Source organism: Streptomyces sp. NPDC048612 (genome assembly GCF_043199295.1).
GTDB lineage: Bacteria > Actinomycetota > Actinomycetes > Streptomycetales > Streptomycetaceae > Streptomyces.
On sequence record NZ_JBICVV010000001.1, the window covers coordinates 68532 to 125682 of the forward strand.

Annotated in this window: 48 protein-coding genes and 1 pseudogene (2 of these 49 only partly in view); 23 read left to right on the forward strand and 26 right to left on the reverse strand. The window is 71.9% G+C overall.

Annotated features, from left to right (window positions below):
• Together ACGFN2_RS00170 and ACGFN2_RS00175 are read left to right on the forward strand one after the other, a co-directional pair.
• Positions 1-439, forward strand: partial view of an ATP-binding protein gene (locus ACGFN2_RS00170; RefSeq protein WP_393356305.1) — the 3' portion only. It extends 71 nt beyond the left edge of the window; the window shows 439 of its 510 coding nt (coding positions 72-510); the start codon falls outside the window, past its left edge; the stop codon is at positions 437-439.
• A 264-nt stretch (positions 440-703) separates the two neighbouring features.
• Positions 704-1366 carry a TMEM175 family protein gene (locus ACGFN2_RS00175; RefSeq protein ID WP_393356307.1) on the forward strand — a complete coding sequence of 221 codons (663 nt, stop codon included), beginning with the start codon at positions 704-706 and terminating at the stop codon, positions 1364-1366.
• 69 nt (positions 1367-1435) lie between these two features.
• Here ACGFN2_RS00175 and meaB read toward each other — a convergent pair whose 3' ends face one another.
• Genes meaB through ACGFN2_RS00190 form a run of 3 tightly spaced genes read right to left on the reverse strand, consistent with a single transcriptional unit; the run spans position 1436 to position 6568 of the window.
• Positions 1436-2443, reverse strand: coding sequence for a methylmalonyl Co-A mutase-associated GTPase MeaB (gene meaB / locus ACGFN2_RS00180; RefSeq protein ID WP_362601059.1), 1008 nt, complete (start codon positions 2441-2443; stop codon positions 1436-1438).
• 10 nt (positions 2444-2453) lie between these two features.
• Positions 2454-4685, reverse strand: a complete 2232-nt coding sequence (gene scpA / locus ACGFN2_RS00185; protein WP_393356310.1) for a methylmalonyl-CoA mutase — start codon at positions 4683-4685, stop codon at positions 2454-2456.
• On the reverse strand, positions 4685-6568 hold the full coding sequence (locus ACGFN2_RS00190; protein ID WP_393356312.1) for a methylmalonyl-CoA mutase family protein: 1884 nt from the start codon (positions 6566-6568) through the stop codon (positions 4685-4687). The genes scpA and ACGFN2_RS00190 overlap by 1 nt, the downstream gene beginning before the upstream one ends.
• Positions 6569-6789: 221 nt before the next feature.
• Here ACGFN2_RS00190 and ACGFN2_RS00195 point away from each other — a divergent pair, with 221 nt between their 5' ends.
• Positions 6790-8064 carry a DUF4185 domain-containing protein gene (locus tag ACGFN2_RS00195; protein ID WP_393356314.1) on the forward strand — a complete coding sequence of 425 codons (1275 nt, stop codon included), beginning with the start codon at positions 6790-6792 and terminating at the stop codon, positions 8062-8064.
• A gap of 39 nt (positions 8065-8103) precedes the next feature.
• Here ACGFN2_RS00195 and ACGFN2_RS00200 read toward each other — a convergent pair whose 3' ends face one another.
• The 4 genes from ACGFN2_RS00200 to ACGFN2_RS00215 all read right to left on the reverse strand — a co-directional run bounded on the left by ACGFN2_RS00200 (position 8104) and on the right by ACGFN2_RS00215 (position 11600).
• A complete protein-coding gene (locus tag ACGFN2_RS00200) occupies positions 8104-8505 on the reverse strand; it encodes a DUF1992 domain-containing protein (RefSeq protein ID WP_393356316.1) in 402 nt (133 codons plus the stop codon).
• Positions 8506-8638: 133 nt separating this feature from the next.
• Positions 8639-9292 carry a hypothetical protein gene (locus ACGFN2_RS00205; RefSeq protein ID WP_393356318.1) on the reverse strand — a complete coding sequence of 218 codons (654 nt, stop codon included), beginning with the start codon at positions 9290-9292 and terminating at the stop codon, positions 8639-8641.
• A complete protein-coding gene (locus tag ACGFN2_RS00210; protein WP_362601043.1) occupies positions 9289-10896 on the reverse strand; it encodes a HAMP domain-containing sensor histidine kinase in 1608 nt (535 codons plus the stop codon). Before ACGFN2_RS00210 ends, ACGFN2_RS00205 begins: the two co-directional genes overlap by 4 nt.
• The gene (locus ACGFN2_RS00215) at positions 10893-11600 is read right to left on the reverse strand and encodes a response regulator transcription factor (RefSeq protein WP_362601041.1); all 708 of its coding nucleotides are present in this window, start codon (positions 11598-11600) and stop codon (positions 10893-10895) included. Before ACGFN2_RS00215 ends, ACGFN2_RS00210 begins: the two co-directional genes overlap by 4 nt.
• Before the next feature lie 152 nt (positions 11601-11752).
• Here ACGFN2_RS00215 and ACGFN2_RS00220 point away from each other — a divergent pair, with 152 nt between their 5' ends.
• Positions 11753-12511: a polysaccharide deacetylase family protein gene (locus ACGFN2_RS00220; protein ID WP_362601039.1), complete on the forward strand. Its 759-nt coding sequence runs from the start codon at positions 11753-11755 to the stop codon at positions 12509-12511.
• Between the two features lie 128 nt (positions 12512-12639).
• Here the strand turns inward: ACGFN2_RS00220 and ACGFN2_RS00225 are convergent, their stop codons facing one another.
• The 3 genes from ACGFN2_RS00225 to ACGFN2_RS00235 all read right to left on the reverse strand — a co-directional run bounded on the left by ACGFN2_RS00225 (position 12640) and on the right by ACGFN2_RS00235 (position 15533).
• Positions 12640-13053: an SsgA family sporulation/cell division regulator gene (locus tag ACGFN2_RS00225; protein WP_362601036.1), complete on the reverse strand. Its 414-nt coding sequence runs from the start codon at positions 13051-13053 to the stop codon at positions 12640-12642.
• A gap of 321 nt (positions 13054-13374) precedes the next feature.
• Complete coding sequence (locus ACGFN2_RS00230) at positions 13375-15018, reverse strand: PH domain-containing protein (protein WP_393356321.1); 1644 nt, start codon at positions 15016-15018, stop codon at positions 13375-13377.
• Complete coding sequence (locus tag ACGFN2_RS00235) at positions 15015-15533, reverse strand: PH domain-containing protein (protein ID WP_235468003.1); 519 nt, start codon at positions 15531-15533, stop codon at positions 15015-15017. Before ACGFN2_RS00235 ends, ACGFN2_RS00230 begins: the two co-directional genes overlap by 4 nt.
• Positions 15534-15670: 137 nt before the next feature.
• Between ACGFN2_RS00235 and ACGFN2_RS00240 the strand changes: the two genes are divergently transcribed.
• Positions 15671-16336 (forward strand): TetR/AcrR family transcriptional regulator, encoded by a 666-nt coding sequence (locus ACGFN2_RS00240; RefSeq protein ID WP_362601030.1) that lies wholly within the window; start codon positions 15671-15673, stop codon positions 16334-16336.
• A gap of 77 nt (positions 16337-16413) precedes the next feature.
• Here the strand turns inward: ACGFN2_RS00240 and ACGFN2_RS00245 are convergent, their stop codons facing one another.
• Positions 16414-16827 carry an SsgA family sporulation/cell division regulator gene (locus tag ACGFN2_RS00245; protein ID WP_362601028.1) on the reverse strand — a complete coding sequence of 138 codons (414 nt, stop codon included), beginning with the start codon at positions 16825-16827 and terminating at the stop codon, positions 16414-16416.
• A gap of 471 nt (positions 16828-17298) precedes the next feature.
• Here ACGFN2_RS00245 and ACGFN2_RS00250 point away from each other — a divergent pair, with 471 nt between their 5' ends.
• Positions 17299-18396 carry a WD40/YVTN/BNR-like repeat-containing protein gene (locus tag ACGFN2_RS00250; protein ID WP_393356324.1) on the forward strand — a complete coding sequence of 366 codons (1098 nt, stop codon included), beginning with the start codon at positions 17299-17301 and terminating at the stop codon, positions 18394-18396.
• Positions 18397-18568: 172 nt separating this feature from the next.
• Here the strand turns inward: ACGFN2_RS00250 and ACGFN2_RS00255 are convergent, their stop codons facing one another.
• Both ACGFN2_RS00255 and ACGFN2_RS00260 read right to left on the reverse strand, forming a co-directional pair.
• Positions 18569-19075 carry a MarR family transcriptional regulator gene (locus tag ACGFN2_RS00255; protein ID WP_362601022.1) on the reverse strand — a complete coding sequence of 169 codons (507 nt, stop codon included), beginning with the start codon at positions 19073-19075 and terminating at the stop codon, positions 18569-18571.
• A 71-nt stretch (positions 19076-19146) separates the two neighbouring features.
• Entirely contained in the window at positions 19147-20949 is a 1803-nt protein-coding gene (locus tag ACGFN2_RS00260) for an FUSC family protein (RefSeq protein WP_393356326.1), read from the reverse strand.
• A 148-nt stretch (positions 20950-21097) separates the two neighbouring features.
• Between ACGFN2_RS00260 and ACGFN2_RS00265 the strand changes: the two genes are divergently transcribed.
• Positions 21098-21715: a TetR/AcrR family transcriptional regulator gene (locus tag ACGFN2_RS00265; RefSeq protein ID WP_393356328.1), complete on the forward strand. Its 618-nt coding sequence runs from the start codon at positions 21098-21100 to the stop codon at positions 21713-21715.
• 39 nt (positions 21716-21754) lie between these two features.
• Here ACGFN2_RS00265 and ACGFN2_RS00270 read toward each other — a convergent pair whose 3' ends face one another.
• On the reverse strand, positions 21755-22066 hold the full coding sequence (locus ACGFN2_RS00270; protein ID WP_362601014.1) for a hypothetical protein: 312 nt from the start codon (positions 22064-22066) through the stop codon (positions 21755-21757).
• A gap of 191 nt (positions 22067-22257) precedes the next feature.
• A complete protein-coding gene (locus tag ACGFN2_RS00275) occupies positions 22258-22860 on the reverse strand; it encodes a TetR family transcriptional regulator (RefSeq protein WP_362601011.1) in 603 nt (200 codons plus the stop codon).
• A 1441-nt stretch (positions 22861-24301) separates the two neighbouring features.
• Here ACGFN2_RS00275 and ACGFN2_RS00280 point away from each other — a divergent pair.
• Positions 24302-25096 (forward strand): SDR family oxidoreductase, encoded by a 795-nt coding sequence (locus tag ACGFN2_RS00280; protein WP_393356331.1) that lies wholly within the window; start codon positions 24302-24304, stop codon positions 25094-25096.
• A 537-nt stretch (positions 25097-25633) separates the two neighbouring features.
• Here the strand turns inward: ACGFN2_RS00280 and ACGFN2_RS00285 are convergent.
• From ACGFN2_RS00285 to ACGFN2_RS00295, 3 genes are all read right to left on the reverse strand, one after another.
• Positions 25634-26437, reverse strand: a complete 804-nt coding sequence (locus ACGFN2_RS00285; protein WP_362601006.1) for a DeoR/GlpR family DNA-binding transcription regulator — start codon at positions 26435-26437, stop codon at positions 25634-25636.
• A gap of 184 nt (positions 26438-26621) precedes the next feature.
• Entirely contained in the window at positions 26622-27503 is an 882-nt protein-coding gene (locus tag ACGFN2_RS00290; protein ID WP_393356333.1) for a class II fructose-bisphosphate aldolase, read from the reverse strand.
• 59 nt (positions 27504-27562) lie between these two features.
• Positions 27563-28468, reverse strand: coding sequence for an SIS domain-containing protein (locus tag ACGFN2_RS00295; protein ID WP_393356335.1), 906 nt, complete (start codon positions 28466-28468; stop codon positions 27563-27565).
• A gap of 303 nt (positions 28469-28771) precedes the next feature.
• Between ACGFN2_RS00295 and ACGFN2_RS00300 the strand changes: the two genes are divergently transcribed.
• Complete coding sequence (locus ACGFN2_RS00300) at positions 28772-30232, forward strand: sugar porter family MFS transporter (protein WP_393356337.1); 1461 nt, start codon at positions 28772-28774, stop codon at positions 30230-30232.
• Positions 30233-30262: 30 nt separating this feature from the next.
• Here ACGFN2_RS00300 and ACGFN2_RS00305 read toward each other — a convergent pair whose 3' ends face one another.
• On the reverse strand, positions 30263-30562 hold the full coding sequence (locus ACGFN2_RS00305; protein ID WP_362600996.1) for a YciI family protein: 300 nt from the start codon (positions 30560-30562) through the stop codon (positions 30263-30265).
• Between the two features lie 132 nt (positions 30563-30694).
• Positions 30695-32116 carry an amidase gene (locus ACGFN2_RS00310; RefSeq protein WP_393356339.1) on the reverse strand — a complete coding sequence of 474 codons (1422 nt, stop codon included), beginning with the start codon at positions 32114-32116 and terminating at the stop codon, positions 30695-30697.
• A 72-nt stretch (positions 32117-32188) separates the two neighbouring features.
• Here ACGFN2_RS00310 and ACGFN2_RS00315 point away from each other — a divergent pair, with 72 nt between their 5' ends.
• Positions 32189-32893 carry an endonuclease V gene (locus ACGFN2_RS00315; RefSeq protein ID WP_393356341.1) on the forward strand — a complete coding sequence of 235 codons (705 nt, stop codon included), beginning with the start codon at positions 32189-32191 and terminating at the stop codon, positions 32891-32893.
• A gap of 27 nt (positions 32894-32920) precedes the next feature.
• Here the strand turns inward: ACGFN2_RS00315 and ACGFN2_RS00320 are convergent, their stop codons facing one another.
• Positions 32921-34108 carry a saccharopine dehydrogenase family protein gene (locus ACGFN2_RS00320; protein WP_393356343.1) on the reverse strand — a complete coding sequence of 396 codons (1188 nt, stop codon included), beginning with the start codon at positions 34106-34108 and terminating at the stop codon, positions 32921-32923.
• 224 nt (positions 34109-34332) lie between these two features.
• Between ACGFN2_RS00320 and ACGFN2_RS00325 the strand changes: the two genes are divergently transcribed.
• From ACGFN2_RS00325 to ACGFN2_RS00350, 6 genes are all read left to right on the forward strand, one after another.
• Positions 34333-35874, forward strand: a complete 1542-nt coding sequence (locus ACGFN2_RS00325; RefSeq protein ID WP_393356345.1) for a sialate:H+ symport family MFS transporter — start codon at positions 34333-34335, stop codon at positions 35872-35874.
• 140 nt (positions 35875-36014) lie between these two features.
• On the forward strand, positions 36015-36407 hold the full coding sequence (locus tag ACGFN2_RS00330; RefSeq protein WP_362601462.1) for an MmcQ/YjbR family DNA-binding protein: 393 nt from the start codon (positions 36015-36017) through the stop codon (positions 36405-36407).
• A 176-nt stretch (positions 36408-36583) separates the two neighbouring features.
• Positions 36584-37771: a CaiB/BaiF CoA transferase family protein gene (locus ACGFN2_RS00335; RefSeq protein WP_393356347.1), complete on the forward strand. Its 1188-nt coding sequence runs from the start codon at positions 36584-36586 to the stop codon at positions 37769-37771.
• Between the two features lie 328 nt (positions 37772-38099).
• Positions 38100-39242 carry an acyl-CoA dehydrogenase family protein gene (locus tag ACGFN2_RS00340; RefSeq protein ID WP_393357141.1) on the forward strand — a complete coding sequence of 381 codons (1143 nt, stop codon included), beginning with the start codon at positions 38100-38102 and terminating at the stop codon, positions 39240-39242.
• Between the two features lie 65 nt (positions 39243-39307).
• On the forward strand, positions 39308-40522 hold the full coding sequence (locus ACGFN2_RS00345) for an acetyl-CoA C-acetyltransferase (protein ID WP_393356349.1): 1215 nt from the start codon (positions 39308-39310) through the stop codon (positions 40520-40522).
• A 34-nt stretch (positions 40523-40556) separates the two neighbouring features.
• Entirely contained in the window at positions 40557-42761 is a 2205-nt protein-coding gene (locus ACGFN2_RS00350) for a 3-hydroxyacyl-CoA dehydrogenase NAD-binding domain-containing protein (protein WP_393356351.1), read from the forward strand.
• A gap of 36 nt (positions 42762-42797) precedes the next feature.
• On the opposite strand, the gene ACGFN2_RS00355 is transcribed toward ACGFN2_RS00350, so the two are convergent.
• Complete coding sequence (locus ACGFN2_RS00355) at positions 42798-43556, reverse strand: MerR family transcriptional regulator (protein ID WP_362600976.1); 759 nt, start codon at positions 43554-43556, stop codon at positions 42798-42800.
• Positions 43557-43668: 112 nt separating this feature from the next.
• Between ACGFN2_RS00355 and ACGFN2_RS00360 the strand changes: the two are divergent.
• The 3 genes and pseudogenes from ACGFN2_RS00360 to ACGFN2_RS00370 form a co-directional block, all read left to right on the forward strand.
• Positions 43669-44099 (forward strand): annotated as a pseudogene (locus ACGFN2_RS00360) (long-chain fatty acid--CoA ligase); the annotation flags it as partial.
• A gap of 117 nt (positions 44100-44216) precedes the next feature.
• Positions 44217-45677: an amino acid permease gene (locus tag ACGFN2_RS00365; RefSeq protein WP_362600974.1), complete on the forward strand. Its 1461-nt coding sequence runs from the start codon at positions 44217-44219 to the stop codon at positions 45675-45677.
• Between the two features lie 138 nt (positions 45678-45815).
• On the forward strand, positions 45816-46298 hold the full coding sequence (locus ACGFN2_RS00370) for a macro domain-containing protein (protein ID WP_393356353.1): 483 nt from the start codon (positions 45816-45818) through the stop codon (positions 46296-46298).
• Positions 46299-46321: 23 nt separating this feature from the next.
• On the opposite strand, the gene sph is transcribed toward ACGFN2_RS00370, so the two are convergent.
• The 3 genes from sph to ACGFN2_RS00385 all read right to left on the reverse strand — a co-directional run bounded on the left by sph (position 46322) and on the right by ACGFN2_RS00385 (position 49369).
• Entirely contained in the window at positions 46322-47296 is a 975-nt protein-coding gene (gene sph, locus ACGFN2_RS00375) for a sphingomyelin phosphodiesterase (RefSeq protein WP_393356355.1), read from the reverse strand.
• Positions 47297-47448: 152 nt separating this feature from the next.
• Positions 47449-49125, reverse strand: coding sequence for a DUF6895 family protein (locus tag ACGFN2_RS00380; protein WP_393356357.1), 1677 nt, complete (start codon positions 49123-49125; stop codon positions 47449-47451).
• 34 nt (positions 49126-49159) lie between these two features.
• Positions 49160-49369 (reverse strand): hypothetical protein, encoded by a 210-nt coding sequence (locus ACGFN2_RS00385; RefSeq protein ID WP_362600963.1) that lies wholly within the window; start codon positions 49367-49369, stop codon positions 49160-49162.
• 536 nt (positions 49370-49905) lie between these two features.
• Between ACGFN2_RS00385 and ACGFN2_RS00390 the strand changes: the two genes are divergently transcribed.
• Entirely contained in the window at positions 49906-50757 is an 852-nt protein-coding gene (locus ACGFN2_RS00390) for an oxygenase MpaB family protein (protein WP_393356359.1), read from the forward strand.
• Positions 50758-50821: 64 nt separating this feature from the next.
• Here ACGFN2_RS00390 and ACGFN2_RS00395 read toward each other — a convergent pair whose 3' ends face one another.
• Positions 50822-52309, reverse strand: a complete 1488-nt coding sequence (locus tag ACGFN2_RS00395) for a M1 family metallopeptidase (RefSeq protein ID WP_362600960.1) — start codon at positions 52307-52309, stop codon at positions 50822-50824.
• Positions 52310-52652: 343 nt separating this feature from the next.
• On the opposite strand from ACGFN2_RS00395, the gene ACGFN2_RS00400 reads away from it, so the two are divergent.
• The 3 genes from ACGFN2_RS00400 to ACGFN2_RS00410 form a co-directional block, all read left to right on the forward strand.
• Complete coding sequence (locus ACGFN2_RS00400) at positions 52653-54566, forward strand: Xaa-Pro dipeptidyl-peptidase (RefSeq protein WP_393357143.1); 1914 nt, start codon at positions 52653-52655, stop codon at positions 54564-54566.
• A gap of 90 nt (positions 54567-54656) precedes the next feature.
• Positions 54657-55988: a M14 family metallocarboxypeptidase gene (locus ACGFN2_RS00405; RefSeq protein ID WP_393356361.1), complete on the forward strand. Its 1332-nt coding sequence runs from the start codon at positions 54657-54659 to the stop codon at positions 55986-55988.
• A gap of 77 nt (positions 55989-56065) precedes the next feature.
• A protein-coding gene (locus ACGFN2_RS00410; protein ID WP_393356363.1) for a BCCT family transporter crosses the window boundary here: on the forward strand, positions 56066-57151 show its 5' portion. Its footprint extends 630 nt past the window's final position; only the first 1086 of its 1716 coding nucleotides appear in the window; the start codon lies at positions 56066-56068; its stop codon lies beyond the right edge, outside the window.

Consider the following 57151-nt stretch of genomic DNA (forward strand, 5'->3'; position numbering starts at 1 on the left):
GCCCGCCCCCGACGGATTCGCCGCCTGTGCCCTCAGCAGCTCCGCCCGCACGGTGCCGGAGGCCCGCCGCTTCACCCGGGCGACCCTCGAAGGCTGGCAGGTGTGCGCCGGTCTCGCGGACGACGCGGTGCTGGTCGTCTCCGAACTCGTCAGCAACGCCCTGCGCCACGGCTTCCGGGAGCCCGGCCCGGACGGGGAGGGCGCCGCGGCGCCCGCACCCTTCTGCAACGCCTGGCTCGCGCTGACCCGGCAGGAGAGCACCGTGCTGTGCGCGGTCTCGGACGCCGGCCCCGGCGCGCCGGTCATCCGGCCCCGCAGCGAGCTCGCGGAGTCCGGGCGCGGCCTGCAGATCGTCGACACGCTGAGTGAATCCTGGGGCTGGACGCCCCCCGACCGGTCGGGGAAGACGGTCTGGGCGGCGATGTCGGTGCGCGGCTGAGGTCTGCCCGAAGCGAGCAGGTACTGGACGAACTCAATGACGCCCGACGGGAGTTGGCCGATGCGGCCGGACTCGACCACGGCGGGGTCGCCGTCGCAGCCGGGACCTGGCCCTCGCATACTTCGCCGAACGGGAGCGACGCGCCGTCGCGGCCGCCGAGAGCGAGCCGTGGCCCGTCCGGAGCTGACCGGGGGAGTGAGGCGGCTCGATATCTCCAAGGGATCAATCGGAATATTCCGGGGCGAGTGATCCTAAAGTGGGGTGATGAACGGTGGCCGGAAGCTCCAGAAGCTACGGGACGACGAGGGGAGCGCGGACCGGCTCCTCGCGTTGTCCGACGGCGTGTTCGCCATCGCGATGACGCTGCTGGCGCTGGACATCGCGCTGCCCGGCGGGCTGGACTCCGCCGGATTCGCGCAGGCGCTGCGGGACGTGATGCCCAAAGTGTGGGCGTACGCGCTCAGCCTGCTGGTCATCGCGGCGTTCTGGCGCGGCCACTACCAGCTCTTCCAATGCGTACGCGAGGTGGACGGGGCGGTCATCAGGCTGGTGCTGCTCGGCCTGGGGCTGGTCGCCCTGATGCCCTTCCCCACCACCCTGCTGGCCGAGTACGGCGACCTGCCGCAGGCGGTGTCCATCTACTCCGGCGCCGTCGCGGTCATGGGGGCGGTGCAGCTCGCGCTGACGCTGGTGCTGTGGAAACGGCCGTGGCTGGCGAGCGAGGCGCTGCCCGACCGCATCGTGCGCAACGACGTCCTCGACCTGGCGGGGACGGTGCTGGTCTTCGTCACCGCCGTACCGCTCGCCTTCGTCTCACCGACGGGCGCGAAGCTGTGGTGGGCGGTGCTGATCCCGCTCCGTGTGGTGACCGGCAGACGGGACAGACGACTGCGCATGGAGGCACAGCGGGGTGCGGACACCCCCTGAGGGTGCTCCTTGCGGACGCCCGCCTGCGCGGCGAGGCGTATCCGGAAGGAGCGCCCTCGGGAGGTCCGCCTACTCCGCCGCCGGGCCGTTCTCCGCCAGGCCGAACGCCGTCAGCAGGTGTTCGGCGGCCAGCGTCGCGGTGATCTCGCCCGCGCGCACCGCACGTTCGACCTCGGGGCCGACCCGGCGCACCTCGGGGTGTTCCTGGAGGCGGTCGATCAGCCGCTCGCGCACCATCGACCAGGTCCAGTCGACCTGCTGGACCCGGCGCCGCTCGGCCAGCGCGCCGGTCGACTCCAGCAGCGTGCGATGCTGCTCGACCCGCTCCCAGACGCCCTTCAGACCCGTGCCCTCGCGGGCGCTGCAGGTCAGCACGGGCGGCGTCCAGGCGGCGTCCGGAGGCTGCAACAGCCGTAGCGCACCGGAGAGTTCGCGGGCCGCGGAGCGGGCGTCGCGCTCGTGCGGACCGTCGGCCTTGTTGACGGAGACCAGGTCCGCCAGCTCCAGCACGCCCTTCTTGATGCCCTGGAGCTGGTCGCCGGTGCGCGCCAGGGTGAGCAGCAGAAAGGTGTCGACCATGTTGGCGACGGTGGTCTCGGACTGGCCCACCCCGACCGTCTCCACCAGGATCACGTCATAGCCGGCCGCCTCCATCACCACGATGGACTCCCGGGTGGCCCGCGCCACCCCGCCCAGCGTGCCGGACGTCGGGGAGGGCCGGACGAACGCGGCCGGGTCGGTCGCCAGCCGCTCCATCCGGGTCTTGTCGCCCAGGATGGAGCCGCCGGTACGGCTGGAGGACGGGTCGACGGCGAGCACCGCCACCCGGTGCCCCATCCCGGTCAGCAGCGTGCCGAGCGCGTCGATGAAGGTCGACTTGCCGACACCCGGCACCCCGCTGATGCCGACTCTGCGGGCCGCGCCGGAGTGCGGCAGCAGTTCGACCAGCAGCCGCTGGGCCGCCGCCCGGTGGTCCGGGCGGGTGGACTCGACCAGGGTGACGGCGCGGGCGATCCAGGCGCGGGAACCCGCCCGGACCCCCTCGGCGTACCGTTCGACATCGATCGTCGCAGGCATGGCCCCCCGCTCAGAGCTCGTGGCCGAGGGCCGACGCCAGTTCCCGCACCAGATCGTGGGCGGCCTCGGGAATGACCGTGCCGGGCAGGAAGACCGCGGCGGCGCCCATGTCCCGCAGCGGCTGCACGTCCTGCGGCGGGATCACCCCGCCCACCACGATCGTGATGTCCTCACGGTCCTCGGCGGCGAGCGCTTCCTTCAGCGCGGGCACCAGGGTGAGGTGCCCGGCCGCCAGCGAGGACACCCCGACGATGTGGACGTCCGCCTCCACGGCCTGGCGGGCGACCTCGGCCGGCGTCTGGAACAGCGGGCCGACATCGACGTCGAAGCCCAGGTCGGCGAAGGCCGTGGCGATCACCTTCTGGCCGCGGTCATGGCCGTCCTGGCCCATCTTGGCCACCAGGATGCGCGGCCGGCGGCCCTCGGCACGCTCGAACTCGGCCACCAGGTCCCGGGTGCGCTCGACGCCGGAGGAGGGGCCCGCTTCGTCTCGGTACACACCGGAGATCGTACGGATCTGGCCGGAGTGCCGTCCGTAGACCGTCTCCAGTGCGTCGGAGATCTCACCGACCGTCGCCATCGCGCGGGCCGCGTCCACCGCCAGTGCCAGCAGATTGCCCTCCAGCCCCTCGCCGGGACCGGCCTCGGCCGCCGCGGTGAGCGCCCGCAGCGCCGCCTGGCAGGCGTCCTCGTCGCGCTCGGCGCGCAGCCGCTTGAGCTTCTCGATCTGCTGGGCGCGCACCGAGGAGTTGTCGACCTTGAGGACCTCGATCTCCTCGTCGGTCTCCACCCGGTACTTGTTGACGCCGATCAGCGCCTGCCGCCCCGAGTCGATCCGCGCCTGGGTGCGGGCCGCGGCCTCCTCCACCCGCAGCTTGGGGATGCCCGCGTCGATGGCCTTGGCCATCCCGCCGGCCGCCTCGACCTCCTCGATGTGCTGCCAGGCCCGCTGCGCCAGGTCGTGGGTGAGCTTCTCGATGTACGCGCTGCCGCCCCACGGGTCGATGACCCGGCAGGTGCCCGACTCCTGCTGCAGGAACAGCTGGGTGTTGCGGGCGATCCGGGCGGAGAAGTCGGTGGGCAGCGCCAGCGCCTCGTCGAGGGCGTTGGTGTGCAGCGACTGGGTGTGGCCCTGGGTGGCGGCCATCGCCTCCACACAGGTGCGGGTGACGTTGTTGAACACGTCCTGCGCGGTCAGCGACCAGCCCGAGGTCTGCGAATGGGTGCGTAGCGACAGGGACTTGGGGTTCTTCGGATCGAAGCGCTGCACCAGGCGCGCCCACAGCAGCCGGGCCGCGCGCAGCTTGGCGATCTCCATGAAGAAGTTCATGCCGATCGCCCAGAAGAACGACAGGCGCGGGGCGAAGGAGTCCACGTCCATGCCCGCCTCGATGCCCGCGCGCAGGTACTCCACCCCGTCGGCGAGGGTGTAGGCCAGCTCCAGGTCGGCCGTCGCGCCCGCTTCCTGGATGTGGTAGCCGGAGATCGAGATGGAGTTGTAGCGCGGCATCTTCTGCGAGGTGTACGCGAAGATGTCGGAGATGATCCGCATCGAGGGCTGCGGCGGATAGATGTAGGTGTTGCGGACCATGAACTCCTTGAGGATGTCGTTCTGGATGGTCCCGGCCAGCTTCTCGGGCGGTACGCCCTGCTCCTCGGCGGCCACGATGTAGAGGGCGAGAACGGGCAGAACCGCGCCGTTCATCGTCATCGACACCGTCATCTTGTCCAGCGGGATGCCCTCGAAGAGCTGCCGCATGTCGTAGATCGAGTCGATCGCGACGCCCGCCATGCCGACATCGCCGGTCACCCGCGGGTGGTCGCTGTCGTAGCCGCGGTGGGTGGGCAGGTCGAAGGCGACCGACAGGCCCTTCTGGCCGGCCGCGAGGTTGCGGCGGTAGAAGGCGTTGGACTCCTCGGCGGTGGAGAAGCCGGCGTACTGCCGGATCGTCCAGGGCTGGTTGACGTACATCGTCGGGTACGGGCCGCGCAGATACGGCGTGATGCCCGGGTAGGTCCCCAGGAAGTCCAGACCGTCGAGGTCCGCCTCCGTGTAGAGCGGCTTGACGTCGATGCCCTCCGGGGTCTCCCACGTCAGGTCCGCCACGCCCTTGCCGGTGGCCTGCTGGACGGCCGCGGCCCACTCCCCGGTGTCACCGGCGGCGTCCGCCGTGACCGGGGCGCCCAGCTCGACCGTGCTGAAGTCCGGGATGGCGCCCGCTTGTTGTGTCGTGTCGTTCATCACGCCACCTCCATGACATCCAGGGCCGAGGACAGCACCTCGACCGCGTCGCAGCCCGTGTGGACGAAGGAGTCCACACCGGCCGCTGCGAATTCGTCCCGCCGCTCGCCCGGCTTGCCGGCCAGGTGCACCCGCAGCGCCCCCGCCGACGTCAGCGCGGCCGCCACCGCCGCCGCCTGCTCGCCGTACACCGTGTCGCTCGCGCACAGACAGGCGATCCCCGCGCCGCTGCGGGCGAAGGCCTCGGCGGCCGACTCGGCATCGACCGGGGCGGGCTCGGTGACCGTCTCGATGCCGCCCGCCTGGAACAGGTTGGCGGCGAAGGCCACCCGCGCGGTGTGCGTGGCGACCGGCCCCAGCGCGGCGAGGAAGACCTTCGGGCGGGCGCCGTGCGCCGCCAGATGGGCGTCGGAGCGCGCCCGCAGCCGCTCGAACGCGTCGTCCCTGCGCACCCGCGGCAGCCCTCCGCCGATCGGCGCGGGCGCCGGCTCGCGGTGCACCGGCGGCTCGGCGAGGTGCGGGAACTCACTGACCCCGGTGACCGGCTCGCGCCGGTGGGCGAGGTCGGCGGTCCGGCGCTCCCAGGTGCCGGCCAGCCGGCCGGCGATCATCCCGGAGCGCAGTGCCGCGGCCTGGCCGCCCGCCCCCTCGATCTCCTGGAACCACGCCCAGGCGGCCCGGGCCAGCTCGTCGGTGAGGCTCTCCACGTACCAGGAGCCGCCCGCCGGGTCGATCACCTTCGACAGGTGCGACTCCTCCAGCAGCACGGACTGGGTGTTCCGGGCGATCCGGCGGGCGAACGCGTCCGGCAGGCCCAGCGCGGCGTCGAACGGCAGCACGGTCACCGCGTCGGCGCCGCCCACTCCCGCGGACAGCCCGGCGACCGTGGTGCGCAGCATGTTCACCCACGGGTCCCGACGGGTCATCATCACCGTGGAGGTGACGGCGTGCTGACGCTGCGCCGACGCCTCGGGGGAGGCTCCGCACACCTCGGCGACCCGCGCCCACAGCCGGCGGGCCGCGCGCAGCTTGGCGATCGTCAGGAACTGGTCGGCGGTGGCGGCGTAGCGGAACTCCAGCTGCCGGCAGGCGTCGTCGATGCCGAGACCGGACTCGGTCAGCTGCCGCAGATAGGCGACGCCGGTGGCGAGCGAGGTGCCCAGCTCCTCGGCGGCCGAGCCGCCCGCCTCGTGGTACGGCAGCGCGTCGACGGCCAGGGCCCGCACACCGGGTGCGTCGGCGGTGCAGCGTGCGGCCATCCGGGCGGCCGACTCCAGCTGGACGCGCAGCTTCGCGTCGTCACCCGTACGGGCCAGCAGCCCGAGCGGGTCGGCGCCCAGGCAGCCCGCCGCCTCGCGCAGCGGCGCTCCGGACGCGGTGTACAGCCGCAGCAACTCCTCGGCGGCCGCCGCGAAATCGGCGCCCGCGTCCAGCACCACCGCGGCCAGGTCCAGATAGACCCCCTGCAGCGCCCACTCCAGACCGGTCACCGGCACCCCGCCGTCGCCGACGGTCAGCCAGACCGAGGTGACGCCGTTCTCCAGGTCGGCCAGGACCGACTCGTTGGCGCGCTCGGGATCGGTGTGGACATGGCGCTGGCGTACGTCCCACCCGGCGACGGTGGTGCCCTCGGGCCGCCCGGCCCGTACGAACGGGGGGAAGCCCGGATGGCCCAGGGCGGCCGTGCCGTCCTCGGCGGTATAGAGCGGGCGGACGCGGATGCCGTCCTGGAGGTCGGTGGCCAGCGCGTCCTCGGCGGCGTCGCCCGTTGCTTCTGCGGCGCCCGATTTGCGCAGCACGCCTTCGACGAGACGCTGCCACTGTGCGCGGTCGGCATCCGGGAAGGCTGCGGCCAGGGGGAGTTCGGGGGACTCGGCGGTCATGCCAGCAGGCTAAGCGAACGACCGTTAGCTGGAGCAGGGGCTCCAGCTGTGACCTTGCACTCGTTGACCAGGCAGAAATGTTGATATCCACGGGCCGGATGGGGCAGGTGGGGCGGGTCGCCCGTATCACGAGGAGTCCCCACGGGGGCCACGGGACGCGTCGGCCGGGGGCGTCGGCGCAGGTTCAGTACGGTGGGCGCGGCACCCGACCGAGGAGCGCGATGCCCAAGGCGCCGATGACCCGCACCGTGACCGCCGCCACGCTCCTCCTGGCCGTCGCCGTGTTCCTGTGGGCGCTGCCGTGGTCCGCGGGACCCGGTCGCGCGGCGGACTGCACCGGACGCCGGATCGCCTCCTGGGCCGCCGATTCCCGGCATACCGCCGAATTCGCCCGATACGGCAATGACAACACCCGGACGGATGACTGGACCGGCGGCGACGGCACCCACTCGGTGCGGCTCCCCGACGGCCGGACGCTGTGGCTCTTCTCCGACACCTTCCTCGACCGCGTGCAGAGGCCGCCCAACCCGCACGGGGAGAACCGCCGTTGGCGCACCGCCGACACCGGCGGCACCCCCTATCTGCGGCACAACTCCGCCGTGGTGATGTCCCGTTCGGGCCGCCTGGAACGCACCCTGACCGGCGGCACCGCGGCCGCGCCCGGACCGTTCTTCCCCGACCCGCCCGGCGGCGGCTGGCGCTGGCCGGTCCGCGCGAGCGTGGAGCCCCGCGGCCCGGGATCGGCCGAGAAGGTGGTCCGGGTCCTGCTGTGGAACCGCACCCCCGGCACCGGACCGTGGATCTTCGGCGTGCCGCACGGCACCGAGGTCGCCACGCTCTCGCTCCCCGGCCTGCGCCTGGAGGGCATCACCCGGACCGTGGGCCCGACCTCGGCGGACCCGGCCCGGCGGGTCCTCTACGGCGTGGCGGCGGTCCGCGACGGCGACTGGACCTATGTCTTCGGCAGCGACGACCCGCCGGCGTCACCGGCCTCCCGCGCCTATCTCGCACGGGTCCCGGCCGGGCGGCTCGGGGACCGCGGAAGCTGGCGGTTCTGGGACGGGGCCCACTGGCAGCGGCGGGCCGGGCGGGCCGCGCCGGTGCTGCGGGACGGCGGCCGGCGCGGCGTGGGCAGCGCCTTCACCGTCGTCCGCGACGGCCCCGCCTGGGTGCTGATCACCATGGACACCGGGGGCGGCGGCGCGGCCGGCGTGCGGTCCCTCACCAGCTACTGGTCCTGCTCACCGCGCGGCCCCTGGCACGGGCCGAACGGCCGGCTCACCCCGCCCCGCCCGCCGGCCCCCGACCCGCAGTACGTCGCCGCCTACAACCCGCAGGCACACCCCGGACTCACCGCGGACGGCTCGCTCGTGCTCAGCTACGACATCAACTGGCTCGGCCCGCCCGGCGTCCCGGCCGACTCCCGGCTCAACGGCGATGTGGACCTGTACCGGCCGCGGTTCCTGCGGGTACGGCTGGGCCCCGCCGGGCCGTGACCGCGGGGCAGGGCCGCCGGCCGGACGGGACGCCCTCGTTCAACTCCCGTGCCGCGCACGCCATTCACGGGCGGCCGCGTCGAGGTCGAACGGGACGAGGTTCAGCGGAGGGCCTTCCAGCGGGGTGCGCAGCGCTGCGCTGATGCGCTCGTTGACCGCCGTCAGGATGCGGCGCAGCGCCGCCTCGGTGGGAGCGGCGGCCGCGGCCTCCTGGGCCTCCTCCGCCTCCTTGCGCAGGGCGAGGGAGGGCGGCAGGTAGGAGAGGTGCTCCCGGTGCATCTTGTCCTTGATCCACCACATCTCGTCATACGGCTGGTCGAGGTGGGGGAGCGGCTTGCCGGCGCCCTTGAGGCCGGCGAAGTCGCCGCGCTCGGTCGCCTCGCGGATCTGCCGGTCGACCCAGGTCTCGAAGGTGACACCGGGGGGTTTGCGCTCGGTCATCGCGTACGTCTCCCGAGGTTCGGGGCCGGTCGGCCGCTTCTCCGGACGGTGTGCGGGCAGGACCGCACCCGCCTTCACGGTAACGCGGAGCCGGGGCGCGGCGAGCGGTTCGTGACGGGCGGTCCGCGGCGGTTCAGCCCGTCGGGCCTGGCTCCGGACCGGAGCCGCCGGTCCCGCCGCCGGTGGCGGATGCGGTGCCGGTCGGGCTCGGCTCGACGACGGGAAAGGCGTTGTTGCCGCCGCACACCATGGGGCCGATCCGGTCGGTCTTGCTGACCAGCGTCACGGTGATCTCCTCGGACGGCCGGTTCCCCGGTACCCGGGCATTGGCCGCGGTGCACACCAGCTGGTTCAGCGACCCGGAGTCCAGCTCCGCGGCGACCAGCGGCAGGGTGATCACCACGGCGCCCTCGCGGGTCTCGGCGCTCGGCACACCGAGGGACTTCGGCAGGACACTGGTCAGGCCGCGCATCCGCTCCGCGTGGTTGGGGCCCTTCATGAGCAGCTCCAGGGCCTGTTCCGGGTCGACCGGGGTCTTCGCCGGCCGGGTCGCGGAGCGCAGCCCGGAAGGACCGTAGAAGAACAGCTGGACATCGGCCTCGGGCTGGCCCGGGGACCGCACGCCGGTCGCCGGCTCCCCGGCGTCGATGACATCGGTGGGGGCGATCCCGCAGCCGGCCAGTGCCCCGGACAGGGCGCAGGCCAGTGCCCCGGTGACGGCGCCTCCCAGGAAGAGCCGCCGGGCCCGTGCCGCGCGCGGGGTGTTCCGGGCGTCGCTGACGCTCATACGTGGCTCTCCTTTCCGGGCTCTGCGGCCTCGGGGTGTGCGTCGTCCCGGTCGTCGTCCGGAGTCTGTCCGGTCTCCCACGGGCCGTCCGGTGCGTCCGCCGACCCTTCGGCCGCCGTGTCGTTCGCCCCGCCGTGGCCCAGCGGCAGGTCCACCGTGAACACCGCACCGCCCTCGGGGGAGTTGGCGGCGCGCATGACGCCGCCGTGCAGCCGTACGTTCTCCATCGCGATGGCCAGCCCCAGGCCGCTGCCCTCCGAACGGGCGCGGGCGGAGTCCGCCTTGTAGAAGCGCTCGAAGACATGCGGCAGGACCTCAGGGTCGATACCGGGCCCGCTGTCGGAGATCTCGATCAGCAGCCGCTCCGCGTCCGGCTCGGGGGCGTGCAGCCGCACCCGGACCGGCTCACCGCCGTGGTGCAGGGCGTTGCCGACCAGGTTGGCGACCACCACGTCGAGCCGCCGTGGATCGAGCCGGGCCCGTACGCCGGCCGGCAGCTCCGCCGTCACCCGCTTCTGCCAGGCCCTGGCCTGGAGGGTCTTGCGGATGGTCTCGGCGACGTCCACCTCGTCGAGATGGAGCGCCGCGGCCCCCGCGTCGAACCGCGAGACCTCCATCAGATCCTCCACCATCCGCGCCAGCTTCCCGGTCTCCTGGCTGATCAGCCGGACCGCGGAGGCGGTGTCGGGGTCGAGGGAGTCGGCGTCCTCGTCGAGCACGTCGGTGACCGCGGTCATCGCCGCGAGCGGGGTCCGCAGCTCGTGCGAGACATCGGCCGCGAACCGGCGGGCGTTGGACTCCAGCCGGCGCAGCTCGGCCATGCTCTCCTCCAGCCGGGCCGCCATGTCGTTGAACGTCCGGGACAGGTCGGCGAGTTCGTCGCCGCCCTTGACCTCCAGGCGGGTGTCCAGCTTGCCCTCGGCGATCCGCCCGGCGGCCTGCCGCAGCCCGCGTACGGGCCGGAGCACCCCGCGCGCGGCGAGCAGCGCCGGGATCACGGTCAGCACCAGCACCGGCAGCGCGCCCCGCTGTGCGGCGCTCACCAGCGCCTCGACATTGGACTCCTCGGCGTACAGCGGGAGCTGGGCGTACACCGACAGCGCGGAGGCCTCGCCGTCGGACTGCCGTACCGGCATCCCGATCAGCAGCCAGGGGTCCCCGCCCCGGTCCACGCGCTGGAAGACCGGCACATGGCGCTTCTCGACCGACTCCTTGAGGCCGGCCGGGATCTCGACATCGCCGCGCAGACTCCCGTCACCGCTGTCGCGGACACCCCGGTAGTGCACCGAGATGTCCCAGTCCCGGGACTTGCCGGAGCGCTCCAGCTGGACCCGGAAGGAGTCCAGATCGGCCTGCGACGGCGGCACCGGCAGCTCCGGTGCCAGCGAGTTGACCTGGGCCCGGAGATCGTTGACGGCGATGTCCTGGGAGCGCTGGAGGATCGCGTTCCGGGCCTCCTGGTAGGTGAGCAGCGCGGTGGTCAGCGCACTGACCGCGGCGACCACCAGGAACCCCACGACGAGCCGGGCCCGCAGCCCACGCAGCAGCTGGGCGTTCCCGCGCCGGAGACGGGGGAGGTCCGCCCAGCGGCGGGGGCGCTTCACAGGGGCCCGAAGCGGTAGCCGAAGCCGCGCACGGTCTGCACGTAACGGGGACTGCGCGGGGTGTCCTCTATCTTCGTCCGCAGCCGCATCACACAGGCGTCCACCAGCCGCGCGTCGCCGTGGTAGCTGTGCTCCCAGACCTGCTCCAGCAGCTGCTGGCGGCTGAAGACCTGCCCCGGGGTGGCGGACAGGAACAGCAGCAGTTTCATCTCCGAGGGGGCCAGCGCCAGGTCCTGGCCGCCCTTGCCGACGACCAGCCCGGCGCGGTCTATGGCCAGTTCACCGTAGGTCTCGACCGGGGCCGGGCCCGGCTCGGCGGCGGCCGGGGTGCCGTCGGCCGGCAGCGCGGTCCGGCGCAGCACCGCACGGATGCGCGCTTCGAGGACCTCGCCACGGGCGGGCTTGACGATGTAGTCGTCGGCGCCGGCCTCCAGGCCGAGCACCACATCGAGATCGTCGCCACGCGCGGTGAGCATGATGATCGGGAGCTGCCGGTCGGCGCGGATCAGCCGGCAGACCTCGAAGCCGTCCTTGCCGGGGAGCATCAGGTCCAGCAGCACGATGTCCGGGCGGAAGCCCGGCAGGACGTCGAGGCCTTCCTCACCGCTGGCCGCGGCGGCCACTTCATGGCCGCGCCGCCGGAGCGCGAGGGTCACTCCGTCCCGTACGGCGGCGTCGTCCTCGATCAGAAGTACACGTGGCATGGGGTCCAGTATCAATAAGTTTCGTGATGGATCGGTAACAGGAGCAGCCTGTCCGGTCCCTGACGCATCTGTCCTGGTGCAGGGCGGTGCGTGCACAGCACCCACCGCCCCGCGGAACGCACAAGGACACGGTACGAGGGACGGGAACGGGAATGGCACGGGGCTTCGGTAAAGAGAGCGGCATCATCGGAGTGACCGCGGCGGCTGTCGTGGCACTCGCGGCCGCGGGGGCGCTCATCTTCTCCGGAGCCGGCTCGGACTCCAGCGCGGCGGACGCCGCCAAGCCGCCGAAGAAGGCTCCCCGGGTCGTCGACTCCTCCATCGTGCACTCCTCGGACCGTCCGGGCCGCAGCCTGAACATCACCATCGACGACGGCCCCGACCCGGTCTGGACGCCGAAGGTGCTTGAGGTGCTGAAGCGGCAGAACGTCAAGGCAGTCTTCTGCATGATCGGCCCGCAGGCCAAGGCGCACCCCGACCTGGTCAAGCAGGTGGTGGCCGCCGGGCACAAGCTCTGCGACCACACCACCAGCCACAACACCGGTATGGATCACCAGCCGGAGAGCTACCAGTCGCAGCAGATACTCGACGCCCAGAAGATGATCGAGGACGCGGCGGGCGGCGCCCAGGTCGAGTACTACCGCGCCCCCGGCGGCGCCTTCACGCCCTACAGCCGGAAGCTGGCCGCGGAGCACGGCATGCGACCGCTGGGCTGGAACGTCGACAGCAAGGACTTCGAGGGCGGCGGCGTCGAGATGATCGACTCCACGGTACGCCGCGAACTCCCCAACGGCCCGACGGTCCTGTTCCACGACGGCGGCGGCGACCGTTCCCGGACCGTCGACGCGCTGGACCGCCTGCTGCCGTGGATGAAGCAGCAGGGCTACGGGTTCGGGTTCCCGAAGCGCTAGGTGTGCTGTCCGCGAAGTCCCGGTGCTCCGTCCGGGGCTTCGGCGGCCCGCCGGGCGCAGATATCAGGTGAGGGCGGCCGCCGGGCCGCCCTCAAGCATGTTCCGGGGTACCGGCGCCCCGCTGTCTCTCACGCCGCGCCGAACAGCTCCGCGAGGTCGCGCTCCATGCCGAGGTGGGCCGACTCGGCGCCCGCGGGCACCGCCTCGTAGGAGCGGGCGAGGAACCGCCGTACATCCGCGGTCCTCAACTGGACCATGGCGACGCCCTCGTCCGCGTGGAACTCCATCACCGTGCGGTCCGGGCCGGACGGCCGCACCCGCACATCGCCCCGCCCGGCCGGCACCCGCAGGCCCTCGTCGAGCAGTTCGCGGGCGAAGGCCCAGTCCACCGCCGAGCCGTTCAGCGAGATCTCCGGCGGGAAGGACATCCGCACGGCCAGCGGATCGGCGGGCTGGTACTGCAGCACCGCGGGGACCGGGTGCGGGCCGGGGCCGGTGGCGATGAGGCGGACCTGGACGGCTTGGTCGATGACGGGATTCATCGCGCTGCTCCCTCACGGCTATCGGGACATGGGCAAAGGCTCGTCCAGTTAGACGCGGCGCCCGGCCCCGTCGTGCACGTGACGCGGGTGTGAGGTGTCTCACGTTTCGGCGGTGCCGGCCTCGTGCCGTGCAGGTAGTACGGCTGCGGGTCCGGCTCGGGCGCGTGCCCGGCGGCCGCCCGGGAGTTGCGTTGGCGCGTCGCCGCCGTGTGCGCCCGCTGCCGTACGCGACGGCCGCCGACGGCGCCGACGGCCCTGGGCGGCGCCCCGGGCCCGCGCCCCAACGGCCCGGCAGGCACCGCGCGTTCCCGTGAGCAGCCGCTACCGCGCCCGCTGCCCCGGAAGGTGCTCGGCCCCCGGGTGCACCAGGAACTCGTCCAGGATTCCCGGCGCCGCCTCCGTGGCGAACGCGGCGGCCGCGGCCGCCGGGAGGTCCGGGATGCGGTAGCCGTCCTCGCCCGCCGCGACCGCGGCGGTGAGTGTGACGAGACCGGCCCGGCGGGTGAACGGCGAGGTCGAGAACGTCCAGGCCGCGATGGCCTCGCGCTGCAGGGCGACGGTGTCACGGCTGAAGGTGCCCGAGCGGGCGACCAGATACGGTCCGTGCACCCCGTGTCCCAGATTGCGGTACGCGTCCCGGGCCAGCCACAGGGTCATCGCCGTGGTGAGCACCGCGTAGATCCAGGCGCAGTGCAGCAGGACGGGAGTGAACGCCAGGCCGAGACCGGCGAGCACGGCGGTGCCCGGAAGGACCGCGAACAGCAGACCGCGCACCCGGCGCCGGCGCAGCGCGATCCGGGGGTGCGGTGTCAGTGCCGCCGGTGCGGTGCTTCCCGGGAAGGGCGAGCGCAGGGCGCCGCCCGCCACCCGCAGCGCCTCGGCGCGCGGCGCAGGCGGCAGCAGCCCACTGCGCTTGCGGTTCTCCTCGCGGTCGCCCAGCCCGCCGGCCACCGCGCGCACCAGCGCGCCGCCGCCGGCCCGCAGCAGCAGCGGCTCCCGCAGCACCACCCCGCGCAGCCGGGCCCGTTCGATGGTGACCGCACGGGTGGTGAGCAGCCCGCGGCGCACCCGCAGGGTGCGTGCGTCGGTCCACTCCAGGCAGTAGTTCCACCAGTTCTCGACGTACATCACGACGGCACCGACCGAGCCGAGGGCGAGGACGGCGAGCAGCGCCGCCGGGATCGTCAGCCAGAGCGCACTGGCGCCGAACTCGGTGAACGCCCGCTGGACGATGCCGAGTTTCCAGGGCTCGATGCCGATGCCGTCCAGCACCCGGTAGATCCCTCCGGCCACCACGAACACCCCGCCGATGACCCAGAAGGTCAGCGGCGCATAGCGCAGCCAGCGCCAGCTGATACGGGCCACCACCGGGTCGTTCGCGACCGCCTCGGCGTCGGCGTATGCGAGCAGCTCGGTCCGCAGCTGCTCCGCCTCGGGGGCAGCGAGCGCCTCCAGCGACAGCTCGCTGCCACCGTCACCCGAGCCCGCCGTACCCGCCCGCAGCACGGTGACGCCCAGCAGCCGGTGCACCGGTGTCGCGGTCAGGTCGACGGTGCGGATGCGGTGCAGCGGCACGCTGCGCAGCCGCCGGGTCAGCAGGCCGCTGCGCACGTCGAGGGTGGGGGAGCCGCCGCCCGGTCCGTCCCGATGTGAGGCCGTGGTGATCCGGAACTCCGTACGGGCCCACCGGATCAGGCCGATCGTGGTGACGACCGCGAACGAGGCGGCGATGGCGGCGAGCGTGATCCAGGCCCGGGTGGTGATCCGGCCCCCGGTGGCCAGCGCCGTCAGCGCCAGCGAACCGAGGGGCGCCGCCATCCAGCCGCAGTGCACCAGCAGGGTGCGCGGATCGAGCCGCCGCCACGGCGTCTCCTCCCAGGGGGCGCCGGATGCGGTGCCGAGCCCGGGGCGGGCGGAGGCGTCGGGGCGTATACCGGGCGTACCGGGTTCCCGTGGTGTGCTCATGCGGCATCACCCGGCACGTCCTGGGCGGCCTCACCGATCCGCCGGGACAGCTCCTCGGCGTCCGCGTCGGACAGTCCGGCGATCTTGATGTCGCCCGCGGTCGAGGCGGTGGTGACGGTCACCGTGGCCAGCCCGTACCGCCGCTGGAGCGGGCCGCGCACGGTGTCCACGGTCTGCACCCGGCTGAGCGGCGCGATCCGCCGCTTCTGCCAGAACCAGCCGCCCGCCGCGTAGACCGCCCGGCCGCCCAGCTCCCAGGCGTGCACCGCGTACCGCCACCGCGGCATCACCAGCAGATAGCCGAGGGCCGGCAGCACCAGCACGACCAGCAGCAGCGGGCCCAGCCACGGCAGCGCACCCGGGAAGAAGAGCAGGGACAGCACCGCCAGGGTGAGCGCGGTGAGCAGCATCGGTCCGCTGAGCGTCAGCAGTGCCTGCAGCGTCCACCAGCGGCGGGCCCGGGGGTCGACACGGTGGCGGGGTGGTCGCAGCAGCGGGGCGGCGTGCTCGGGCATGAGGGGCACCGGTTTCCAAGTCAAGTGTATTGAGTAGCGGTACGTTATAACGGTACAAGCGACTTGTAAAAGCGGGCCGGGGTCGCGAAGCCGACCCCGCGCGCGAGAAACCGCGCCCCGCATGAGGGAGGTCATCCGTGCCCAAGAAGGTGGACCACGAAGCCCGGCGCCAGGAGATCTCCGAGGCGCTGTGGCGGATCGCCGGCACCCGTGGTCTGGACGGGGTGAGCCTGCGCGATGTCGCCGCGGAGGCCGGCATCTCGCTCGGCCGGTTGCAGCACTACTTCCGCACCAGGGACGAGATGCTGCTCTTCGCCCTCCGGCACATCAACCGGCTCGCCGGGGAGCGGATCAGGGAACGCATCGAGGCGCTGGCCGGGGAGCCGACACCCCGTGAGGTACTGCGGGCCTGCCTGTCGGGCATGCTGCCGCTGGACGACAGAAGCCGTGTCGGGCTGCTGGTCGGCGCCGCGTACTACGCCCGCGCCGTCCATGACGAGGCGCTGCGCGGTGAGGCCAGGAACGGTATCCCCCAGCTCCGCGCCTTCTTCGCCGACCAGCTGCGGCGGGCCGCGGACCGCGGCGAACTGCCGCCGGAGCGCGCCACCGAGGACGAGGCGATGCTGCTGATCGGCGTGGCCGACGGGCTCGCCACCTATGTCCTGCTGGACGTGCACAGCCCCGAGACCGCACTACGGCTGCTGGATCTGCACCTGGCGCACCTCTTCGGCGCGGAGCGGCCGGCGGGTGCGGGGGAGGGGGGCGCGGTGCAGGCCGGTGCGGGGTCGGTGGGCGCCGGGTGAGGTGCGCGGCGGAGGTCCGGGGCGGGGGCGGAGCCGGGTGACGGGGGCCGGGCGGTTCCGGCGCTGACGGGGGTGGCTCAGGCCTCGCGCAGCAGAGCCGCGAGATCGGCCTCGACGTCCAGGTGCCGCGCCTCGTCGCCCTGCGCGACGAGCTCGTACGACCGCGTCAGAAAGGTCCTCAGTTCCCGCGTCTCGAACTGCACCACCGCCATGCCGCCCGCCGCGTGGAACTCCACCACCACGGCGTCGGCGTCGTACGGCCAGATCTGTACGTCCCCCGCACCGGCGGGCTCGCGGAGCCCCTCCTCCAGCAGCTCGCGCCCGAACGTCCAGGTCACCTCCGCCCCGTCCAGCGACGCGGCCGGCGGAAAGACCAGCCGCACCGCGAACGGGTCGGTGCGGTCGTAACGCAGGCTCGCCGGAATCACCTGCGACCGGGGAACGGTCGCGATGAGACGGGCCTGAACGGCTTGTTCGATGACGCTGGACATCGCCGGCTCCCTTGCATGCGGTGCGGTTCATTGAGGCTTCGACCAGTAAGACGCACGGGCCATCGCGCCAGGTGCATTGGATTCCTACGTGACCTGCGTCACGGGCCTTTGAATGTACGCATATGCCCTCTTTGCTGGGGCTCCGGAGCGCAGGTTCGGCGCTCGGAGCCCCGAAGTGACCGCCCGTCAGGCGTATGAGGCCGTGACGGCCGCACCGCCGTCGCCACCGAGGGCTCATCAGAGGGTGCGGGCAGTGACGGGCGAGGGGCCCGGCGGCGAGGGGCGGCGGTCTGGACGGCGCGGTCGGGCTGGGCTAGCTTCCAGCCCACAACCGGAGCGGGGTGGGGCGAAATGCAGCGCATGGGGCGTTTGTTGTGTACGGGGTCGGACCGGGGGACGGGCGGGAGGCCGCGAACTGGCAGCGCCGGACGCCGGGCGGCCCTCACGGCCGGTGCCGCGGCCCTCGCCATGATGGCTGCCGGCCCCGCCGCCGCGGCCCCCTCCACCGCTCCCGCCACGTCGTCCTACGCGGCGCCCCACGCGAGGCCGTCCGCCCCGCCCCGGGCTCCGCTGTCGGCGGCCGCACTCACCACCCCGCACGCCGGCTGGCGGCTCAAGGACAGCGGCAGCACCGCCCGCTTCCGCGGTCTGGCGGCGGTCAGCCGTACGACCGCCTGGGCCGCGGGCACCGCCGGCACCGTGCTGCGCACCCGCGACGGCGGCAAGCACTGGAGCGATATCTCCCCACCCGGCGCCGGGGAACTGGAGTTCCGCGACATCGAGGCGTTCGGCGCCCGCCGCGCCGTCGTCCTCGCGATCGGGGAGGGCGCGGCCTCCCGCGTCTTCCGTACCGACGACGCGGGCGCCACCTGGACCGAGAGCTTCCGCAACCCCGACTCCCGTGCCTTCTACGACTGCCTGACCTTCTTCGACCGACGGCACGGCATCGCGCTCAGCGACCCCGTGGACGGCAGGTACCGCATCCTGTCCACCGCGGACGGCGGCCGCCGATGGCGGGTGCTGCCGTCGGACGGCATGCCGCCCGCCCAGCAGGGCGAGGCCGCCTTCGCCGCCAGTGGCCAGTGCCTGGTCTCCTCCGGCAGCCGGGACGCCTGGATCGCCACCGGCGGCGCGGCCACCGCCCGCGTCCTGCACACCGCCGACCGCGGGCGCACCTGGTCGGTCAGCGACACCCCGGTCCCCGCGGGCGACCCGGCGCGCGGCGTCTTCGCGCTCGCCGTCCGCGACCGCGCCCACGCCCTCGCGGTCGGCGGCGACTACCGCCCCGACCAGCCCTCACCCCGTGCCGCCGCGGTCAGCCACGACGCCGGCGCCGGCTGGACGCCGGCCACCGCACCCCCGAAGGCGTACCGTTCCGGCGCCGTCTGGCTCCCGCACTCCCGCCACCTCGCCCTCGCGGTCGGCCCGTCCGGCAGCGATCTGACCCTCGACGGCGGCCGTACCTGGCGCACCTTCGACGACGGTTCGTACGACACCGTCGACTGCGCCCCCGACCTGGGCTGCTGGGCCGCGGGCGAACGGGGCCGGATCGCCCGGCTGGAACCCTGACAGCGGGCGGGAGGCGGGGCCTTGCGCGGGGACGTACGGGGTCTCGGGCCGGCTGGCCGGCCGGACGAGGCGGGCCCGCCGCTCCTGCTCGCGCCCGCCGCTCCTGCCCCGGGGCACTCCCGACGGGTGTCCGCCGCTCCTGCCTGCGGGCCACTCCCGTCGGGCCGCCGCCTCACTCCAGCAGGCTGCCGAGCCGCCCCTCCAGAACCACCAGCAACTCGCCCAGCGCCGTGGAGAGTTCCTCCTGCCGCTCAGCGCCGATGCCGTCGAGCAGCGACGCCTCGTACCGGAGCTGTTCGGGCAACAGCCGGTCGATGGTGTCGCGTCCCTCGTCGGACAGTGAGAGGTGGCTGACGCGGCGGTCGCGTTCGTCGGGGCGGCGGACGATCAGTCCCCGTTCCTCCAGCTGACGCACCCGCTTGGTGACCGCGGCACCGGAGGCGAAGGTCTCGCGGGCCACCCGTCCGGGGGTCAGCTCGCGGTCCATCCGGCGCAAGGTGCCGAGGATGTCGAACTCGGGGCGGGTGAGTCCGGCCGTCCTCAGGGGCGCGTCGGCCGCCTGCTGCAGCAGCGCGGAACAGCGGTTGAGCCGTCCGATCACCGCCATCGGGCCGGTGTCCAGCCCGGGGTGCACCTGCTGCCACTGGCGCAGCACCCCCGCGACGATGTCCTCGGTCACCCGCACTCTCCTCTCGGCCATGCCGTACGCCGTCAATTGTGCCTGCGTACGGCGCCGGGCGGGCGCACGGGTCAGGCGGCGAGTGCCGGCGCCGAGAGCCGCCGGACGAGACCGGCCAGCGCCCGGTGGCCCCGCTGTTCGGCGTGGGCGATCCGCTCCTGAGGCAGGGCCGGCTGCCACCACTCACCGGCTGCGACCTCCACCGCCTCCCGGAGTTCCAGCAGACCTCCCGCCAGCCGGTCACGGGCCCAGCCGGCTTCCCGGGCCTCGTCGGCGCCGGCCGTGGGCCCCGCCGTGAGCAGCCGGACCGCGTCGGCCTCCGCGGCCGCGACCCGCCCCAGGGCGGCCTCGATACGGTTCGCGGCACGCCGGTTGGTGACCAGGACGCAGCAGACCAGGCCCACGACCGCCCCTACCAGGGTGTCGGTCCAGCGGTCGGCGATCAGCGTCCCCGCCGGCACCTGACTGCCGAACTGGGTCAACAGCAGCGCCATCGGGGTGACACACACCGAACCGAGCCAGTAGTTGCGGGTGATACCGGCCTCCGCGCCGAACTGGCAGGCCAGCACGATCGCGATCATCGCGAGCGGTCCGCCGTGTATCAGCGGCAGCAGTGCGGTGTAGAGGAGCAGCCCGAGCAGATTGCCCAGGGTGCGCTGCAGCGCCCGCTGCCAGGAGAGCGTGGTGTTGGCCTGGTAGATGGAGGCCGCGGTCACCACGGCCCAGTACGGGTGCCCCACTCCGACGGCCATCGACGCCCAGCCCGCCAGCACACACCCGGTGGCGACCCGCACACCGATGGGCAGCAGCGGCGACCCGGGCGCGAGCCGGGCCAGCACCGCCCGCACCCCACGTGGCTGACCGGGCGCGGGCCGCCGCCCCGGCGTCTGCGCGACGGCACCCGCCAACTCCCCGGCCCGCGCCGCGGACACCGCGACCTCGGGCACCGCCCGCCCGCCGCGCAGTTCACGCGCCCAGCTTCCCAGCCGGCCGGCCTCGGCCCCGGGGAACCGGACCTCGTGCGGTCCGGCCCCCGCGCCCACCTCGTCGGCGTCCTCCGTACCCCCCAACGCCGACTCGGCGCGCACCAGCAGCCGTTCGAGCCCGGACCGCGCCGCGGCCTTGGCCGGGGTGGCGACCGGGACCAGGAACAGCGTGTGCCAGGCGGCGTTCACCGTGGCCGCGGCGGCATGACGGGCGTGCGCCGCCCCGGCCGGCTCCCCGCCGCCGGCGTCCGCTTCCTTACGCAGCAGCCCCGCGGCCGCCTCCAGCGCACGGGCGACCGCGATCCGCTCCGGCCCCTGCGGCCGCAGCAGTGCCGGAGCCATACAGACCAGCCAGGCGAGCCCTCCGGCGCCGAGCGCGAGAGCCAGGTGCGGGGGCACCTGCCCGAGGTGCTGCGGCACGAAGAACGCCGACGCGGTGATGAAGGTCAGGATGACGTTGCCCGGCGGGCCGATGCGCGTCGCGTCACAGACCACCTTGTGGACCGCGGCGACCAGCGAGGCGCCCACGACGAGCAGGGCGGTCGAGGTGATCAGCGAGGCGGCGGTCAGCGCGACACCGAGGCTCGCGACCATGCCGAGCACGACCCAGAGCAGGGTGCGGGCGCGGGCGGCGTACGGCAGCCCGTGCGCGTACAGGGCGCACATCGCCCCGGCCGAGGTGTACAGGATCAGGTCCAGCCGCCCCAGCGCGTACAGCGTGAGGTCGGGGATCGCCAGGGCCGCCACCGCGCTGAGCGCCGGTTTGTGCCAGATGTCGAGGGGGCGCCGCAGCCGCACGGCGCTCCGGACCGGCAGGGGCCGGACCCGCGCCGCGCTCCCCGGAACGCCGCCCGCACTCTTCCCGGACGGCTCGACATGCTTCCCCATGAGAAGAAGGTTAGCAGGTGTTTTACCAGTGAAATACTCGTCGTGGGTGTGAGGAGGTACCGGGAGCGGCGAGCTGGGCGACGGGCGGGAGAAAAGCGAGCGACGGGTGGACGACGGGCGGGGTGGCGTGGAGGGTGACAATGGCCGGGTGCCAGCCGCCAAGAAGAAGACGACGACCGCCGGCGCTTCGCCCGAGCGTCGCCGCGAACTGCTCACCATCGCGGCGGAGGTATTCGCCGCGCACGGCTACAACGCCACCACCGTCCGCCGCATCGCGGACGAAGCCGGCATGCTCGCGGGCAGCCTCTACTACCACTTCGACTCGAAGGAATCGATGCTGGACGAGATCTTGTCCAGCTTCCTGACCGAGCTGTGGGACGGCTATGACGCCGTACTCGCCGCCGGCCTCGGCCCCAGGGAGACCATCGAGGCGCTGGTCACCGAGTCCTTCCGGGAGATCGACCGGCACCGCGCCGCCGTCGCCATCTACCAGAAGGAGTCCAAGCACCTCGCCGCACAGCCGCGCTTCGGCTATCTCGCCGACTCCCAGCAGAAGTTCAAGACGGCGTGGCTGGGCACCCTGGAACGCGGTGTGGCCGACGGGGTGTTCCGCACGGACCTCGACATCCGGCTCACCTACCGCTTCGTCCGCGACACCGTCTGGGTGGCGGCGAGCTGGTACCGGCCGGGCGGGCAGCACAGCCCCGAGGAGATCGCCCGCCAGTACCTCTCGATGGTGCTGGACGGCGTCGCGGTACGCGCCTGACCTCCGGCCGCCGTGCCCGGCGCCCGGAGGTGCGGCGGCTCAGCAGGAAACGTTCTTCACATACAGCGCCCGCGGCGCCGCGGTGGTGCCGTACTTCACGTTCTTGGTCACGCCCTTGGGGAGGCGGCCGTGCGGGTCGGGGCGGTGCGGAACGACGATGGTGAAGCACGAGGTCCGCTGTGTGCACAGGTTCTTCAGGCGGACATAGCGCTGATGGCCCTTGCTGAAGTACTTCTGCACTCTGACGCACTGCGGCCCCTGGCCGGCGGCGGCCGCGTCCGAGGCGGTGGCCAGGGTCAGCGAGGCGCTGCACGCGACGGTGGCGAGCGCTATGGCCATGATCTTCCGCACGTGATCTCCCCCGTTGAAAGCAGTGGAACTTGCTTGTGAAGGCAGTGGAACTTGCTTGCGAACCCCTACCGTGTTCGCACGTTCGTTCCTCATTGTCCACACCGGCCCCATGGAAATCAGCCCCGGGTTCCACACGGGGACACAAGCGGGACATAAGCGCGACAGTTTCGGAACGGGCCGGGCCCGCCCCGCTACAGCTCGTCGATCCGCAGATAGTCCAGCGCGCGGCGGGTCAGCTCCGCCACGTCCTCCGGTTCGTCCTGCCAGGCCCAGTGCTCCATGGCCACGCTGATCGCGTCGAGCAGCGCGCAGGCCAGCAGCCGTACCTCCATGCTGTTCTCCGGCGCGCCCTTGCGTGCCGCGAGCACCGGCACCAGCTGGTCCTGCATCTCCCGCCCCGCCGCGAGCCACCGCATCCGAATGGCCGGAACGGTGCCCATCACCCGGACCAGCCGGCGGGCCTGCTCGGGGTCCGCGAGCCGCCGGGCCGACGTCGATGAGGTGAAGGACGCCGCCACGGCGCTGCTCAGCGGTTCGCCGACCGGCCGCCCGGCCAGCTCCTCGACGAGTACGCCGACACTGGACGTCATGACGGGCGTCAGCGCGTCCTCCTTCGCCGCGCAGTAGCGGTAGAAGGTGCGCAGCGAGATACCGGCCGCCGACGCGATGTCCTCAACGGTCGTCGCCTCGTACCCCTGATCCGAGAACAGCGCCGCCGCGCTCTCCGCAATCTCCAGCCGGGTCTCCTGCCGCCGCCGCTCGGTCAACGTCGGCCTGCCTCGCGCTGCGGTCATCTGTCTTTCGTTCTCCCTCTGCCGGCCGTGTGGGCGTCGTGTCCTCCCGGGGCGATATTTTGTCACGGGGTGGCTTATTGGCACGCCGTGCCAGAAAAGCGTAGGGTGACGGTGGGTGGGGGGTCGGCTGGGTGGTGGTCGGCTCTGACTGGTCGGCGGGTCGGCGGGTCGACTGACCAGCTGGGCCCGCTGGGGTTGCTTGAACTGTGGGGGCTGGCTTGTTTTTTTGCTCCTTCGTTGATTGCGACTCCTGCCCTGGGCCCGGCCCTGACGTAACGGGGGTTGGTCCGCGCGTTCACCGTCGATGCGACGCGCGCCACGGGTCGGGGCCGACCAGTACCGGCCGGTGGTGACCAGCAAGCGCTGGCCAGCGCCGATCGGGACCGACTAACGCTGATCGGTACCGACCAGCAACACCTGGTTGCGGCATGGGTGCCAATGCCTGACGCCGGTACGGAAAGCAACACGCCGACGCTGGCACCGAGCAACACCCGGCGACGGCACGGAAAGCGACGCCCGGCCAGCGTCCGGCGGCGGCACCGGAGCCAGTGCTGGAGCCAGTGCGGAGGCGGGGGCGAGGGCGGAACGAGGGGTGGAGGGGTGGGGGAGAGGTAGTTGGGGGAGAGGTGGGGCGAGATCCGGGACCCGGGTCAGGGTCCGGGTCGGGTCCCAGGGTCCGGGTGGGGTCGAGCTGTGGCCAGGGCCGGGCGGGGTTAAGGGGCCGTGCCGGAACCGGGCTTGGGCTGGGGTCTGGGAACGGGGCAGGGCTGGGCCGTAACCGGGGCTTGCGCCGGGGCCGCGGGGGCCTGCCGGAGCGGGGTCGGGGCCAAGGCCAGGCCGGAGCCGGAGCCGGAGCCGGAGTCGGAGCTGGGGCCTGGACCTGGGGTGGGGGAAGGGGGCGGGCAGGGCAGGCGCAACGCCGAGAGCCAGGGGCAGGCCGGAACCGGAACTGGAACCGAGGCCGAGGCCGGGGCCTGGGTTGAGGCATGGGGGCGGGCCGGGGCAGGGCAACGCCGAGAGCCAGGGGGAGGGGAATAGGGGGCAAGGTCGGGCAGGTGCCAGGGCCAGGGAGTGAGTTCAGGGCCAAGCCCGGCACCACGGTCAGGGGTAAGGCCAGCGCCAGTCCCCGAGGGCCAGGGCAGGACCAGAGCCGAGGCCAGGAGAAAGGCCAGTAGCCGAGTCAGGAACGGGGCTGGCCCGAGAGCCAATTCAGGGCCGAAACCAGATCCGGGCGAGGACCAGATCTGGGCGAGGAGCAGATCTGGGCCGGAGTCAGGTTCCGGGCGAGTGCCAGAGCCAAGGCCGGGAGTAGAAGAACCAAGGCCAGCACCAAGGCCAGCACCAAGATCAGAGCCAAGGCCGGCCAAGGCAGGGCCAAGGTCAAGAGTCAGAACCACCAGAGCGCAGTCAGAGTCAGAACGTGTCAGTGAAGGAGTCGAGCATGTCCACGCCGGAGCACCAGCCCCGTACCTACCTCGTCACCGGAGCCGCCTCCGGCATAGGCAGGGCCACCACCGCCTACCTCCGCGCCCAGGGCCACAGCGTCATCGGCGCCGATCTCGCGGGCACCGATATTTCCGCGGACCTCGCCACTCCCGAGGGCCGTACGCAACTGGTGCACCGAGCCCATGAGTTGACCGGCGGTCGACTCGACGCCGTGATCGCCGGCGCCGGCCTCGCCCACTTCGACCCGCGTACCGTCCAGGTCAACTACTTCGGCGCCGTCGCCACCCTCGAAGGACTGCGCCCGCTACTCGCCGCCGGTACGGACCCGCGCGCCGTGCTGATTTCATCTGTCGCCTCGATCCACCCGGCCGACCAGGCCATCGTCGACGCGGCGCTCGCCGGCGACGAGGAGGCAGCCGTCGCCGCGGCCCAGGCGGCCATCGACCGGAGCGAGGGGTATGCCATCTACGGCGCGTCCAAGCAGGCGGTCACCCGCTGGCTCCGCCGTACGGCGGCCTCCGACGACTGGGCCGCCGCCGGTATCCCCCTCAACGCCGTGGCCCCCGGCACGACCGTGACCCCCATGACCGAGCCCATGCTCGCCGACCCCGCAATCCGTAAGGTCGTCGACACGAGCGTCCCCATGCCCCTGCACGGCCACGCCCGCCCCGAACAGGTCGCCCCGCTGCTCGCCTGGCTCACTTCTCCCGAGAACACCCACGTCACCGGCCAGATCGTCTTCGTCGACGGCGGCGCCGACGCCGCCCTCCGGGGGGACGAGGTCTGGTAGCCCCTCCGGCACTCCGGCATTCCGGGGGGGGCGGGGCCTCTGGCGCCACGTCCCCTTCGCCGGTCACGGGGGCTTGGTCAGCACAGCCCCGCCATGTGGCGCATCTCGGGAAGCCCACCGCAGGCCTCACGTGAGGCGCGCCCATCGCAAGCCTCACTGAGCAAGCCCGCCGCAGCCCTTACTTGAGGCAGCTCATCACCGGCCGCACCTGACAATGCCCGTCACTGAACTCGCCCGACGCGCCGCACTCACCGGACCCACCGGACCCACCAGGGACGCCCGTTACAGGGCGTACGCGCGAGGGTCCGGTCTGCGGCGCACCCGAGGCCAACCCGCCGTACGGCGCATGTGAGGAAGCTCCACAGACCGCGGTTCCCCAGGCAACGGCGCCCAGCGCCGAGCGTCTCGCCGCCCGCCCGCCCGCCGCCCAGCGCCCGCCGCCCGGTCCGCCGCCCAGCGCCCGCCATCCGACATGTCGCCTGTCTCGTCGTCAGTCATCCGCCATGCATCGTGTGGTCTGTCACGCCAGCCAGCGCCTCACTCGCCGACCGACGTACGGGCCGTCACCACCTTCAGCCCTCGGTCCGCGAACTCGCGGCGGGTTGCCTCCTTCGTTCCGTTGTCCGTGATGAAGGTGTCGAAGACATCCGCGTCGCCGACCCGGGCGAAGCAGCGCTCGCCGATCTTCGACGAGTCCGCGACGACCACGGCACGCCGGGCACGCTCGGCCATGAGGCGGTTGACCCGGGCCTCCGCCTCGTCGTGCACCGTGGCTCCCATCATCGGGTCCATACCGTTGGCCCCGATGAACGCGATGTCGATGGAGATCTGCTGCAGCACCAACTCGCTGAAGGGGCCGACGAGTTCGAACGACCGTGAGTGTGCGACCCCGCCGGTGAGCACGATCTTGATCTGCGGCCGCACGGCCAGCTCGTTGGCGATGTTGAGGGAGTTGGTGACGATCGTCAGATGAGGCTGCGGGCCGGCCTCCGCGAAATCCGGGCGGGTGGCGAGCACCCGGGCGATCGCCGTGGTCGTCGTGCCCCCGCTCAGCCCGACCACATCCCCCCGCTCGACCAGCTTCGCCGCGGCCTTCGCCACCGCCTCCTTCTCCGCCGACCGGTGCGCGTGCTTGTAGCGGATGGGCAGGTCGTACGCCACCGAACTGAGCACGGCCCCGCCCCGGGTGCGGGTCAGCAGCTGCTGCTCGGCCAGGGCGTCCATGTCGCGCCGCATCGTGGCGGCGGACACCTCCAGTGCGGTCGCCGCCTCCTCGACGTCCACCCGGCCGCGGTCCCCGAGCAGCTCGAGCAGTGCGTTCATCCGTTCATGGCGCTTCATGGCGTGAGCCTAATTCGTCTCGGCACCTCACGGTGACGCGCGGTGGTACCCGGTGGTCACCCCCTGTCCCGGTGGGCACGGCAGCCCCGACAGTCCCGGCGGCCCCGGGCGGGACGTCAAGCAGGTGCCGCCGCGGGGGCTTGCCCGTGACGTGGGGCCTGGGGCTGCCGTGATGTCCGCCGGCTCAGCCCTGGGCAGTCGCCTGGGCCGCGTACTGGCCCGGAACCGCCGTGGGAGTACCCAGCACCTCCAGCAGCCTCGCCGCCTCCCCGGCCACCTCCTCCCGGGCCGGCTTCATGTACTTGCGGGAGTCGACGAGCGAGGGGTCGGCGCCCAGCGTCTGCCGTATCGAGCGGGTGAAAACGGAGACCAGATGAGTGGAGATATTGATCTTCGTCATTCCGGCGGCGATGGCACGCCGCAGCTCTTCGTCCGGCACACCCGAGGAACCGTGCAGGACCAGCGGTACCGGCAGTGTGCTGCGCAGCGCCGTGATGAGGTCATTGTCCAGCACGGCTGTGCGTTCATGCATCGCATGGGAGGAGCCGACGGCCACGGCGAGGGCGTCCACGCCTGTCGCGCGGACGAACGCCAGGGCTTCGTCCGGGTCTGTGCGCACCCCAGGGGCGTGGACCCCGTCCTTGCCGCCGACCTCGCCGAGTTCGGCCTCGACATACGCGCCGTGGTCATGGCACCAGGCGGTCAGCTCGGCGGTGGTGGCGACGTTCTCCTCGTACGGAAGGGCGGAGGCGTCCACCATGACGGAGCCCACCCCGGCGGTGACGCCCCGACGGACGAGGTCCGCATCGGTGATGTGGTCGAGGTGGACCGCGATCCGGGCCGTGGACTCCTCGGCGAGGGCGAGTGTGGCGCGGGTGAGGGGCAGCAGGCTGCCGTGATAGCGGATGCAGTTCTCGCTGATCTGAAGGATCAGGGGGACACCCGTGCGCTCGGCGGCGGTGACGAGCGCCTCGGCGGTTTCCAGATGGATGACGTTGAAGGCCGCGGCACCGGCCCGCGCCTCACGTGCGGCTTCGACGATGGATGAGGTCGGAACGAGTGGCATGGGATGCCGGCTCCCTTCTCCCTTACGGGCAGGGCGGGTTGAGCGGGGAAGATGGGTGATTAGGAGGCGGCCGGCGTCTCGAGCATCACTGAACGGGTCAGGCTCCGCGGGTTGTCCGGGTCCAGCCCACGGGCACGGGCCCGCTCCAGAGCCACCCGCTGGACCAGCACCAGATCGGCCAGCGGATCGCGCGCATGCCGCACAAAGCGCGCACCGGTCCGCACCACATCGGCCTCCAGCCCGTCCGGTGCCTGACCGAACAGCCAGGTCACCCGGCCCGGTGCGGCTATCGCGATGGGACCGTGGCGGTACTCCATCGCGGGATAGGACTCCGTCCAACTCTGCGAGGCCTCCCGCATCTTGAGCGCCGCCTCGTTGGCCAGACCGAAGGTCCACCCGGAGCCGAGGAAGGAGAACTGTTCGGCGTCCACCCACTCCTTCTCGACCGGCGCGGCCAGCGCCACCTCCGCGTCGGTCACCGACCGGGAGACGTCCTCGCCCAGATGCGCGCGCAGCAGTGTCAGCGCCGTCGTCGCGAAACGGGTCTGCACCACCGACTTCTCGTCGGCGAAGGGCAGCGCGACCGTCTCGTCGGAGAGCGCCATCGCGGGTGTCCCGGGGTCACCGATGATCGTCACCGTCGGGATGCGCCCCTTGACGGCGTCGAGCACCCGCAGCACTTCGGTGGTGGTGCCGGACCGGGTGATCGCCACCACCGCGTCATAGCCGCGGTCGCTCCCGAGGAACGCCTCGGACGCGGCGAACGGATCTGTCACCCCCTGCCCGGCGGCCTCGCGGAGCGCCGCATACGACTGGGCCATGAACCACGAGGTGCCGCAGCCGACGACGGCCACTCGCTGTCCGGCCTTCGGCAGTGGCCCCGCCGCCGCCCCGATCCGCGCGGCCTGCCGCCAGGTCTCCGGCTGACTGCACAGCTCCTGCTCCATGTACGAGGTCTCGCTCATGGCCCACCCTCCCGTGATGTGGCAATCGGATGCATGAAACTGCAAAATTCAGCTTCGTTGCAATCGACTGTACGCAGAATCCCGACCGCGATCCATCCCTCGTACGAGTGGATGCACCAGAGGGGAGCGTTGGAGGCGCGGCTCTGGGTGGCTTCTGGGTGCAGCGGAGGTGGGGTGGGAGGGTGCTTGAGGCTGCGCGAAGGAAGGTGTTGACAGCTGCGTGAAAGGAGTCGAATACTCGCAAGATCAGTCATGCAGACCCGTCATGCAGCAAGGCCCGCTCCGCCGCACAGAGGACTTCGCATGTCCATTGCCACGCTCTCGGCGACGCCTCCGCCGTCGTCACCCAAGACCGCGCACCGCACCGGCCGGATGTTCGCGCTCACCGGCGCCGTCGTCGGTGTCATCTACGGCTACGACACCGGCAGCATCTCCGGCGCCCTGGTGTTCCTGAGCAAGGACTTCCACCTCACCGAGGCCGAAAAGGGCCTGGTCAACAGCATTCTGGTGCTCGGCTCCATCGTCGGCGCGCTGATCGGCGGCAAGCTCGCCGACGCCCTGGGCCGTAAGACCGCGATGCTGATCGTCGCCGCCTCGTACGCCGTCTTCGTCGCCCTCTCCGCGGTCGCGCCCAACGTCGTCGTGCTGGACACCGTCCGCTTCCTGCTCGGCATCGCCATCTCGATCGTCGCCGCCCCGCTCTATGTCGCCGAATCGACCCCGGCACGTATCCGCGGAGCCTCCGTCGCCGCCTACCAAGTGGCCACGGTCGCGGGCATCGTCCTCACGTACTTCGTCAACTGGGGCCTGTCCGACGGCGGGCACTGGCGCTGGATGCTCGGCCTGTCCGCACTCCCGGCCGCACTCGTGCTGATCCCGCTGCTCCGGCTGCCGGACACCCCGCGCTGGTACGTCCTCAAGGGGCGTACGGAACGAGCCGTCGAGGTCATGGCCCTGACGGACCCCGACGTCGATCCGCGCGCGGAGGTCACGGCGGTGCAGGCCGCGCTGGCAGAAGAGAGCGGCGGATCGGCGCGCTCCCTGCTGCGCAAGCCCTTCGCCCGCGCCGCGGTCTTCGTCGTCGGCCTCGGGTTCTTCTGCCAGATCACCGGCATCAACGCCGTGACCTACTACAGCCCGCAGATCTTCGAGGAGATGGGGTTCACCGGCGACGGCCAGAGCTTCCTGCTGCCGTCCTTCGTCCAACTCGCCTCGCTGGCCGCGACGGTGCTGGCCATCCTCATCATCGACCGGCTCGGCCGCCGGGTGGTGCTGCTCAGCGGCATCGGCACGATGGTCGCCATGCTCGCCGTCCTGACGGCGGTCTTCGGCACGGGCGAGCTGCGGGGCGCGACGACCTGGGTGGGGTTCGCCGCGATCCTCCTGTTCACCGCGGCCTTCAACTTCGGCTTCGGATCACTGATCTGGGTCTATGCGAGCGAGGCGTTCCCCGCCCAGCTGCGCTCGACCGGCGCGTCGGTGATGCTCACCGCGGACCTGGTCGCCAATCTTCTGATCGCGCAGTTCTTCCCCTCCCTGATGGCCTGGGCGGGTGCGGCCCTGACCTTCGCGGGCCTCGGCGTGCTTGCCCTCGCCGCCCTGGTCTTCGCCTCCGTCACCGCACCCGAGACCAAGGGGCGCCAGCTGGAGGAGATCCAGGACTACTGGCGCAACGGGGGACGCTGGCCCGCACCGCCGGCGCCCACCTCCGCGAACTCGGGCTCGCCCGAAACGGCAGTGGTGCCTCCGACCACGACTTCGTAGCTGCGGTACGGGCCCCGGAGCGACGGCGCCTCAGGAGGGCAGCTGCTCCCGGTACTGCTCCAGTGCTGGGGCGGTCGTCGTCGCCACGAACTCCGTGATCCGGTACTCACACACCCCGGCGCGGGTGAAGGGGTCCTCGGAAACGATCCGCTCCACGGTGGCACGGTCCATGCCGGCGGCGAGAATCACGCCACCGTCCCGGGGGACCTTGCGGCCGGCGGCGAGGAAGTGCCCGGCGGCGTACTCCTTCTGCAGCCACTCCACATGCGGCTGCAGAACGGCGTCGACGCGTTCGAGGGGCGCGGTATAAGTCAGTTCCAGTACGAACACAGCAGCAAATATAGAGCAGGTGCCCGGGCGGGGCCGTGGCGTTGTCCCGCGCAGGGAGTGCGCAGGCCAGGGCGTGTACGGAAGTGACCGGCAGCTGATGGATCGGCGGGAGGCCGGCGGCGGGAGCCGACGTCACGCCGCCGGCAGATCCGGGCGGTGCCGCCCATGCCGCGTCGCGCTCTCGTAGGCATGACCCGCCTGGAGGACGGCGAGATCGGCGCGCGGCGCACCGATGAACTGCAGCCCCACGGGGAGACCGCCCGGGGTGAATCCCGCGGGGACCGAAAGGGCGGGCACCCCGAGCACCGAGATGAGGTAGGCGGACCGCATCCAGTCCAGATAGTCCCGTGTCGGCCGCCCCGCGACCTCCTGCGGGTACTTCAGCTCCGCGTCGAACGGCGTGACCTGACTGACCGGCGCGAGGAGCAGGTCGTACCGGGAGAAGAAGTCCAGCGCGCCGAGGTACAGCCGGCTGCGGGCCGTGGTGGCCGTGTGGAGGTCGGCCGTGGTCAGCCGGCGGCCCTGTTCGATGTTCCGGACGATGCTGGGTTTGAGGGCCTGTCGGTCGGCGTCGAGCAGGCCGCCGAGGGCGAGGTCGAAGCCGTGTGCCCGCAGCGTACGGAAGGCCTCGTCGGCGCCGGTGAGGTCCGGGCAGGCGGTGTCGACACGGCAGCCGAGCTCCTCCAGGACCCCCAACTGGGGCTCCAGAACGGCGAGTACATCCGGGTCGGCCGGCGCGAACCCTCCCAGGTCGGGCGCCCAGGCGACACGCAGCCCCCGCAGATCACGGTCGAGCGGCACCCGGAACGCCGCTCCCGGGGTCTCCAGGCCGAAGGGGCAGCGCGGGTCCGGACCGGCCATCGCCGACAGCAGCAGCGCGGTGTCGGCGACGGTCCGTCCCATGGGGCCAGGGACGGACAGGGTGTCCCAGAGGTCGGCGCCGGGAGGTGAGGGGACGCGGCCCGGCGTCGGACGCAGCCCGACCACATTGCAGAAGGAGGCGGGGTTGCGCAGTGAACCGCCCATGTCGCTGCCGTCGGCGAGGGGCTGCATCCCGGAGGCCAGCGCCGCGGCGGCGCCGCCACTGCTGCCGCCCGCCGAACGCGTGAGGTCGTACGGGTTGCGGGTGGTGCCGAAGACCGCATTGAAGGTGTGCGAACCGGCGGCGAACTCCGGCACGTTGGTCTTGCCGAGCCGGATGGCGCCCGCCCGCTGCAGCCGGTCCACCAGCAGATCGTCCTCGTCCGGGACGTGCTCGGCGAAGAGCGGCGAGCCGTGGGTGGTGCGCATACCGCGGGTGAGACGGGTGTCCTTGAACGCGATCGGCAGCCCGTGGAGGGGCGGCACGGCGGAGCCCCGGACGAGTCGCTCGTCGGCGCGTGCGGCCGCGGCCAGGGCGCCCTCGGGGTCGAGGGTGACGAGGGCGTTGACGGCCGGGTTGATCCGGTCGATGCGGTCCAGATGGGCCTGTACGACCTCTCTGGCGGAGAGCTCGCGACGGCGCAGCCGGGCGGCCAGGTCGAGGGCGTCGAGCTGGTGGAGTGCGTCGGGCATCAAGGACCTCCAGGGGCGCCGGTGCGCGCGGTCGGGGGAGTCGATCACCGGTTCGGTAGCGTTGCGGGCATCATGGACACTCCCGGAATGATCTCCTGCGACGACGAACTGCGGAACTGGCCCGCCGACGAAGAGCGGGCGCGTGCGGTCCAGGACCGGCTGCGGCCCCGTGTACGGCTCGACGAAGCAGGCCCGGAACCGGGATTCGAGGGCACCGTGGTCGGGGTGGACGTCGCCTACGACGACGAACGGAATGTCGTCGCCGCTGCCGCGGTCGCCCTGGACGCCCGCACCCGCGCCGTCGTGGACCGGGCCACCGCCGTCGGCCAGGTCTCCTTCCCGTACGTCCCCGGCCTGCTCGCCTTCCGTGAGATCCCCACCGTGCTCGACGCTCTCGGCCGCCTCGCCCGCACCCCCGGCCTCGTGGTCTGCGACGGCTACGGGCTGGCGCACCCGCGCCGCTTCGGGCTCGCCAGCCACCTGGGGGTGCTGACCGGGCTTCCCACCATCGGCGTCGCCAAGAACCCCTTCACCTTCCGGTACGCGCCTCCTGGGCCGGACCGCGGCGCCACCTCGCCGCTTCTGGACGGGACCCAGGAGGTGGGACGTGCGCTGCGGACCCAGAAGGGCGTCAAGCCGGTCTTCGTCTCCGTGGGGCACCGCACCGGACTCGACCGGGCCTGTGCGCACACCCTCCATCTGGCGCCGGACTACCGTCTTCCGGAGACGACCCGGGCCGCCGACGCCCTGTGCCGGCGGGCGCTCGCCGGGGCCTGACGGCCGGCCCCGGGCGCGCTCCCGGAACTACGCCCGGACGACGCCGAACGTGATGCCCGCCTCCTGGAGGCGGGTCCTCAACGCGTCCCCCATGGCCACCGCCGTCGTCACCTGCCCCGCGGTCTCCGGCAGCTCGTCGAAGGCCAGGCTGAGCGCCGATTCGGCGAGCATCTTCGCCGTCTCCTCATAGCCGGGGTCGCCGCCCGACACCTCGGTGATCAGACGCGTGTCACCTCCGGAGGCGACGAAGCGCACCTTGAACCAGCTGCTCGCCCGGCGCTCGGGGCTCGGCCCGTCGCCCGGCTCCAGACGCCCCGACAGCCAGCGCCGTGCGGGCGGTACCTGGGCGAGCGCACACAGCGCCCCCGCCCCCAACGCCCCGCCGACGGCGACCGGCAGCCGCCGCACCCCCGCGTAGTGGCGATAGCGGAAGTCGGGCCCGTAACGGTCCAGCGCGGCGGCCGAGCGGGCGACGATCTGCGGGTCGAGGGTCGGCAGCGGCACACCCCAGGTGCCCGTTTCGCCGCTCCGTACGGGCGGGCCGAAGGGCGCGCGCACCGTACGGCCGGCCGGCCGTGGTTCGGCCTGCCGGCGCTCGCGCGCGGCGCGGGCCATGGCGACCGGACGGGAGGCCGCGGTCAGCGCGGAGTTCAGCGTGCCGCCGGAGAACGCGGCATTGGTCCGTACGAAGCCGTCGATACGCACGGGGACACCTTCGGGCAGGAGCCCCACCGTGTAGTGGACCCCCAGGTCGTACGGGACGGAGTCGAACCCGCCGGCGTGCACGAGCCGCGCGCCGGACGCGCGGGCCGTCGCCTCGTACTGCACATACATCCGGTCGATGAACTCCGACTCACCGCACAGGTCGACATAGTCGGTGCCCGCGGCGGCGCAGGCCGCCACCAGCGGCTCGCCGTGGAGCAGGTACGGGCCGACGGTCGTCACCAGCACCCGGGTCCCGGCGGCGAGGTCGCGCAGCGAGCCGGGATCGCCGCTGTCGGCCCGCAGCAGCGGCAGGTCGGCGCAGGCCGGGTCGGACTCCGCCAGCCGGTCCCGCAGCCGCTCCAGTTTGGCGGTGCTGCGCCCTGCCAGGGCCCAACGGCAGCCCTTGGGGACATGTGCGGCCAGGTAGGCGGCGGTAAGGGCGCCGGTGAAACCGGTCGCCCCGTACAGGACGAGGTCATAGGCCCGTCCGGAGGTGTCCTTCCGTGGCATCGCGCATCCTCTCGACCGCCCACCGGCCCTGGAGTCCGGACCCCGGGCACTCGTCCCGCCCGTCAAGGTCCGCTCCTGGCGGCCCTCTTGGCCGTTCTGTGGGTGCTACGGAGTGTGGCACGCAGCCTTGACAGCGGGGCGCGGCGGGGCGACATTCACGGGTGTCCCGATGACGTAGGACATCCCATGTCCTGCCGTCGACTGCCGGAGGAAGCGGGCCCGCCGTGACGACGCTCCCCACGAACACCCCTGGCCGGGCGTGGAGATGGTGGCAGGAGGTCACCCCGCCCCAGTGGAAGGCGATGTTCGCCGCCTGGATCGGCTACCTTCTCGACGGGTTCGACTTCGTCCTCATCACGCTGGTGCTGACCGACATCGCGGCGGACTTCCGGCTGGACACCCCCACCGCCGCCTCGCTGATCTCCGGCGCCTTCATCACCCGGTGGCTGGGCGGTGCCGCCCTGGGCGCGATGGGCGACCGCCACGGCCGCAAGGCGGCCATGATCGCCAGCATCCTGCTCTACTCACTCGGCACCTTCGCCTGCGGATTCGCCTGGGACCACACCAGCCTCTTCGTCGCCCGGCTGGTGATCGGCCTGGGCATGGCCGGGGAGTACAGCGCGAGCGCGACCTATGTGCTGGAGAGCTGGCCCACCCGATGGCGCAACCGGGCCTCCGGATTCCTGATCTCCGGTTACGCGGGCGGCACGGTCCTCGCGGCCGAGCTCTACCAGTGGGTGGTGCCCCACTGGGGCTGGCGCTGGATGTTCTGGATCGGCGTGCTGCCCGTCCTGGTCGCCCTCTGGGTGCGCAGGGCGCTGCCGGAGGCCGGGGACTGGCAGCGGGAGATCGGCGCCGCCGCCACCCGGTCGGCGGAGGAGCACCCGAACCCCTTCCGGCCGCTGTTCACCGGCCGGGTCCGCTCCGGGGGCAACGCGGCCCTGGCGGTGGTCGCCGCGACGGCGCTGTTCTGTGTCTTCACGCCCGTCGGTGCGGGCCGGGTGCCCTGGCTGTCCGCCGCCGCGGCGCTGTGCCTCACCGCTTTCGCCGCGCAGCTCGGCGGCCGCCGCGGGTGGCTGTTGTACCTCGCCCTGACGGTGACGGTGTTCTGTGCCTTCCTCTACAGCTGGCCGATCCAGGCCCTGCTGCCCACCTACCTCAAGACCGGCCTGGGATACGCCCCCGGCCAGGTCACCGACGTGATGTTCTACGCGGGCTTCGGCACCATGGCGGGCTGCTGGCTGGCGGGCTACGCCGGCGACCGGTTCGGGACCCGCCGCGCCTATGCGGGCACCCTGCTCGCCTCGCTGGTGTTCGTTTTCCCGGTGTTCGCGGTGCGGGACAGCCTCCCGGTGCTCGGCGTGCTGCTCTTCCTGCTGCTCGCGCTCAGCCAGGGGATCTCCGGCATCCTGCCGAAGTACCTCGCGGGCCACTTCCCGACCGCCACCCGCGCCGCCTCCGTGGGTTTCGTCTACAACGTCGGCGCCCTGGGCGGGGCGGTGGCACCCGTCCTCGGCGCCCATCTGGCCGAAGGCATGCCCCTGGGACGGGCACTCGCCGTGCTCACCTTCGGGCTGACGCTCGTCGTCATCCTTCTGGTGGGCGGCAATGTGCCCCAGCGGCTGGGAGGCCTGGTGGACCGTCAGGCGACCGGCGACCACCTGGTACCGGCGGGCGGAGGCGCGGGGGCAGGCGTCGCCCCTCCCTCGGCCGCCGTGGAAATCCAACAGGACGGTGCCGGGATGCGGGCCGACGAGGCGTCATGAGTCCCTCGGCCGGCCCGTCGTCCGGTGCTCCGCGGGCCGTTGTCAGTGGTCGCCGTTAGCGTGGAATGCGTGGGCCGGCCCGCGCGGTACGAGCGGGTGGCCGGGCGGTGTCCGCAGCGGTGCCGGAGGGGGCGACGGACATGGAGGAGCGCATGGCGAAGGCGGCCGGGCCGGCGGCGGTGCGGGAGCGGGTGCGTGCGTTCGCGCTCGGGCTTCCCGGGGCCGTGGAGGAGTTTCCCTGGGGCGAGAGCGTCATCAAGGTCAACAAGAAGGTCTTCGTCTTCCTCGGCGTCGAGGACGGCAGCCATCCGCTCGGGGTCACGCTGAAGCTCACGGACCCCGAGGCGCATGCCCATGCGCTGACCGCGCCCGGTGCCCGTCCCGCGGGGTACGGACTGGGGAAGTCCGGTTGGGTGCAGGTCCCGCTGGAGAAGCCGGACGCCCCGCCGGCCGAGCTGCTCTGCGACTGGGCGGAAGAGTCCTATCGCGTCATAGCCCCCAAGAAGCTCATCGCCGAGCTCGACGGGGTGTAGCGCGCAGCGGCGGCAGGCGCGCAAGGGCCCGTGACGGCGAGGGCGGTTGAGCCTCGTCGGCGCGGGCCTTTTCCGTGGCTGCCACGTGACAGGGGGGCTTGTGGAAAGTGGAACACGTTCTTAACATCACGAGTGTTACATCAGAAGTGTCACAGTCCGGAAAGGCATGGGGCGCGATGGCAGAGCCAGGCAACGGCCCGCTGAGCGGAGTGCGCGTCGTCGAACTCGCGGGCATCGGCCCCGGCCCCTTCGCGGCCATGCTCCTGGCCGACCTCGGCGCCGATGTCGTCCGCGTCGACCGGCCCGGGGGAGCGGGACTGGGCATCGACCCGGCCTACGACGTCACCAACCGCAACAAGCGCTCCGTGCTGGTGGACCTCAAGAGCCCCGACGGGGTGGCACGGGTGCTCGAACTGGCCGAGCGCGCCGACGTGCTGGTCGAGGGGTACCGCCCCGGTGTGGCCGAGCGGCTGGGGGTGGGCCCAGAGGAGTGCCTGGCACGCAACCCCCGGCTGGTCTACGGCCGGATGACCGGCTGGGGACAGCAGGGCCCGCTCTCCGACACCGCCGGACACGACATCGGCTATATCGCCCTCACCGGCGCGCTCGGCATGATCGGCCCGTCCGACGGCCCGCCCGCCGTCCCCGCCAACCTCCTCGGTGACTACGCGGGCGGCTCCCTCTACCTCGTCATCGGCGTCCTCGCCGCCCTCCAGCACGCCCGCGCCGAAGGCGGAAAGGGCCAGGTCGTGGACGCCGCCATCGTCGACGGCACGGCACATCTGACGGCGATGATCCACGGCATGCTGGCGGCCGGCGGCTGGCAGGACCGGCGCGGCGCCAATCTGCTCGACGGCGGGACACCGTTCTACGGGACGTACGAGACCGCCGACGGCGGCCATATGGCGGTCGGCGCGCTGGAGAAGCGCTTCTACGGCGAGTTCATCCGTCTGCTGGGCATCGAGGACGAGGCCCCCAGCCGCGACGACCTCACCGCATGGAGCGACCTGCGCACCGCCATCGCCGCCCGCTTCAAGACCCGTACCCGCGAGGAGTGGACGGCCGTCTTCCAGGAGTCGGACGCCTGTGTGGCGCCCGTGCTCTCCCTGCGTGAGGCCCCGCGGCATCCGCATCTCGCCGCCCGCGGCACCTTCGTCGACCACGGCGGGATCACCCAGCCCGCACCCGCGCCACGCTTCTCGCGCACCCCCGGCGCGGTCCGCAGGCCCCCCGCGCAGCCCGGCGCCGACACCGAGGAGATCGCCCGCGACTGGCAGGCCCCGGGCCTCCTCGCCGCGTCACCGGCCGCCCCCGCCCCGCCCGCCGGCCCGAGCCGCGCCGAACAGAAGGACACCGCCGGCTGATGGCCCCCGCCCGCACGCTCCGTTACGCGGCCGACCCGCACCGGGCCGCCGGCCACGGCGCGGCCCCGGGCGCGGCCGGCCACCACGCCGGCCCGGCCCGAAGCGGCCGGGCCGGACGAGCGCCGTGCCCGGACGCCACTCCAGGCACGGGCCCCACAGGCAGGCCAGGTGTGACCGCCCCGCGAGCCCCCGGGTACCTCCGCGGCCGGACCGGCGCTCCCGGGGGGCAGGCGGCGGAAAGCTCCACCCCCTGGGACCGGCGCCCGCCGTCTCCACCGACCCCGTCAAGCCCCGGCTCCGAGGAGGGCCCGCAGACATGACCGCGCAGATGAAGCGCCAGATCTTCACCGAGGACCACGAGGCCTTCCGCGAGACCGTGCGGACCTTCCTCGCCAGGGAGGTGACGCCCCACTACGAGCAGTGGGAGCAGGACGGCATCGTCAGCCGGGACGCCTGGCGGGCGGCCGGCAAGCAGGGACTGCTGGGGCCGGCGGTGCCGGAGGAGTACGGCGGGGGCGGGCAGCAGGACTTCCGCTACAGCGCGGTGCTGGCCGAGGAGTTCACCCGGGCCGGCGCCGCCGGGCTCGCCGTGGGCCTGCACAACGACATCATCGGCCCCTATCTGACGACCCTCGGCACCGAGGAGCAGAAGCGGCGCTGGCTGCCCGGCTTCTGCAGCGGTGAGATCATCACCGCCATCGCCATGACGGAGCCCGGCGCCGGCTCCGATCTGCAGGGCATCCGCACCCACGCCGAGGACGCCGGCGACCACTGGATACTCAACGGTTCCAAGACCTTCATCTCCAACGGCATCCTCGCCGACCTGGTCATCGTCGTGGCCAGGACGACCCCGGAGGGTGGGGCGCACGGCCTGAGCCTGCTGGTTGTCGAGCGCGGAATGGCGGGCTTCGAGCGGGGCCGCAACCTCGACAAGATCGGCCAGAAGTCCCAGGACACCGCCGAACTGTTCTTCCGCGACGTACGGGTCCCCAAGGAGAATCTGCTCGGCGAGCTGAACGGCGCCTTCGTCCATCTGATGACCCACCTCGCCCAGGAGCGGATGGGCATCGCCGTCGCCGGTATCGCCGGTGCCGAACACCTGCTGGAGATCACCAGCCAGTACGTCAAGGAGCGCGAGGCGTTCGGACGGCCGCTGGCCAAGCTCCAGCACATCCGCTTCGAGATAGCCGAGATGGCCACCGAGTGCGCCGTCACCCGCGCCTTCCTCGACCGCTGCATCGCCGACCACTCCGCCGGCGAACTGGACGCGGTGCACGCCTCGATGGCCAAGTGGTGGGCCACCGAGCTGCACAAGCGGGTCGCCGACCGCTGTCTGCAACTCCACGGCGGCTACGGCTATATGGCGGAATACCGCGTGGCCAGGGCCTTCACCGACGGCCGGATACAGACGATCTACGGAGGGACCACCGAGATCATGAAGGAGATCATCGGACGCTCCCTGCTCGACTGACCCGGGCCGCCCCCGGTCCCCCTCAGCTGCCCCTGCCTCCACCCTCATGCGAAAGGCTTCCTGACTTGAGTACCGAAGCGTACGTATACGACGCGATCCGCACCCCGCGCGGCCGTGGCAAGGCCAATGGCGCACTGCACGGCACCAAGCCGATCGACCTGGTCGTCGGCCTGATCCACGAGGTACGCCGCCGCTTCCCCGGACTCGACCCGGCCGCCGTCGACGACATCGTGCTCGGCGTCGTCGGACCGGTCGGTGACCAGGGCTCCGACATCGCCCGGATCGCGGCGATCGCCGCCGGGCTGCCCGACACCGTCGCCGGCGTACAGGAGAACCGCTTCTGTGCCTCGGGCCTGGAGGCCGTCAACATGGCCGCCGCCAAGGTGCGTTCGGGCTGGGAGGACCTGGTCCTGGCGGGCGGTGTCGAATCGATGTCGCGGGTCCCGATGGCCTCGGACGGCGGCGCCTGGTTCGCCGACCCGATGACCAACTTCGACACCAACTTCGTCCCGCAGGGCATCGGCGCCGACCTGATCGCCACCCTTGAGGGCTACTCGCGGCGCGACGTCGACGAGTTCGCCGCGCTCTCCCAGGAGCGCGCCGCCGAGGCGTGGAAGGACGGTCGCTTCGACCGCTCCGTCGTCCCGGTACGCGACCGCAACGGCCTCGTCGTCCTCGACCACGACGAGCACATGCGCCCCGGCACCACCGCCGACTCCCTGGCCGGCCTCAAGCCGTCCTTCGCCACCATCGGCGACGCGGGCGGCTTCGACGCGGTCGCCCTGCAGAAGTACCACTGGGTCGAGAAGATCGACCACGTTCACCACGCCGGCAACTCCTCCGGCATCGTGGACGGCGCGGCGCTCGTCGCCATCGGCTCCCAGGAGGTCGGCGAGCGCTACGGCCTGACCCCGCGGGCCCGCATCCTCTCCGCCGCGGTCTCCGGTTCCGAGCCCACGATCATGCTCACCGGCCCCGCGCCCGCCAGCCGCAAGGCGCTCGCCAAGGCCGGGCTGACCATCGACGACATCGACCTCGTCGAGATCAACGAAGCCTTCGCGGCCGTCGTGCTGCGCTTCGTCAAGGACATGGGCCTGAGCCTGGACAAGGTCAACGTCAACGGCGGCGCCATCGCCATGGGCCACCCCCTGGGCGCCACCGGCGCGATGATCCTCGGCACCCTGATCGACGAGCTGGAGCGGCAGGACAAGCGCTACGGCCTGGCCACCCTCTGCGTCGGCGGCGGTATGGGCATCGCCACCGTCATCGAGCGCCTCTGACCGCCCGTCCCACCCCCCTTACGGAGAAGCCACAGTGAGCGAGTCCCCTGCGTCGTCGACCATCCGCTGGGAACAGGACGAGACCGGCATCGTCACCCTGGTCCTGGACGACCCCGACCAGTCCGCCAACACCATGAACAACGCCTTCAAGGCCTCCCTGACCGCGGTCGCCGACCGCCTGGAGGCCGAGAAGGACAGCATCCGCGGCATCATCTTCACCTCCGCCAAGAAGACCTTCTTCGCCGGCGGCGACCTGCGCGAACTGATCGCCATCACCCCCGAGCAGGCCGAGCAGGCCTTCGAGACCGGCAACGGCATCAAGCGCGATCTGCGCCGCATCGAGACCCTCGGCAAGCCCGTCGTCGCCGCGATCAACGGCGCAGCGCTGGGCGGCGGTTACGAGATCGCGCTGGCCTGCCACCACCGCGTCGCGCTCGACACCCCCGGCACCAAGATCGGCCTGCCCGAGGTCACCCTCGGCCTGCTGCCGGCCGGCGGCGGCGTCACCCGTACGGTGCGGCTGCTCGGCATCGCCGACGCGCTGCTGAAGGTGCTGCTCCAGGGCACCCAGTACAACGCCACCCGCGCCAGGGACGCCGGACTGATCCACGAGGTCGCGGCCACCCCCGAGGAGCTGCTCGCCAAGGCCCGCACCTTCATCGAGGAGCACCCCGAGTCCCAGCAGCCCTGGGACGTCAAGGGGTACCGCATCCCCGGCGGCACCCCGGCCCAGCCGAAGTTCGCCGCCAACCTCCCGGCGTTCCCCGCCAGCCTCAAGAAGCAGCTCAACGGCGCCCCCCACCCCGCCCCGCGCAACATCCTCGCCGCGGCGGTGGAGGGCTCCCAGGTCGACTTCGAGACCGCGCAGACCATCGAGGCGCGCTACTTCGTCGAGCTGGTCACCGGCCAGATCTCCAAGAACATGATCCAGGCGTTCTTCTTCGATCTGCAGGCCGTCAACTCCGGCGCCAACCGCCCCAAGGACGTCGCGCCCCGCAAGGTCGAGAAGGTCGCGGTCCTCGGCGCCGGCATGATGGGCGCGGGCATCGCCTACTCCTGCGCCAAGGCCGGGATGCAGGTCGTCCTCAAGGACGTCTCCCCGGAGGCGGCGCAGAAGGGCAAGGCGTATGCGGAGGGGCTGCTCGCCAAGGCGCTCTCCCGCGGCCGGACGACCGAGGCGAAGCGCGACGAGCTGCTGGCCCGGATCACGCCGACTGCCGAGCCGGCCGACCTCGCGGGCTGCGACGCCGTCATCGAGGCGGTCTTCGAGGACGTGGGTCTCAAGCACAAGGTCTTCAAGGAGATCCAGCACATCGTCGCGCCCGACGCGCTGCTGTGCTCCAACACCTCCACGCTGCCCATCACGCTGCTGGCCGAGGGCGTCGAGCGCGACCAGGACTTCATCGGGCTGCACTTCTTCTCGCCGGTCGACAAGATGCCGCTGGTGGAGATCATCAAGGGCGAGCGGACCGGCGACGAGGCGCTGGCCCGCGCCTTCGACCTGGTCCGCCAGATCAGGAAGACCCCGATCGTCGTCAATGACTCGCGCGGCTTCTTCACCTCCCGCGTCATCGGCCACTTCATCAACGAAGGCGTGGCGATGATCGGCGAGGGCCTCGACCCGGTCTCCGTCGAGCAGGCCGCCGCCCAGGCCGGCTACCCGGCCAAGGTGCTGTCCCTGATGGACGAGCTGACCCTCACCCTGCCGCGCAAGATCCGCGAGGAGACCAAGCGGGCGGTCGAGGAGTCCGGCGGCACCTGGCAGCCGCATCCGGCCGACGCGGTCATCGACCGGATGGTCGACGAGTTCGGCCGCCCCGGACGCAGCGGTGGCGGCGGCTTCTACGAATACGGCGAGGACGGCAGGCGGGCCGGTCTGTGGCCGGGCCTGCGCGAGCACTTCACGCAGCAGGACGCCACCATCCCGTTCCTCGACATGCAGGAGCGGATGCTCTTCGCCGAGGCGCTGGACACCGTCCGCTGCTTCGAGGAGGGCGTGCTCACCTCGGTCGCCGACGCCAACATCGGCTCCATCCTCGGTATCGGCTTCCCGGGCTGGACCGGCGGCGTGATCCAGTACATCAACGGCTACCAGGGCGGGCCGGGGCGCGAGGAGCTGGTCGGTCCGTCCGGCTTCGTGACCCGTGCCCGTGAGCTGCAGGAGGCCTACGGAGACCGGTTCGCGCCGTCCGCGCTGCTGGTCGAAAAGGCCGAGAAGGGCGAGAAGTTCAGCGACTGACCGCTCAGGGGGGCGGGCCCCGGCGGCCCGCCCCCGTCACCCTTCGGAGGTGTGGCCGCCCCGGCCCCGGTCGCCCTCCATACCGAAGGACTCCCGCAGCTCCTGCTTCATCGACCGCTGGAACGCGGTCACCAGCGCCTGCACCACCATCGGCTGCATATGGGCCGAGAGCGACTTCATCCGCGCCATCTCGTCCTCGTCCGGCCCACCGCCCCGGTTCGGCTCCCACACCTCGTCCTTGAAGAGCCGGCTCAGCTCCCGGGCCGCCGAGCGGGTGTGCTCGATGACGACACTGCGCGCCGTCAGGATGGTCTCCAGGGAGATCGGCACGTCCAGCAGCCGGGTGCCCAGGTGCAGCAGCCCCGGATCGACCCGGAAGACCCGGGGATCGCCGGTCCGTTCGAGCACGCTCATGGCCGCCAGCCGGTCCAGGTCCTCCTCGGTCAGCGCCCGGCCGACCCGCCGCTCCAGCTGCTCCCGCGTGGCGTCCTCGGCCTTGTCCGGAATCCAACTCGCCACCAGCGCCCGGTGGATGGCCAGATCCTGGGCGCTCAGATCGGACGGCAGCTGCTCCAGATAGCGTTCGATCGCGGACAGCGTCAGACCCTGGTGCTGGAGCTCCTCGATGAGGGCGAGCCGCGAGAGGTGGTCCGGTCCGTAGCGGCCGACCCGGCGCGGACCGATCTCCGGCGGGGGCAGCAGGCCGCGGGTGCTGTAGAAGCGGATCGTGCGGACCGTGACGCCGGCGCGGGCGGCCAGTTCGTCGACCGTCAGGTCGGTGGCAGGCTCCATCATGTTCAACAGTATTGCTGTCTCACCACTCCTGTGAAACCTTCTGGTCCCTTCCCCCCCCCGTGTGCGGCCACGGCGGCCGGGCCTCGTGTCCGGCCGGCACCGCGGCGCCCGGCGGGGGAGGTCCGTGTGTGAGGGGTACTTGCAGGCCGACGGGACGGTCGAGCCGGCGACCGACGCCGAGGGCTGCTTCGCGACCGGTGACCTAGGCCGGATCGACGCGGACGGCTACCTCTGGCTGACCGACCGCAAGAAGGAAACGATCGTGACGTCGACGGGCAAGAACATCTCGCCCGTGCTGGTCGAGAACACCCTCAAGGAGCATCCGCTCATCGGGCAGGCACTGGTGCACGGCGACAGCCGCTCGTTTCTGTTGTCGCGGAGACAAACGCCCGTCTCAACCGATCCGAACAGGTCAAGAATTTCTCCTTGCCGGCCGAGGAGTGGAGTCCGGAATCGGGTGAACTGACGCCCTCCCTGAAATTGAGTCGCCAGGAAATTCACTACAAATACGGACAAATCTTGGATGGCCTGTACACGATGTGATCTTGCCCACAGACGGGGGAGGGCTCTTCAGGGAAGGTGTGCCGTCGGCCGTCCACGCGTTCTGCGGGACTTCAGGCCATGGCTTCAACGCCTGCCCGAAAGCGAGATACACCAGCAGTGAGCACAGAAACCGTCACCGAGACAGCCCACGGGTCACCTGACGGGGGGCGCGGCACGCAGCAGGATGCGGGCGACGCGGGCTACAGCAAGGGCCTCAAGGGCCGGCACGTCAACATGATCGCCATCGGTGGAGCGATCGGTACCGGCCTCTTCCTGGGCGCCGGCGGGCGCCTGCACTCGGCCGGCCCCGCGCTGGCCATCGCTTACGCCGTCTGCGGCCTCTTCGCCTTCTTCGTCGTACGGGCCCTGGGCGAGCTGGTGCTGCACCGTCCGTCGTCCGGCTCGTTCGTCTCCTACGCCCGTGAGTTCCTGGGGGAGAAGGGCGCCTACGTCGCCGGCTGGATGTATGTCGTCAACTGGTCGACGACCGGTATCGCCGACATCACCGCGATCGCGCTCTACACCCACTACTGGAGTCTGTTCACGGACATCCCGCAGTGGGTGATGGCGCTGATCGCGCTCGCGGTCGTGCTGACCGTGAACCTGATCTCGGTGAAGATCTTCGGTGAGCTGGAGTTCTGGTTCGCGATCATCAAGGTCGCGGCGCTGGTCATCTTCATGTTCATCGGCATCTTCCTGCTGGCCACCCAGCACCCGGTCGGCGGGCACACGCCCGGACTGGATCTGCTGACCGACCACGGCGGAATCTTCCCGACCGGTCTGCTGCCCGTGGTGATCGTGCTCCAGGGTGTGGTCTTCGCCTACTCCGCGGTGGAGCTGGTCGGTGTGACCGCCGGTGAGACCGGTGAGCCGGAGAAGGTCGTGCCGAAGGCCGTCAACTCCATCATGTGGCGGGTGGGCGTCTTCTACGTCGGCTCGGTGGTGCTGCTGGCGATGCTGCTGCCGTGGAACAAGTACGTCGGCGGCGAGAGCCCCTTCGTCACCGTGCTGTCCAACGTCGGTGTGCCGGCGGCGGGCGACGTGATGAACCTCGTCGTGCTGACCGCGGCGATGTCCAGCCTGAACTCCGGTCTCTACTCGACCGGCCGCATCCTGCGCTCCATGTCGATGGCGGGCTCCGCGCCCAAGTTCGCCGGCCTGATGAACCGCAACCAGGTGCCGTACGGCGGCATCATGCTCACCTCCGCGGTGTGTGTGCTGGGTGTCGGGCTCAACTACGTCATGCCGGGCGAGGCGTTCGAGATCGTGCTGAACATCGCGGCGCTGGGCATCATCAGCACCTGGTGCACGATCATGGTCTGCCACATGGTGTTCGTGCGCCGCTCGAAGGAAGGCCTGGTCGAGCGCCCGCGCTTCCGGCTGCCCGGCACGCCGGTCACCGATATCGCCACCATCGCCTTCCTGCTCGGTGTCATCGTCCTGATGTGGTTCGACGACGGTGTCGGCCGGCAGACCGTGATGCTGATCCCGGTCCTCGCCGTCGCGCTGGTCGGCGGCTGGTTCGCGGTCCGCGGCCGGGTCGCCCGGATCGCCAAGGAACGCGAGCTGTCGAAGTAGCGACGCACCTGCGGACACCCGCTCACCGAGGGCGGTCGCGGAAGCCGGAAGGCCTCCGCGACCGCCCTTCGGCGTCCGCGGCCGGCCCCCGCCCGGTGACCCCGGCCGATTGTCAGTGGGCGGCCCTACCGTGGAGCCATGACAGAGAAAACGGGGATCTCTTACGTCAAGGGGGACGCCACCGCGCCGCAGGGCAAGGGCGTCAAGGTGATCGCGCACATCTGCAACGACCGGGGCGGCTGGGGCAAGGGCTTCGTGCTCGCGCTCTCCCGGCGCTGGCCGGAGCCGGAGGCCGCCTACCGGCGGTGGCACCGCGCCCGTGCGCGCAACGACTTCGGGCTGGGGGCGGCGCAGTTCGTCCAGGTCGGCGAGCGTCTCTGGGTGGCCAACGTCATCGGGCAGCACGGAATGCGGGCGGGCAGCAAGGGCGTCCCGGTGCGGTATGCGGCGATCGAAGCCGGGCTCGGCCGGGTCGCGGGCAAGGCGCAGGAGCTCGGGGCGTCCGTTCACATGCCGCGGATCGGCTGCGGGCTGGCGGGCGGGACGTGGTCCCGGGTGGAGCCGCTGGTGGCCGCGCGGCTCACCCGGTGCGGCATACCGGTGACGGTCTACGACCGCTGAACCGCCCGCCCGCCGACCGCTGTTCAGCCGCCGAGCAGCGGATAGTGGTCGGAGAGATCGGTGTACGTGTAGTCCTTGCCCCAGCTGGAGACCGTCCAGGGCGCGGACTCCTCCTTGAGCACGGAGTTCTGCCATCCGGCGGGACGGGCGTGGCCGTTGCGGTACAGGACGTAGTCCAGGTCCTCGCGGGGGTCGTCCGGGTAGCGGTCCTTCGCGACGGAGTTCTCCCGGGTGTCGAAGGAGTAGGGGTGGCCGGTGCGGCCGTCGGCCGGCGCGAGGTCGCCGTTGCTCAGCAGCGCGTCGTACTCGGCGCTGCGGGAGTCGACGTTCAGATCGCCCGCGACCAGTACCTCTTCGTCCGCCGGGATGTTCTTGGCATCGAGGAAGGCGTCCAGCTCCTTGAGCTGCCCGGCGCGGTCAGCGGCCGCCTCGCCCGCCTTGCAGCCCGAGTCGGTGGACTGGGTGTGGGTACCGACCACATGCACCCTGGCGCCGTTGACGTCCAGCACCGCATACACGAAGCCCTTGTTGGAGAGGCCGTCCGAACCGCAGGCGTCCTTGTAGACGTACTGCTCCTTGCGCAGGACCGGCCACTTGCTCAGCACCGTGACCCCGCCGTCCTCCGGGGTCACCGAGGAGTAGGCGCCACCGGTGGCGTCCCAGCCGCTCCGGCTCCGGCCCAGCACGGGGGTCTGGTGCGGATACCGTGCCGTGGCCCGGGACTTCAGCGCCTCGGAGGAGGAGTTGTCGAACGCCTCCTGGAGCACGACGACGTCCTGGCCCCGGAAGAAGTCCGCGTCCGCGATCGCCCGGGCGCGGTGGTCCTGACCCCAGTTGGGGTAGAGGTTCTTGCTCATGAGGAAGACGTTGTAGCTGAGCACCTTCAGGCGGGGCGTTGTGGCGGCCGACGCGGAGGGGGCTGCGGTCGCCACCGTGACCGCGGCGAGGGCGGTGGCCAGGGCGGCGATCCGGGGCATGCGCAGCGCTGAGTGCGACACTGAATCTCCCTGTGGGGGTGGGGAATTGAGGCAGCGACGCTTATCCAAGCAGCTGGGGTTACTTCGAGGTAACCGTCTGGACGACGCGAGATGGACAGGCGGAAGCACTTGCCGGGCCTGCCCGGCGCCGGGGCGGTCCGGGCAGGACGCGATCAGGGGCCCGTGAGGACCGCGTCGCGGGCCGTGTGGACGGCGGCCAGGGCGATGACGGTGCTCCTGGTCCAGGACAGCATCGCGCGCTCCCGGTCCGAGGGATCGTCGCAGGCCGGGCGGCCGATCGCGCCGCACGGGCGCTGCTGGGCGAGGAGAAAGGAGACCACGTCGCGGGTGATGCGGTGCTGTGCCCTCCCGGCGCGGGCCGCGTCCCGGACGTACCCCGCGAGGTGCCCCAGGTGGTAGTCCTTCCAGGCGCCGGGCAGGTCGGCGACGGCGGTCTCCGGTGCCGGGTGCGGCGCCCCGGCGCCACCGGTCAGCGCGGCCGCGCGCCGCGGGGAGAGCAGCCCCAGGCCGACGAGGCGCTGGACGTTGTGCACCGCCTGCGGCGGCACCCGGTCGAGGCGTTCGACGGCAGCGGCGGTGGACTTGAGGAACAGGTCGAGCGAGGCGCAGGTGATCCCGAGGGTCCGCAGGCCGGACGCGAACTCGCCGACGACCTCCATCCCGTGCTCCTGCCACACTTCCGGGTCCGCGTCCGCCAGCCGTTCGGAGAGGTCGAGGAGCAGGGGGCGGGCGAGCCCGGGCTCGCCCAGGGTCGCGGCACCGTGTGCGACCGCCGCCGCGGCGGGCAGGGACACGGCCGGCTCCTGGCGCAGGCCGGTGTCTGCCAGCCACGTCACGGCCTGTCGCAGCGGCTGCTCCACGCTCATGCGAGGCGGCGGGGCCGACGGCCGGGGCTTCCGCAGCACTTTGGGGCTGCGGTCCAGGAGCGCGGCCAGCGCCGCGACGATGGTGGTGTGGTAGCCGGTGGCCCAGTGCCGGTACGCGTCGTCGCCGTCGGCGAGCCCGGGATGGACCACACCGGCGGGCCCGTTGACCCGCCCGTCGTCCTCCTGCGCCGCCATGAGGAAGGCCCAGGCCCGATGGGCCTCCACGGAGTCCCGCACCCCGAGGCACAGCAGGCAGCAGAGAAGCTCTCCCACCAGATCGGCGTTCCGCTGGCCCAGGGTGAGCACGAGGAGCGCTTCGAGCAGCTCCACCGCCGCGGCCGGGTCGAAGCCCCGCGGCCAGTCGGGCTCGCGGAGGCCGAAGTCCGTGGCGTAGAAGAGCGTGTGGGTGACGGCGTAGATGTCGCGGTCGGTGAGCTTGACGACGTTCGGCTCGTTGCACAGCAGGGTGAACGGCAGCACGTCGGCCACGTCGGGCAGCGGGTGCGCGACGCCGCACAGCTCCAAGGTGTGCAGCAGGTCGAGCTGCCGGTACGGAATCCGCTCGAAGACCGCCGCATAGCCGCCGGCCGCGGCCTGGGTGATCAGTTGCCGGAACTCCGGGTCCTCGCGGCCGCAGAGCCGGAGTGCCGCATAAGTCCCCGCGTACAGCAGGAGGGCGGCTTCGTCCCGGGCGATCAGTTCGCGGTAGGAGGGGCGGGCCGCGATCTCCCCGACCTGGTCGAGGAGGGCCGAGTAGGCCTCGTCGAGAGGTTCCGGGTCGAGGCGCGCCCGCAGCCCCACCAGGAAGGCGGTTTCGATCAGGGCCTTGCGGGCGAACAGCACCCGGTCCGCGGCCGCTTCGGCCGGGTCGATCAGAGAGCGGCGCGCAGCGAGCCAGGCGACTGCCCTGGTCTCCACCGCGCGCCTTTGTGACGATCCGTCACCGGGTTGCGTCGTGTCCATGGAATGCCTCCCGGCGATCGGCGGTGTCAATGGCTCAGTTGCCCGCGGCGGAGTCGTCTTCCGCGACCTGGTTGGCGACCACGAGGACGTAGCGCTCCCAGGCGAGCACGTAGCCGGCGACATCATCGAGTTGGCTGACCTGGTCGACGACGCGCTGCAGCGGAACGCTGAGGTCGACGAGTCCGCTGGTCCTCAGAAAGTCGAGAGCTTTGCGGGCGTCAACCGGAGGGGGAGGACAGGACATGAACTGCTCCTTTCGAGTGGCTCTGACGAACAGTGCGAGTGTCGCGCTCCGTACCGCCCATGTCACTATCTGTGTCTAGTGGGAAAAGTGGTGATTTGATCGCCCCAGCTCAGAGGTTTAGGGGTCGGTGAAACCACTCGTGAAGGTGAATATTGCCCATAGCGTCACGGTGGGTTGGGTGGGGCGGTGGCGCACGGGCGGGTGCCGAGTGGCGGGGTATCCTCCGCCGCTCGCCCGGCGAAGCGGAATCCGCGCAGGCGTCAGGAGCGGCGCCTGGGGCGGCAGATGACCCGGTGTCGTTGTCCGCTCGCGGTGCCCGCACTCCTGGTACCTGTCCGCGCGCAATTCACGTTCCCGCGCTGCCGCTTTGGGTATCCTCCCGGCCGAGTGGGGCCGTTCGCGGAGGTGTTGGCGAGCCGCCCGTCCGGGCCGTGGGGTGCCGTGCGTCGCGCCCGGGTGTGCCGGAGCCGGGGCGGGTGGCGCGAAGCTACCCCCGTGTCCGCCGGTCGCGGAGAGTCACTATGATGATTAATACCATGAATGCGGCGAAAACTGATCCCATCCCCCCGCCCGTCGGAGGCGTGCTCTGGTCGCTGGCCGGGGACATCCGCATGCTGCTGACCCTTCAGCCCGCGCTGGCCATGCAGGTCGCCCACCCGGCGGTCGGCGCCGGTGTGGACGACCACTCCATGTTCCGTACGGACCCCTGGGGGCGCGGCGAGCGGTCGCTGGCCTCGTTGCAGCTCTGGGTGTACGGCGGGGAGGCCGCGGCCGCGGAGGGCCGCCGCCTGCGGGCGATGCACCGCAGCATCCAGGGGACCGACGCACAAGGCCGCGCCTATCACGCGCTCACCCCCGCCTACTACGCCTGGGTGCACGCCACCGGCTACCCGGTCTTCCGGCACGCGCAGCACTACCTCGGCCGCCCCTTCACCGAGGCGCAGGAACGCCAGTTGTACGCGGAGTGGCTCCAGGTCGGCCGGGTGCTCGGCATCCATGACCGCGATATGCCGCAGACCATCGAGGAGTTCTGGCCGTATTACCGCAAGGTCCTCGACAACGACCTCGAAGAGACCGTCGTGGTCAGGGAGTTGCTGGCGGCCGACCTGCCGCTGCCGGCTCCCGACCGCGGCCCGCGGTGGCTGCGGCCGCTCCTCCGGCTGTCCTGGCCGTGGCTGTGTCCGCGGTTCGCCCGCGTCCGGCGCTTCCTCACGATCGGGCTGATGCCGCCGGACGCCCGGCAGGCCATCGGGCTGGAGTGGACGGACGCCCAGGAACGCAGGCTGCGGCGGCTCGGGCGCCTCGTGCGCGCCGTGGTGCCGGTGCTCCCGGAGCGGCTGCGGTTCATGCCGATCGCGTACCGGGCCCGGCGGGCGGCGCGCGGGTAGGACGCGGCGCGCGTACGGAGCCGGGGAACCCCGGCTCCGTCTCGTTCAGCGCGCGTCCACCGGCTCAGTGCCCGTGGATGTCGTGCGTGGCCGCGATCTGCTTCCACGACTTGGGCTCGGGGACCGGACCCTGGCGGGTGCCGAGGGCCTGCCTGGCCGCGCCCGCCGTCGGCCGGGACGGCTGGAAGAGCCAGGTGTCGAAGAAGCCGGCCAGCTTCTTGCCGGACTTCTTCTCGGCGAACTTCACGAAGTCGGCGACCGAGGCGTTGCCGTACTTGTGCTCCGTCGGCCAGGACTTGAGGAGACCGAAGAAGACCTTGTCACCGACCTTGTTGCGGAGCGCCTGGAGGGCCAGTGCGCCACGGTCGTAGACCGCGCCGTCGAACTGGTTCTCCGCGCCCGGGTTGCCGGGCTTGACCTTCCAGAACGGGTCGTCGGCCGGGTGCTGGGCGTAGACGTGGTCCGCCAGCTCCTGGGCGGTGCCCTCACCCTCCTTCTCCGACCACAGCCACTGGCTGTAGGCGGCGAAGCCCTCGTTGATCCAGATGTCCTTCCAGTCCTTCAGCGAGACGCTGTCGCCGTACCACTGGTGCGCCAGCTCGTGCACCACGACGGACACGTTCGTGCCGCGGTCGAAGGCCTTCTTCCCGTAGAACGGGCGGGTCTGGGTCTCCAGCGCGTACCCGGCCGGCACGTTCGGCACATAGCCGCCCACCGCGTTGAACGGGTAGGCGCCGAAGACGCTCTCCAGCCACTCGGTGATCTCGGTGGTGCGCTCGATGCTCGCCTTCGCCGAGCCCTCGTTGGCGCCGAGGTCCTTGCTGACGGCGTTGAGCACCGGCAGGCCGTTCGCGGTCTTGTCGGTGGTGACGTCGAACTTGCCGACGGCCAGCGTCGTCAGATAGGTCGCCTGCGGCTTGTCCGAGCGCCAGTTGTAGCGCGTCCAGCCCAGCTTGGAGGACTGCGAGGCCAGGACGCCGTTGCTCAGCGCCTGCGTGCCGTCCGGGACCGCCACCGAGATGTCGTACGTGGCCTTGTCGGTGGGGTGGTCGTTGCTCGGGAACCACCACACGGCGGCGTCCGGCTCCTGGGCGATCACCCCGCCGTCGGGGGTGCGGGCCCAGGCGCTGTAGCCGTCGATCTTCAGCTCCGAGGGCTTGCCCGCATAGCGCACCACGACGCTGATCTGCTTGCCCTTCTCCAGCGGCGTGGCCGGAGTGACCTCCAGCTCGTGCTTGCCGGAGGTGGCGAAGGCGGCCTTCTTGCCATTGACCCGGATCTCGCTGACCTTGAGACCGAAGTCCAGGTTGAAGCGGGAGAGGTCCTGGGTGGTGGTGGCCAGCAGGGTGGCCGTGCCCTCCAGCAGGTCCGTCTTCGGCTGGTACTTGAGTCGCAGGTCGTAGTGGGAAACGTCGTATCCGCCGTTTCCGCTCTCGGGGTAGTAGCTGTCGCCCACTCCCGGAGCGCCCGGTGTGAAGTCGGCCGCGGAGGCCGGTATCGCCAGCAGCAGGCTGAGCGCGGCCGCGCCCGGAACGAGGAGTCTGTGACGCACGAGTCCTCCAACTCGTAGGGGGGATGGCTCTGTTCAGACCCTATGTACTGCGCCGGGCCGGCGTCATGTACATGGCCCGATCTGACACATGACCGACATGAACCATCATCCGTCCCGCCGGTCCGGGCAGCCTCCGCCGCCCCGGTCGCCGGCGGAAGGCGCCGCGGCGGCAGCCGAATCCGGGCGGCTCGCGAGGCGAAAAAGCGACCCATGGACCTGTATTCGGACTCCGGCGGGCTCGAGCTGCCCGGACAGGCTCTTACGCAGGGGAGTTGCACCGCGCTACCGTCCGCCCGTGACGATTCCTGCGCGGATTCCCCGCATCCCCTTCACAGCGCTGGTGATGGCAGCCGTCGTCGCCCTGCTGTCCGGCCTGACCCTGCCGGCCACCGCGCGGGCGGCGCCCGGTGAGAGCAGACCCGTCTACTCCTTCGACCGCGCGATACGCGAAACGGTCTGGGTGGACACCCGGCTGGACGGCGACGCGGACGGGAGAACCGACCGCGTCGCCGCCGACATCGTGCGGCCCGCCGAACCCGCACGACAGGGCCGCCGCATCCCCGTGATCATGGACGCGAGTCCGTACTACTCCTGCTGCGGACGCGGCAACGAGAGCCAGAAGAAGACCTACGACGAACGGGGCCGGCCGGTCGGCTTCCCGCTCTTCTACGACAACTACTTCGTGCCGCGCGGCTATGCGACCGTCCTGGTGGACCTCGCGGGCACCAACCGCTCGGACGGCTGCGCCGACGTCGGCGGCCGCTCCGACATCCGGTCCGCCAGGGCCGTCGTCGACTGGCTCGGCGGCCGGGGCCGCGCCTACACCGCGCGGACGGGCGGCGCACCCGTCACCGCCGGCTGGGCCGACGGCAGCACCGGCATGATCGGCAAGAGCTGGGACGCCACCATCGCCAACGGCGTCGCGGCCACCGGCGTCAGGGGACTCAGGACCATCGTCCCGATCGCCGGCATCTCCTCCTGGTACGACTACTACTTCGCCAAGGGCGCCCCGCTCTACGACTCGGGACCCGACGGCCTCGCCGACGTCGTCGACAGCCCCGAGGCCCGCAAGCGCTGTACCGCCGTGCAGCAGAAGCTCGCCGCCGGCGCGCCCCGCACCGGCGACTGGACCGGTCTGTGGACCGAGCGCGACTACGTCCGCCACGCGGGCAAGGTCCGGGCCAGCGTGCTCATGGTGCACGGCATGCAGGACCTCAACGTCCGGACCCGGCACGCCGGGCAGTGGTGGGACGCGCTCGCCCGGCACGGCGTCGAGCGCAAGATCTGGCTCTCCCAGACCGGGCATGTCGACCCCTTCGACTACCGGCGGGGCGCCTGGGTCAAGACCCTGCACCACTGGTTCGACCACTATCTGCTGGGCTACGACAACGGCATCGAGCGCACGCCGATGGCCGATATCGAGCGCTCACCCGGCAGGTGGGCCACCGATCCGCGGTGGCCCGCTCCCGGAACCGTGCCCACCACGCTGCGGCCCCGCGGCGGCACCGCACCCGGTGTCGGCGTGCTGGGGACCCGTAAGGCGCCACCGGGCGCGACCGAGACGTTCACCGACGACCCGAAGCTGAGCGAGGCCGACTGGGCGGCGGCCGTCGACGCCCCGACAGCCGCCAAGGCCGGGTTCCGCACCGGGCCGCTGCGCGCACCGCTGCGGCTGTCCGGCTCCGGCACGGTGACCGTGACCGTCACCCCGAGCACCTCGACCGCCCATGTCTCGGCCGTCCTGGCCGACCTCGGTCCCGACACCATCCGCGACTACGCGGCCGACGGCGAGGGCGTCACCACCCTCGACCGGCGCACCTGCTGGGGCGCCGGAAACGCCGGCGACACCGGCTGCTTCAAGGAGACCGCCGCCGACACCCGGAAGGTCGCCCACACCGTCGTCAGCCGCGGCTGGGCCGACCTCGGCAACTACGCCGACCCCCACAAGGGCCGCCCGCTCACCCCCGGCAAGCCCTACACCCTCACCCTGGACCTGGCCGCCAGCGATCATGTCGTGCCCGCCGGGCACCGGCTCGCGCTCATCGTGGCCGGCACCGACGCCGGTCTGATCGACCCGCCCGCGTCCACCCCGCGGCTCACCCTCGACCTGTCCCGCACCTCCGCCGCACTGCCGCTGACCGGCGGCGCACCGGCCTTCGCCCGCGCCACCGCGGGCACCGCCGGCCACCCGGACCGTGCGGCACCGCTGGACGGTGTCGCCCCGCCGCCCGCCATCAGCCGGCTGCCGGCCGGATGACCACCGGGGCCGCCCCACCGCGGGCGGCCCCACCGGTACGGACCGGCCCCACCCCAACCTCCACCGCTCACCCAAGGGAGGCTCCCCCTCGTGATCCCCCGCCGCCTCGCCGCCGGGCCGCTGGCCATCGGGCTGACGGCCACCCTCAGCGCGACCCCACCGCCCGCCCCCGCCACCGCGACCCCGGCACCCCGTACGGGATTCGAGACCAGCCACGGCGCCCGCTGGACCGGTCAGGCCGAGGAACAGGACTTCCTCAGGGCCGTCGACCGGGGCTCGGTGCGCGTACGGATCGACCGGATCGGCACCACCGGAGAGGGCCGCCCGCTCCAGCTCGTCCGGATCGGCGCCCCCGCCCCGGAACGCCCGGCGGAGGTCCGCCGCGGCAACTCCGTCCTGCTGATCTGCTCACAGCACGGGGACGAGCCCTCAGGGCGCGAGGCCTGTCTGACCACCGTCCGCGATCTCGCCTACGCCAAGGACGCCGCGACCCGGCGGTTCCTGGCCCACACCAGCGTGCTGGTCGTGCCGACCGCCAACCCCGACGGCCGGGCCGCGGACACCCGCGGTAACGCCGACGGTACGGACATCAACCGCGACCACCTCGCCCTCCGGACCGCCGAGGGCCGCGCGATGGCCACGGTCCTCCGCGACTACCGCCCCGACACCGTCTACGACCTGCACGAGTACGGGCCCACGGTGCCGTACTACATGAAGGACGTGCTGTCGCTGTGGCCGCGCAACCTCAACACCGCGGACGGGGTGCACCGCGAAGCGGCCGCGCTCTCCCAGGACTTCGTGCGGCCCGCCGTCCAGCGAGCCGGCTTCTCCACCGGGGTCTACGGCATCTGGACCGACCCGGAGACCGGCGATCCGGTCAAGCAGGTCGCGGGCGACGGCCAGGAGCGGATTCTGCGCAACACCGCGGGCGTCAAGGGCTCGGTCGGCCTGCTCGTCGAGACCCGGGTCGACGCGCTCACCGAGGCCGAGAAAGCCGACCCCGCGCTCAACAACCTGCGCCGGGTGAACTCCCAGCTGGCGGCCCTCGACGGCGCCTTCACCTTCGCCGGCCGGCACCGGTCACGGATCGAGGCGGCCACCACCGCCGCCCGGCTCGCCGGATACACCGATCGCGGCCCGGTGTATCTCGGCGGCGCGGATAACGAACCGGCCACCGAAGACCGGATACTGTCCGATCCTCCTTGCGCCTACCGTCTCGAAGAGAGACAGTTTGCGCAGGTCAGAGAAGCACTGGTGAGGCACGGAGTGGTGTGGCGCCGCGATGGTGACGGCGTCGTCGTGCCGCTGCGCCAACCGCTGCGGAAGCTCGTTCCGCTGCTGTTGGACCGGAGGGCCGGTTATCACCTTACGGTCGCGACGCCCCTCAACGTCTGCCGTCGTGTGGTAGGGGGTAACGGGTAAGAAAATATGGCCCATTGAAAGGTTGACACGTGTCGGACACAGTCAGAGAAGCTGGAGACGGGGGTGGCACGCCCGCCGTGACGGTTCTCCCCGAAGGACCGGAGCACCACGGACCCCCGCAAACCGACCGAGTGGTCTTCGGGGTCACCTCGCTGCTCACCCTCGCCTTCATCGCCTGGGGAGCGTCCTCCACCGAATCCCTCAAGAGCGCATCGACCTCGATGCTGAACTGGGTGATCGACAACGGCGGCTGGGCGTTCGTCCTCTCCGCCTCCGGATTTGTGATCTTCGCGATCTGGCTGGCCGTGAGCAAGTACGGCCGGATCACCCTCGGCAAGGAGGACGAGGGGCCCGAATTCCGCACCGTGTCATGGATCGCGATGATGTTCAGCGCGGGCATGGGCATCGGTTTGATGTTCTACGGCGTCAGTGAGCCGCTGGGGCACTTCACGACACCACCGCCGGGCACCGATCCCCAGGACGCCGCCCAGGCGATGGACACCGCGATGGCCACCACGATGTTCCACTGGACGCTGCACCCCTGGGCGATCTACGCGGTCGTCGGTCTGGCCATCGCTTACAGCTGCTTCCGGCGGGGGAGGCGGCAGACGATAAGCGCGGTGTTCACGCCACTGATCGGTACGCGGCGCGCGAACGGCTGGGGCGGCAGGGTGATCGACATCCTGGCCATCTTCGCCACCCTCTTCGGCTCCGCGGCCTCGCTGGGGCTCGGTGCGCTGCAGATCGGCAGCGGCATCAAGGTGCTCGGCTGGATGGACAGCGTCAGCACCACCCTGCTGGTCGGCGTGATCACGGTGCTGACCATCGCCTTCATCCTGTCCGCGGTCTCCGGTATCGCCAAGGGCGTCCAGATGCTGTCCAACATCAACATGGTGCTGGCGGTGATCCTGGCGGTCTTCGTGTTCGTGGTGGGGCCGACGATCCTCATCCTGAACCTGCTGCCGACCTCGCTCGGCTCGTTCATCGGCGAACTGCCGCAGCTGGCGGGCCGCACGGAGGCCGCCAGCGGTGACGACGTGGGCGGCTGGCTGCGCAGCTGGACGGTCTTCTACTGGGCGTGGTGGATCTCCTGGACGCCCTTCGTGGGCATGTTCATCGCCCGGATCAGCCGGGGCCGGACGATCCGCCAGTTCATCGGCGGC

Bases quoted from the DNA above. Each gene is read 5' to 3' on its own strand.
- ACGFN2_RS00175 (WP_393356307.1), top strand. From the start codon at position 704: ATGAACGGTGGCCGGAAGCTCCAGAAGCTACGGGACGACGAGGGGAGC.
- meaB (WP_362601059.1), bottom strand. From the start codon at position 2,443: ATGCCTGCGACGATCGATGTCGAACGGTACGCCGAGGGGGTCCGGGCG.
- scpA (WP_393356310.1), bottom strand. From the start codon at position 4,685: ATGAACGACACGACACAACAAGCGGGCGCCATCCCGGACTTCAGCACG.
- ACGFN2_RS00190 (WP_393356312.1), bottom strand. From the start codon at position 6,568: ATGACCGCCGAGTCCCCCGAACTCCCCCTGGCCGCAGCCTTCCCGGAT.
- ACGFN2_RS00195 (WP_393356314.1), top strand. From the start codon at position 6,790: ATGCCCAAGGCGCCGATGACCCGCACCGTGACCGCCGCCACGCTCCTC.
- ACGFN2_RS00200 (WP_393356316.1), bottom strand. From the start codon at position 8,505: ATGACCGAGCGCAAACCCCCCGGTGTCACCTTCGAGACCTGGGTCGAC.
- ACGFN2_RS00205 (WP_393356318.1), bottom strand. From the start codon at position 9,292: ATGAGCGTCAGCGACGCCCGGAACACCCCGCGCGCGGCACGGGCCCGG.
- ACGFN2_RS00215 (WP_362601041.1), bottom strand. From the start codon at position 11,600: ATGCCACGTGTACTTCTGATCGAGGACGACGCCGCCGTACGGGACGGA.
- ACGFN2_RS00220 (WP_362601039.1), top strand. From the start codon at position 11,753: ATGGCACGGGGCTTCGGTAAAGAGAGCGGCATCATCGGAGTGACCGCG.
- ACGFN2_RS00225 (WP_362601036.1), bottom strand. From the start codon at position 13,053: ATGAATCCCGTCATCGACCAAGCCGTCCAGGTCCGCCTCATCGCCACC.
- ACGFN2_RS00230 (WP_393356321.1), bottom strand. From the start codon at position 15,018: ATGAGCACACCACGGGAACCCGGTACGCCCGGTATACGCCCCGACGCC.
- ACGFN2_RS00235 (WP_235468003.1), bottom strand. From the start codon at position 15,533: ATGCCCGAGCACGCCGCCCCGCTGCTGCGACCACCCCGCCACCGTGTC.
- ACGFN2_RS00245 (WP_362601028.1), bottom strand. From the start codon at position 16,827: ATGTCCAGCGTCATCGAACAAGCCGTTCAGGCCCGTCTCATCGCGACC.
- ACGFN2_RS00250 (WP_393356324.1), top strand. From the start codon at position 17,299: ATGGCTGCCGGCCCCGCCGCCGCGGCCCCCTCCACCGCTCCCGCCACG.
- ACGFN2_RS00260 (WP_393356326.1), bottom strand. From the start codon at position 20,949: ATGGGGAAGCATGTCGAGCCGTCCGGGAAGAGTGCGGGCGGCGTTCCG.
- ACGFN2_RS00275 (WP_362601011.1), bottom strand. From the start codon at position 22,860: ATGACCGCAGCGCGAGGCAGGCCGACGTTGACCGAGCGGCGGCGGCAG.
- ACGFN2_RS00280 (WP_393356331.1), top strand. From the start codon at position 24,302: ATGTCCACGCCGGAGCACCAGCCCCGTACCTACCTCGTCACCGGAGCC.
- ACGFN2_RS00285 (WP_362601006.1), bottom strand. From the start codon at position 26,437: ATGAAGCGCCATGAACGGATGAACGCACTGCTCGAGCTGCTCGGGGAC.
- ACGFN2_RS00290 (WP_393356333.1), bottom strand. From the start codon at position 27,503: ATGCCACTCGTTCCGACCTCATCCATCGTCGAAGCCGCACGTGAGGCG.
- ACGFN2_RS00295 (WP_393356335.1), bottom strand. From the start codon at position 28,468: ATGAGCGAGACCTCGTACATGGAGCAGGAGCTGTGCAGTCAGCCGGAG.
- ACGFN2_RS00300 (WP_393356337.1), top strand. From the start codon at position 28,772: ATGTCCATTGCCACGCTCTCGGCGACGCCTCCGCCGTCGTCACCCAAG.
- ACGFN2_RS00310 (WP_393356339.1), bottom strand. From the start codon at position 32,116: ATGCCCGACGCACTCCACCAGCTCGACGCCCTCGACCTGGCCGCCCGG.
- ACGFN2_RS00315 (WP_393356341.1), top strand. From the start codon at position 32,189: ATGGACACTCCCGGAATGATCTCCTGCGACGACGAACTGCGGAACTGG.
- ACGFN2_RS00320 (WP_393356343.1), bottom strand. From the start codon at position 34,108: ATGCCACGGAAGGACACCTCCGGACGGGCCTATGACCTCGTCCTGTAC.
- ACGFN2_RS00330 (WP_362601462.1), top strand. From the start codon at position 36,015: ATGGAGGAGCGCATGGCGAAGGCGGCCGGGCCGGCGGCGGTGCGGGAG.
- ACGFN2_RS00335 (WP_393356347.1), top strand. From the start codon at position 36,584: ATGGCAGAGCCAGGCAACGGCCCGCTGAGCGGAGTGCGCGTCGTCGAA.
- ACGFN2_RS00340 (WP_393357141.1), top strand. From the start codon at position 38,100: ATGAAGCGCCAGATCTTCACCGAGGACCACGAGGCCTTCCGCGAGACC.
- ACGFN2_RS00355 (WP_362600976.1), bottom strand. From the start codon at position 43,556: ATGATGGAGCCTGCCACCGACCTGACGGTCGACGAACTGGCCGCCCGC.
- ACGFN2_RS00370 (WP_393356353.1), top strand. From the start codon at position 45,816: ATGACAGAGAAAACGGGGATCTCTTACGTCAAGGGGGACGCCACCGCG.
- ACGFN2_RS00380 (WP_393356357.1), bottom strand. From the start codon at position 49,125: ATGGACACGACGCAACCCGGTGACGGATCGTCACAAAGGCGCGCGGTG.
- ACGFN2_RS00385 (WP_362600963.1), bottom strand. From the start codon at position 49,369: ATGTCCTGTCCTCCCCCTCCGGTTGACGCCCGCAAAGCTCTCGACTTT.
- ACGFN2_RS00390 (WP_393356359.1), top strand. From the start codon at position 49,906: ATGAATGCGGCGAAAACTGATCCCATCCCCCCGCCCGTCGGAGGCGTG.
- ACGFN2_RS00400 (WP_393357143.1), top strand. From the start codon at position 52,653: ATGGCAGCCGTCGTCGCCCTGCTGTCCGGCCTGACCCTGCCGGCCACC.